Genomic DNA, 57,671 nt, shown 5'->3' on the forward strand with positions numbered 1-57,671 from the left:
CAGGTTTCAGCAGTTTCAGCAGTTTCAGCAGTTTCAGCAGTTTCAGCAGTTTCAGCAGTTTCAGCAGTTTCAGCAGTTTCAGCAGTTTCAGCAGTTTCAGCAGTTTCAGCAGTTTCAGCAGTTTCAGCAGTTTCAGCAGTAAAGCTATACGTTCTTAAATATTTATGTAAACTAGGATCTTGAAAAACGGGTTTATTATTATCCAAGCGAAGAATTTTATGTTTCTTCAAAAATTCAACCAAGACTTTTGAGACTTCATCATTCACTTTCAATATGGCTTTGAGTGAATTCAACAAAGTTTCAAGTTTGGCAGGTCTGGAACTTTGCTTATTCAAATATTCACAATACTGATAAACCAACTGATCAATATTAATTTCTGCTTTAACTTCATTAATCACATGAGGTGAAACCAAGGGCTTTTCATGGATAACTTTTGCATCAAATTTAGCGATTTTTAAGAGATCTATCACATATTCCATCGAGTGATCATTCGACAAAACGTCAAATAAGTACTCTTTTGCAGAGACTTGTGTCGAAAGTTGCCCAGCAATAAAAGCTAAACCAAAATCTGCCGCATCTTTACCAACTTTTGGCATCTTTAAAACTTTTAGCTTACCATTCATCACAAATGGAGAAAGATGAACAAGTCCATCCAAACTAAAACTCACAGGGGATTTTGCATACACCAAATACACATATTGATATTGAGCTAAGTATTTCAAAAGCTCTTTTTCAGTTTTTTGAATATTTTCGATGTCTACTAATAATATTTTTTTCATATACCCTCAGTCTTATCAACTCAAAAACATTTCATGGCTATACAGCACTTCATGCCCATTCCAATAAATATAGCCTTTTTCAATCAGTTCTTTGAGCAATAAACGAATGTCAGATTTTGGAAAAAGTCGTTCCAATAAATCACGCAACTCATAAATATCTTTAGGCTTATTACCTTTTAACTCACGTAGTTTTTTTGCCACTTCCCATTGCACAGGGTCAATTTGGCTAAAGTTTTTAAACAACATATGCTGAGGATGCAATTCTGCGACTTCTGCTTGCTCCGCTAGCGTAGACCTTACCGTCGTCTCTTGGACAGGTTCTGCTGCGGCATCTAAATCTAACTGCACCCATTGTTTCAGTACTTTTTTACGGAAACTGATCTGCTCATCTACACGTTTAACAATTTTTAGGTTAATCAGCATGCCCAACACATGCTGTGCCTTGTCTGTTTCAAGCTGCAAAATATTGGAGATCGAGTTTTTTAAAGCGTCTTGAGTTGTCGGTTTGCCTGACATTTTTGCCAACGCATCACAGTACTTTTTCACCAATAGCAATTCAGGCTTACTGCGAATTGCCGCAGGGCTTGGCAAATGATGTTTGCTTTTCGCAGCCTGTGCTTCAGGCTGAATATGAATCAGGTGACAGGCGATTTCAGAAGCCTGCAACATTTCCAATAAAATCTGAATACTGTCTGCGGCAGAAATGACTTCAACCTGTGTATCTGGCTCAAGTAGCGCCATGAGTTGTCCCACCACCACAGCATATTCAAACTCTTTAAATTCGGCACGAGGGCTATCTAAAATAATGAGCTGACCTGTGCTAACCCAGCCTGCGAACTCGGTTAAATCTTGCAGGCTGTATTCAAATTTTCCTGCACAATTAAACAGATACACACTAGGATGATGCTCAACAATCTCTCGCAACAAAGTCGCGGTAGGCATGTTGTTTTCAAGATCAAGTAACACAACTTTAGAAGACATAAATTTTAGCGAACACGGGTAGATTTTAAGATTTAGGCGCAGCAGCCGAGCATTACAACGGGAAGTATTGTAAAGGTCAAATAAAATTCATGTCTGACATTGTTTTGATCTCAACTCCCTTCCCTATATTTATGCGTCTTCAAGCCTTAATAATGCGGTGGACGGTTAGTCAGTGGGTCAAATGGTGCAATGCCTTCCGACAAATCGGCAGACTCAACTCGCTGATACAACAATTGCATTTGTTGCTTTAAATCCGCAATTTCCAGACTTTGACGTACCACTTGTTCATTCAATTGTTCAACTAAATCGTCCAAAAATGCAATTCGCACTTGCAAATCTTCAATGGGTGCGGAAAATGACGCCTGATCATCTATACTTTGTTTAGTCATTTCAAATCCTCATTTGAGATTTTTTAGGAAACACTATGGCCTATATTACTTTAAGGGATGTCCAGCTTGCATTTGGTGGACCTGCCTTGCTCGACGGCGCGAATTTTAACCTAGAACGTGGCGAACGAGTGTGTTTGATTGGCCGTAATGGGGAAGGTAAGTCTACTCTACTTAAACTGATTGAAGGAAGTTTACTGCCAGATGCCGGTGAAGTATCGTTGCAAAATGGCATCACTATTTCTATGCTGGCACAAGATGTACCGATGTCATCTGGTAAAGTGGCCGATATTGTGGCAGATGGTGCAGGTGAAGCAGCTGCGGTACTTAAAGCCTACCATGAAGCCAGTGATGCCTGTGTATTGGGCGATATGGATGCCTGTGACCGTATGGGGAACCTGCAACACAAGTTGGATCAACTGGATGGCTGGGCGCTAGAAAATAAGGTCAATGCCATTTTAAGTAAAATGGGACTGGATCCGAATGCAGACTTGGCCGATTTATCGGGCGGACGTAAACGTCGTGTGTTGTTGGCACGTGCCCTGCTCACACAACCTGATGTGTTGTTATTAGATGAGCCGACCAACCACTTGGATGTAGAAAGTATTGAATGGCTAGAAAAATTCTTACTCGATCAAAACAATTTAACCCTACTGTTTATTTCGCATGACCGTGCTTTTGTAGACAGTATTGCCACTCGCATTGTCGAGCTAGATCGTGGTGTGTTACGCAGCTATGAAGGCAACTATTCACGTTATTTAGATTTAAAAGCACAGCAACTCGAAGCTGAAGAAAAACAAAACGCACTATTTGATAAAAAACTGGCCGAAGAAGAAGCATGGATTCGCCAAGGCATTAAAGCACGTCGTACCCGTAACGAAGGACGTGTGCGTGCCTTAAAAGCCTTACGTGAAGAATCTAAGGCACGTCGCTTCCAACAAGGCAAAGTCAATATGGCTGCGCAGGAAGCCAACCGTTCAGGCAAACTTGTTTTTGAAATTGAACATTTACAAGTTGCTTTTGGCAATCAAGCACCAATTATTAAAGACTTTTCGGCATTGGTTTTACGTGGCGACCGTATTGGTTTAGTGGGTGACAACGGTGTGGGTAAAACCACGCTGATTAAAGCCATTTTGGGTGAAATTGAGCATGGTGGTTCTGTCAAAACAGGAACACAGCTCGAAATTGCCTATTTTGACCAATTGCGTAATGTATTGGATTTGGAAAAATCAGTTAAAGATAACGTATCTGAAGGTTCAGATTTTGTAGATGTAAACGGACAACGTCGTCATATCTATAGTTATTTGCAAGACTTTTTATTCTCACCTGAACGTGCACGCACGCCTGTTAAAGCCTTGTCTGGCGGTGAACGTAACCGCATCTTACTGGCAAAATTGTTACTAAAACCATCTAACTTAATTGTGATGGATGAGCCAACGAACGACTTGGATATGGTCACTTTAGAATTGCTTGAGGAAATGCTCAGCGACTATAAAGGGACTTTATTACTGATTTCACACGACCGTGCCTTTATGGACAACGTAGTGACTTCAACTTGGGTATTTGATGGTAAAGGCAATATTGATGAATATATTGGTGGCTATCAGGACTATTTACAGCAGCGTCCAGACCAAACTGTAGTTGATCAAAAAAGTGATGTCAAAAAAGCCGTTGCCAAAGCCGAGGCTGCAGCTGCCGCGCCACAAGCGAAAAAAGTCAAATTGAGCTACAAAGATCAACGTGCTTTAGAGCAATTACCTGGCGAAATTGAAGCATTGGAGCAGGAACAAGCCGAATTGTCTGAAAAACTGGCAGATGGCTCTTGGTTTGTAACGGATGCTGAAGTAGCCACCAAAGCCTCTCAGCGTTTGGCAGAAATTGATGAAGAGCTACTGGAAAAACTAGAACGCTGGGATGAGTTAGAAAATCTAGCCAACGGTAACTAGACCAATAAACTCTGGGGATATACTAAACGTGTTTAAACGCTTGGCATAAATCCTCTAAAATCAGACCTCTTAAAGCATCTACCCCATTGGACGGATGCTTTTTTAATTTTAAAATCGGTTCATGCTACACTGCAACGATGCAACAAGCGATCTGGATATTATGAGTCAACGCACTGAATTTCAACCTGGTGAATTTCAATGGTCTTTCCTGTTGCCAAAATATTGGGGCATCTGGATTGGCATTGTCTACCTGATGATTTTAGCCATTTTGCCGTGGGCGATTCAGTATCGTTTGGCGCAGCTTTTAGGCAATATTGCCTTTAACAGCATGAAGTCACGTCGCGTAACTACGTTACGCAATTTGGAAGTGTGTTTTCCTGAATGGAGCGAGGCTGAAGTACATGAAAATGCTCGCCAAGTCTTTGTTGATCAAATGCTGGGCGTATTTGAAACCTTAAATGCATGGTACTGTCCACAGTGGTTTAAAGGACGCACTCAGGTTGAAGGTTTGGAACATATTCAGCAAGCCCAAGCAGATGGTCGCGGGGTTTTATTGTTAGGCACACATTCTACTCTGCTAGATGCAGGTGGCTATGTCTGTGCACAATATTTTGACCCCGATGTGGTCTATCGTCCACAAAACAATCCCTTACTGGACATGCTGATTTACCGTTGTCGCGCCACCATTTACGGTCATCAAATTGACCACGATGACATGCGTGGTTTAATCCGCCACTTAAAAAATGGTCGTGCCATTTGGTATAGCCCAGATCAGGACTTTGGTTTAAAACAAGGTGTTATGGCGCCATTTTTTGGCGTGCCTGCTGCGACAGTTACAGCGCATCGTCGTTTACTTAAAATGACCAAAGCCGCAGCAATTCCGTTATATTTTTACCGTACAGGTGAGCTTTCCAACCCTCAATATAAAGTCTTGATTGAACCTGAACTGCTGGATTTCCCAAGCGCAGATGAAGTTGCAGATGCAACGCGCACCAATTTCATTATTGAGCAGCAATTACGGATCGCTCCTACCCAATATATGTGGTTTCATCGTCGGTTTAAGAGCCGCCCCGAAGGTTATGACAGTATTTACTAATCTGTACGGCAGAAGGAAAGATTCATGAAAGTCATGCAGTTATTACCCGAATTAAACAGTGGCGGTGTAGAACGCGGTACGCTCGAAATCGCCCGAGCCTTGGTCGCTCAAGGACATACGTCATTGGTGGTGTCGAATGGCGGACGGATGGTTAACCAACTCGAAGCTGAAGGTTCCACTCATTTAAAGTTAGCCATCCACAAAAAATCATTATCAAGCTTGTGGCAAATCCGTCCTTTACGCCAACTGATTATGCAACATCAACCTGATATTGTGCATGTACGTTCCCGCGTACCTGCATGGCTAACTCATTTTTCCCTAAAAGGTATTCCAGCCGAAAAACGTCCACACTTAATTTCAACTGTACATGGTTTTTATTCAGTTAACCGTTACAGCCAAATTATGACCCAAGCGGAAAAAGTGATCGCAGTTTCTGACAGTGTAGTCAAATACATTCGTGATCATTATCAAAACTGTCCACCTGAAGATATTGTCCGTATTTATCGTGGAATTGACCCTGCTGCATTTCCGCACGGGTATCAACCTTCGGCACAATGGATGCAACAAACCTATCAAGATTTCCCAGAACTTGAACATAAGTTTTTAATTTGTTTGCCGGGACGTATCACCCGCTTAAAAGGTCATGAAACATTGATTGATCTAATTGCGAAATTAAAAACCCAGTATCCACAGATTCATGCTGTTGTTGTAGGCGGTGCAGATGTTAAAAAAGCAGCTTATTTACAGGAACTGGAACGCAATATTCGGGATAAACATCTGACCGAAGCGATAACCTTTGTTGGACACCGTTCTGACATTCGCGAGTGGCTTGCGTTTAGCGATATTGTACTTTCACTTTCCAATCAGGCAGAAACCTTTGGACGCACTGCGCTCGAGGCTTTATCGTTAGGAACACCTGTGATTGGCTGGAACCGTGGTGGTGTGGCTGAAATTCTATCACAACTGTATCCGCAAGGACTCATCGCGGTAGATGACCAAGTCGCTTTATTCAATGCAGTGCAATTGCATCTGGAAACACCGCAAAGTGTCGCCCCTGTTGAATTGTTCAGCTTGGCAGATATGTGTCATCAAACCTTAGATTTATATCAGCAAGTTTTGCAGTCAAAATACGCCTAAAACCAAACCATAGAACTGAATCGAGCTGATTGAAGTTTAATTTTTTTTAAAAACTATGAGAGTGAAAAAAATAAGTCCCCCAAAAATCATCGCCCGAGTTCTACATCCTGTAAAACTCGGGCTCATGAGGTTGTGCTTTCAAAACTTATTGTTATTTTATTGTATGGCGTTCCTTACCTACATCATATCCTTGATGTTTATCCGTCAGCGTCGTCTTCCTTAATGGGATATTCCGTTCCCGAGTCCTTGTGCTGATGAATTAATCTTAACCAGATCAGTCAGAATAAACCATGCGTCATGTGCCTAAATCCGTGTAAGCCATTTCGTACACTTTTCGTTTAATTTCTAAACCGATTTATCCTGTGCTTTATACGGTTGTGCAATTTCATCGGTCACCAGTTTTTCTTCTCGCTCTGCTTTTTCAATCCCCTCCTGAATCGCCTGTTGTGCTTCCTGCTCATCGGCATCAGTTTGGGGCAGCTCTTCCTGAATTCGATCAAACACCCGCCCAGTTTGCAATACCACATACACAGGAAAATGGTCTGAACCGATATGCGCCAAACGCTGCATATCCACCAATGCAAAATCGGTACTATGAAATACATGGTCTAATGACCAACGCAGTAAAGGATAATCGGCATGAAAGGTATTGATATAGTGCCGCCCTACGCGCGGGTCGAGCAAGCCACTGATTCTTTGAAACAAGCGCGTAGTCCGCGACCACGCCACATCGTTTAAATCACCCATTACGATACAGCTTTCATCTAAATCTTTGATTTGATCGCCTACAATCAACAATTCGGCATCTCTTAAAACTGAATCTTTGGCTTCGGTAGGACTTGGTGGTTTAGGATGCAAACAATACAACTGTACAGGCTGCCCCGAAGGCAAAATCACACTGGTATGAATGGATGGAATTTCATCGCTGAGAATAAATTTGATCTCAGTGTCTTTTAATGGCAAACGGCTATACAAATGCATGCCATATAAATTATCTAAAGGCACAGCGACCCGATAAGGATAGTCGGCTTCAATCACAGACAAGGCTTGTTGCCATGCCAAATCAGTTTCTAAAGTCAATACCAAGTCTGGTTTTAAGGCTTGAATATGTTCAATCAACAGATGATATTTCTGATTTGGTGTCAGAACATTGGACACGATTAATGAAATTTGTTTTTCAGGATTTAGCTGTTCTGGACGAACTTGTTTGACCTGTTTTTTCCACAGCAAGGTGTAGGGCAAGACCATTTTTAACTGATAAGCCAAAGCCGCAATCAGTCCAATTAAAATCACTTGGCTAGACACATCCCACGTCTGCTCCCAAATCAGTAGCAAAACAAAGGCAATGATGCCTAAAACCAAGATCTGTAAACGTGGAAAATCTGCGCCCCGAATCCACCATTCATCACGTGGAATCAGTGACCAAAAACTTAACCAAATGACTAATATTGCAAGCCCTTTTACCCAAATCATCTTGCTTTACTCTTTTGTATTTTTTGTCGTTTTTACATGAAAACCAAAGTTATCAATTTTGTATGTAACACAAACAAGAGATTTCACTCAATAATACTCATGTTTTGTTCATGTAATGCTTGCAGTTGCGCCCCCTTTTGATAGACTTATATTCCTTTATTGTTTTTTAACGCACCGAGGCAAAGTGGCATGAAAGTAGGTCTGGTCGGTTGGCGCGGGATGGTGGGTTCCGTCCTTATGCAACGTATGGTTGAAGAAAATGATTTTGCTCATTTTGAACCATTCTATTTCTCTACCAGTAATGCTGGTGGTGAAGCACCAGCATTTGGTGGTAAGACTGCCCCAGCACTTATGGATGCAACAGATATTGAAAGTCTGAAGCAAATGGATGTCATTATTACCTGTCAAGGTGGTGATTACACTTCTGCCGTTTTCCCGAAGCTTAAAGCTGAAGGATGGAATGGTTACTGGATTGATGCTGCATCTACCCTACGTATGGATGATGAAGCGATTATCGTACTTGATCCAGTCAACATGAATGTCATTAAAGATGGCTTGGTGAATGGCACCAAAACATTTGTGGGCGGTAACTGTACTGTTTCACTCATGTTGATGGGCTTGGGTTCATTATTCCAAAACAATTTGGTGGAATGGGCAACTTCAATGACCTATCAAGCAGCTTCTGGTGCAGGTGCGCAAAACATGCGTGAGCTGATCACAGGCATGGGCTACTTGTATAACAACACCAAAGACTTGTTGGATGACCCACGTTCACCAATTTTAGACATCGACTCTAAAATTGCCGAATTACAACGCGGCGAAGGTTTCCCATCGGCAAACTTTGGTGTGCCTTTAGCGGGTTCTCTCATTCCATATATCGACAAACAGCTTGAAAGCGGTCAGTCAAAAGAAGAATGGAAAGGTCAGGTTGAAACCAACAAAATTTTAGGCAATCAGCAGATTGTTCCTATTGATGGTCACTGTGTACGTATTGGTGCAATGCGTTGTCACTCTCAGGCAATCACATTGAAGCTGAAAAAAGACGTTCCATTGAACGAAATTGAAGATATGATTCGTCAATCAAGCCAATGGGCAAAAGTGGTACCAAATACACGCGAAGCATCAATGACCGATCTTACCCCAGTTGCAGTTACAGGGACTTTAACAGTACCTGTTGGTCGTTTACGCAAAATGAACATGGGTAAAGAGTACCTTGGTGCATTCACTGTAGGTGACCAATTACTTTGGGGTGCAGCAGAGCCATTACGTCGCATGTTACGCATCTTAATTGATTACAAAAATGCTTAAGCCTCGTCTTGAGCACTGAATCATTTTGGATTCTGTGATCAAACTCAACAAGCCAGTCAAATTTGACTGGCTTTTTTATGTAATCAACGTGTTAATATTTTACAATCGACATACAACTCGCTACTCTATCCTTTTCGCCTTGCGATAAATGACCGAGCTAACAATTAAGATGACTGTATATAACAAATTAAAGATCGCCATTTTATCTATTTTGGCTTCACAGCAAATGTATGCAATGAATGTTGACCCGATTCAAATTCAGTCAACAACTGGGGAATTGCTCTATGCCGAAATCAACTTTCGTCAATCGAATGTGAATGAAGCGATTGATGTCAGTTTAGCTACGGCAGAAGATCTGATGTCGATTGGTGCGAGTCACCGTCCGCCTGGTCATCTTAACTTTTTTACACGTCGTAACAGCAATGGCACAGGGGTTATCACCATTACCTCATCTCGACCGTTAACCGAGTCTGAGTTGAATATTGTGGTCAAAATTAAAGAAGGCAATGCAACCCGCCTGCAACATATTCGCACCCCATTAAAACGCAGTGCACCTGCGCCATTGGCCGCTATGCAACGTAGCAATGAACAAGCTTTAATGCCTGTTATGATTGTCAATGAGCAAGATATTGCTTTAAATTTACCTGTAAGTACGGCCTATCAGGTTGAAACACCCAAAGCAATTGAACAACAGGCTTTTGAAGCACCGCTAACCATTAAACGCAATACACCGCCTGCGTTAAACCATCAAGCAGTAACAGTGATTCAAACTGCGCCAAGCCGTAGCGCAGCGAGTGAAAATACGACTGTTGCTGCTCCAAAAGCAGCGCCAGCAAAAACAAATAACAACCCAACACCGACAGCATCTACAGCGACTACGTCAGTCACTGCACAACAATCGGCTGATCCATTGGTACAAAAATTTGCTGAACAGCAACGTACGAAGCAACTAGCACAAACTCAGCCTGCTGCTGCAACGAAAAAGCCTGCACAAATAGCGGCTACACAAGCTAAACCAAGCCCTGTAACAGCGAAGCCTACGGTCAATACTCAACATGTAGTGCAATCGAATGAATCATTATGGGCCATTGCCTCACGCATTGCGGGCGAAAACAATCGCCCTGTTGCCGAAGTGATGCAACAAATTAAAGCCAATAATGAGCATGCTTTTATTCAAGGCGATGCCAATCGTTTACGTCGTGGTGCGACCTTAAATTTACATGCACAAGCTAACTCTAAAACAGAGAAAAAAGCCGCAATTCCAAAACCAGAAACGGCCAGTACACCACAATCAGGCAAAGCCAAATATCGTTTAAATCAAGCAGAAATGAGCCTCGTGGCAGAGAATCAACAGGACTCCACCCACGGTTCTGCCAAGAAGAACACACAATCCACACAAACTTCGGGTGACTTGTCATTAAAAGTTATGACATCCCGTGAGAAAACCGTTAAATTACAGAGAAACGTAACAGAATTAGAATTGGCATTACGTCAGAAGGATCACAGAATTCAATTACTCAACGCGCGCCTTGCTGAACTGCAACAACAATTGCAAAAACAACAAGCCGCAAATAAGCCAAAACACTAAATGTTACACACAATGATTTTTTTGGGATAAGGTCAAACAGGGACCACATCCTCAAGGGGTATAAACATGCTGATTTATGTGATTCCGTTTATTTTATTACTGGTGATCGCAATTTTCTTGAAAAAGCGTGAAGCAAGTAAAGAAGCCGAACCAAGCAACAAGAAAACAGCAGCGCCAGCCAAAACCAGTGCCAAGAAAACCACAACTACCAAAAAAGTTGCCCAGAAATCGGTGGTGGTTGAAGAGGTTGTTCCAACACCACAACACTCTACCCCTGTTCCTGTAAAAATCCAAACCAACATTGAAAACCTGATCAAAGAACGTAATTTCTTTGCTGCAGAAGCACAAATTAACCAAGCATTAAAACGTGATAACTCATTGCATGGTTTGTATTTGTTATTGCTTGATATTCATTTACAGCAAAAAGATGAGTTTGCGATTGATCAATTACTCAATCATATACGCGCTTTGGGCCTTGATGATATTTTGGTTCAAGCAGAAGCTCAAAAACAAGTATTTGATGAGCAAAACAACAAAGCAATTGATGGGATTGATTTTCAACCAACGACTCCAGCGGATTTAGAATCGGCTCCTGTTGAACAAAAATCAACTGCTGATTTTGATGCCCTCATACAATCAAAAGATGATATCTCTTCTGATAGCTCTTCTTTTGACCAGTTACAGCACGAACTAACTTCAAATAAAACAGCAGCACCTGAAGCAGCTTTAGAATTTGATACCTCATCGTTAAATTTCAGCCCTGCTGCTGCACCTGTTGTAGAAAAAGCAGCCGAACCTGAAGTCAAAGCAGAACCTGCTGCACTGGATTTTAATTTCTCACTCGATTCCACAGCAGCAGAAGCAAAAACTGAAGCGCCTGCAATTACAGCTGAACCAAGTGTAAGCCCTGCAGAGGAAGTTAAACCGCTCGACTTCACGTTTGATTTAACACCAAGTCCAGCTGAAACAACAGCCCCAGAATCAACAGTCAATGAAGCTTCTTCAGTCAAAGCCCCAAGTCTAGACTTCAATTTTTCTACACCAGAAAGCGCATCTGCGGTTGAAGCAAAAGCTGAACCTGCAACGCCTGATTTTAATTTCACATTTGACAGTGCGCCTGCTGAGGAAACCAACCTTCAGCCTGCAATTGAACCTGAAGTCATTGCTGCACCAAGTATTGCACTTGAACCTGCTGCAACCGTTGTCAGCACAGATGTTGATCTAAATGATCCATTGGTGAAATCATTCCCAGACTTATCTCAAGTAGATGAAATTCAGTTGAATTTAGACTTGGCGAACCAATATGTGGAATTGGGCGCTTATGATGCTGCGAAAGCTTTACTTAGCGAACAAGGCGCAAATTATTCTGCTGAACAACGCCAACGTGCCGATCAGTTACTGAATCAAATCGCTTCTTAATTCAAATCAGATTAAGATAAAGCAGTCATTCTTGGCTGCTTTTTTTATGATGAAAAAAATTGCGTTAATCTATATGGGCGGCACTTTTGGCTGTGTCGGTGAACCACTAAGCCCAATGCCTGCGGAGCAATTTCTGCCACGCTTGGCACAGGTCTTACCCCTAAATTTAGAGATTGAATGCTTTGTTGCCCCTGTCATTAAAGACAGTAGTGCCTGCACAGCCGCAGACTGGTTACAGCTCATTCAATATATTCAAAAATTACAACACGATGATTTTCAACATTTCGTTATTTTACATGGCACCGACACCCTCAGCTATGCCAGCGCAGTCTTGGCACGTTTTTTAGCGCAAAGTACCCATGTCATTCTCACGGGTAGCCAATATCCCTTACTCAATGCACAAGGCACAGATACCCGTGAATTTAGTGATGCCTTGGACAACCTAAATTTTGCTTTACAACAGATTCATCAAGTGACTCAGGGAGTATATCTGGCCTTCCATCAGCAACTGATTCATGCCGCAACGGCACTGAAACAACACACCACCGAGTTAAATGCATTTACAGGTCAGTCTGCTTTGGTTTACACGGAGAACAAATCGCAGAATGAGCCAGCATTCAACATTAGCACTCAACATATTGAAAAAGCCCAGCACTTTAACTGCCTGAACTGGATGTTACAGCCAATTGCCATTTCCGCTTTGGTCGATAATTTAAAAGCCTTACAGCAACAGCCACCACACTGCCTCATTTTACAGAGTTATGGTACAGGCAATATGGCCGTCAATGCCGAAGTGATTGAGTTAATTCAGGCCTTACAAGCTCAACAATGTGCCGTGATTCTCACCACCCAAGTCACTTTTGGTGGCATGCAACAACGCTATGCGATCAGCCAGTGGTTACAGGACAGTAAAATTTTAATCAGTGATTGCCAAAGTCACGCAGATCTTTATGCCAAAGCCTTAAAAATGTATTTACAATACGACAGCCTTGCACAGTGGTATGCGCATTGGCAGTCTTCAGTGTGATTTGAGGTGATTATGCAGCGTTTTGCAATCGGAATTGAGTTTTGTGGCATTCGGTATCGGGGTTGGCAAACCCAGCAAGCAGGCGTACCTAGTGTGCAGGAAACCATTGAAAAAGTTCTGAGCAAAATTGCCGATGAACCCATTATTTTACATGGTGCAGGACGTACCGATGCAGGCGTGCATGCAACCAATATGGTGGCACATTTTGATACGCATGCCATTCGCCCTGAACGCGGTTGGTTGATGGGTGCCAACAGCCAACTACCCAAAGACATTGCAATTCAATGGATTAAAACGATGGATATGGACTTCCATGCTCGTTTTAAGGCTCAGGCACGGCGTTATCGCTATGTCGTGTATAACAATCCACAACGCCCTGCCTTGCTGCACAAACAAGTCACTCACGCTTATTATCCCTTAGATGTCGATAAAATGATTGCGGCTGCGCAGAAATTTGAAGGGACACATAATTTTGAAAGCTTTCGTGCCGCAGCGTGTCAGTCCAATCAGCCTGTCCGTCATGTCAGCCATTGCCGCTTAATTCGTCACGGCAATTATTTAGTGTTAGATATTCAAGCCGATGGTTTTTTGCATCACATGGTTCGCAATATCATGGGTTGTCTATTGGAGATCGGGCAAGGTTTGTATGACATTGCACATATTGACCAAATTTTTGCAGCTCAAGACCGTAAAGCAGCAGGAATTACTGCCCCGCCAGATGGCTTGTATTTTATTCAGGCACATTATCCTGAACAGTATGATTTACCGAAAGTTCCTTTAGGGCCACATTGGTTAAACATGCCGGAATAATTTAATCCCTCCCGACCTCCCTTTTCCAAAGAGAGGAGCTCCATTTCGAGGCGTTAAAAACGAAAGTCCCCCCCTTTGAAAAAGGGGGATTTAGGGAGGATTCTGTTTAGGAAAGGTTTTAAATTTTCAAACTTAACGCTGTTTACGTTTTCTATATTCCACTGGAGTTTCATTGGTCCAGCGTTTAAAAGCACGATAAAAAGTACTTGGCTCTGAAAAACCCGTTAAGTACACAATCCGCTCCACGCTTTCATTGGTATTCGATAATAATCGTTTAGCCAAACGACATCGATAATCGGACAGAATTTGCTGAAAACTGGTATTGGCTTCGCTCAATTGGGTACGCAAACGGCGTGGCGTGATATTCAATTGCGCCGCTACTGTTTCCAATGTCGTTTCACCGCTTTCTAAAGTTGAACCAATGGCACGGCGTACTTCACCAACCAAGTCATAACGCGCCAGCTCCTGCAGCTTTTCCAATGCCAACTGTTCGTGTAATTGCAATAACTCAGGTTCTGCCTGCCATAGTGGATAATCCAAAATACTCGGATCAAAATACAAACGCGTTTCTTTCTGCCCCAAACTCACAGGACATTCAAAGACCCGAAAATATTCATCATCTGCAGCGCCATCACTGAAGTTAAAGTCGATATAAATAGGCTGAAAACGACCTTCAGTAATAAATTTAAAGAAGCGTAAAACACCCGACATGGCACATTCAGAAAAATGACGATTGACGATATTTTCCGACCACGGCTGCACGCCATTGGTTAAATAGCAGCGTCCATCTTCCACCACCAATTTGGCATCAAAAGCATCACTAATCAGGCGTTGATAAGCCAAAGCGCGTTTTAGGCCTTCACCAAAGTTTTCTGAAGAAATAAACAAATGTTCAATCACCTGCCCGCGATAAAGTGGCAAATGTTCCCCCAGATGTAAACCAATATCAGGGTCTTTACTGACTTCCTCAGCCGCAACCCAAAACGCATATTGTGCATTTAAAGGCGTACGTTCATTGGCTTCGACCTGATTTAAGGCCACACCTGCTTTTGTTAAAATATCTTCGGTTGGCAACCCCGCACGACGAATCGCTTGGTAGCCTAAACGCAATACAACCGATGCATCAGTTAGCTGACCCACGCAAAAACCTTCCTTGTATGTACTTCATTTATACTTAAAAAGATTGAAATTAGATTAACTGCGATTGACCGAACTGACAACCTACCCAAGCCCATTTTTACAGAAAAAGTATAAACCGATGATTCGCTTATTTTACTAACAGATGCGCTGTGTATAGGGTAAAGCATCTTGTTTTTTTCAGAAAAATTGCCTATAATTTGCGCCTTTCCAATTTGATACTCAGGTAGGCTATGGCCAATAAAGAGGAACTCATCGAGTTCGAAGGCGTTGTCACCGAAACGCTTCCTAATACTATGTTTCGTGTACGTTTAGAAAACGGTCATGAAGTGATTGCTCACATTTCTGGTAAAATGCGTAAACACTATATTCGTATTTTAACAGGCGACAGTGTGAAAGTTGAAATGACACCTTACGACTTAACCAAGGGTCGCATCACTTATCGCGCACGCTAAGTTTTAGAGTAAGCTAAAGCCACTTTCGGAGTGGCTTTTTTACGTTCACTTAAAAAAATTCTGTTTAGCCTTTAATTCGTCCCCGCCGCTTATCGAATCACCACATTCTTTTCTTGCATTGCCTTCTACAATAAAGTTTTGAGCAAGGGAGAAAAAGCATGTTATTTCGATCCTGCGTTGCTTGTATAACAGGTCTTTTTGCGCTCAGTTTAGTGGCGTGTAGTAGTAATCCACCGCATTCCACTTTAAACCGCGATGCGTATTTACAGCAATTTATTGGTCAATCTAGCCAATATATCCTGACCCATTTGCAATTAAGCCGAATTGGCTATCAACAGCTTGGTACAGCTCAAGCTACCCCTCAATTGCTACATTACCGTATCATTATTCGTCCTGTACGTGTTCCGATCCCTATGGCGCAGCATCCCACTACAGGTATTGGTGCTGTTCCGTTAAATATCGGTATCCCGAGTCATGAAAGTTACGATGTTGCACTGACTTGTGATTTGTATTTTCGCCTACAGCAGGGTATTGCTACCGCAGTGTATGTTTCGGGACAACGCTGTTAAGTCTCCTAGCTAAAACACTCTGAAAGTACAAAACCAATAAAAAAACGCAGCCCGAAGACTGCGTTTAATGATTTGATTTTGAGCTGTAAGCGATAGGTTAAATCGCTTAAATTTTTAGTTGAGTGCCGTAACGACTGCTTGACCCATTTCAACAGTACCAACTTTATTCATGCCTTCAGACATAATATCGGCAGTACGTAAACCTTGATCTAATACATTGCCTACTGCATCTTCAATGGCTTTTGCTGCCGCTTCTTCGCGGAAGGTGTAACGTAACATCATTGCCACAGAAAGAATGGTTGCCAATGGGTTTGCCAAGTTTTGACCTGCGATATCTGGCGCTGAACCATGGCAAGGCTCATACATACCTTTGCCATTTTCGTCTAAAGATGCAGATGGCAACATACCAATAGAACCTGTCAACATCGCCGCTTCATCAGACAAGATGTCACCAAACAAGTTACCTGTCACCAATACGTCAAATTGTTTTGGCGCGCGTACCAATTGCATCGCTGCGTTATCGACATACATGTGCGACAAGTTGATTTCTGGGTACTGCTCTGCATGTAACTGAGTCACAGTTTGCTTCCACAATTCAGTCACTTCCAGTACGTTGGCTTTATCTACCGAACATACTTTACCACCACGCAATTTCGCCATTTCAAACGCTACTTTTGCAATGCGTTTGATTTCTGACTCAGCATATACGTCGGTGTTAAAACCTTGTTTTTCACCGTTTTCTAATTCACGAATACCACGTGGCTGACCGAAATAGATACCACCCGTCAATTCACGCACGATTAAGATATCTAAGCCCGATACAATTTCAGGTTTTAAGCTTGAAGCATCTGCCAATTGTGGATACAAAATTGCAGGACGTAAGTTCGCAAATAAATTGAGTTCTGAACGCAATTTTAACAAACCACGCTCTGGACGGATTGAGCGCTCAATGTTGTCCCATTTTGGACCACCAACTGCACCCAATAAAATTGCATCGGCTTTTTTCGCTTGCTCAGATGTTACTGCTGGGTACGGTTCACCATGTGCATCAATTGCAGAACCACCCAATAAACCTTGTTCCCAAGTCAAACCCAAATTGAATTTTTCATTGACACGTGTCAGCACTTGTTCAGCAGCTTTCACAATTTCTGGACCAATGCCGTCACCAGCTAAAATCAAAATATGTTTTGACATGAGAGTTTCCATTGTTCATGACAGTCAAAGACTGTGGGATTAAATTTTTTGTTCTACAAACTCACCCAAGCCATTTAAGACATTGTAGGGTTTGCAAAAACGTCGAATGGTTTTGTTGTTTTGCACCAAATCTACACATAAAGGATCTGGCGCAGACACATTTAATAAGCTGCCTTTAGTACGACTTCGATCACGATACATTCTAAAGGTATATTTTTGCCTGGCATTAAACTTATGAATTACATGCAGTTTTTCTGCACGATCTTTAGAAATGGGATAAAAGCGAATCACCAATTCATGTTGTTTAGGCGGTACAGATAAATACAAGGCATTGGATTTATTTAAGGATGATTCCTGTAAACGCACTAAACCCTCCTGAATGGCAGCACGTGTAACACGATGTTTTTCTGCATCGACAATTGTGACCGTATTTAAACGCTCAAACTCACAATCATCTGTACCCGCACAGTAAATCAGTGCATTGGATTTGCTTTGTTCAGTTTCTTTCACCTGTTTAATGCGTGCTGTATTCCACGTTTGGCATGCGCTTAGCATGGTGATACATAATCCAATGACAGCAAGCCGACCGAAAATTTTAGTCATTGTTCGCGCCCAACCTCACCTGTTAGATACAAAATATAAAAATTATTATGTGCCGATGTTAGCAAGAGTTAGGCAGCGATGCTATGACAAATTTCAGCGAATTTATGCCTGAATTTCGGCAAAAACCCATGGACGCGACTGCTTAGTTTTCTCTTCATAAGCACGAATGTCATCGGCTGCTTGTAATGTTAAGCCAATATCATCCAAACCATTCAATAAACAGTGTTTACGGAATGGATCTACTTCAAATTTAAATGCCGTACCGCTTGGTGTACGTACTTCTTGTGCGTCCAAGTCGATGGTTAATTGATAGCCTTCAGTCGCCGCACACTCTTTAAATAATTGCTCGACCTGCTCTTCAGACAAGATCACAGGCAACATGCCGTTTTTAAAGCAGTTATTGAAGAAAATATCGGCAAAGCTTGGTGCAATAACGGTACGGAAACCATATTCATTCAATGCCCAAGGTGCGTGCTCACGGCTTGAACCACAACCAAAGTTGGCACGTGAAATTAAGATTGAAGCACCCTGATAACGCGGCTGATTCAATACAAACTCAGTATTAATCGGACGTTTTGAGTTGTCCTGACCCGGATAACCTTCATCTAAATAACGCAATTCATCAAATAAGTTATCGCCAAAACCTGTACGTTTGATAGATTTCAAAAACTGTTTTGGAATGATTAAGTCTGTATCGACATTGGCACGGTCTAATGGTGCAACGATACCTTGTTCAACGGTATATTTTTTCATGTTTAATTCTCACTGAATCCGTAACCTCTCCCTTGCCCTCTGCTATAGCGAGAGGGAACGCCATCTCTCTGAGAGAAGGCTGGGATGAAGGCATAACTTAGAATGAACGTACGTCTACAAAATGACCTGCGATTGCTGCCGCAGCTGCCATTGCTGGACTCACCAAATGGGTACGACCACCGTTACCTTGACGACCTTCAAAGTTACGGTTTGAAGTCGATGCACAGTGTTCACCCGGTTGCAATTTGTCTGCGTTCATTGCCAAGCACATTGAACAACCTGGTTCACGCCATTCAAAGCCTGCTTCTACAAACACTTTGTCTAAGCCTTCTTGTTCCGCTTGTTGCTTAACTAAACCAGAACCCGGAACCACCATCGCCTGTTTAATGCTTGCTGCAACTTTACGACCTTTAATCACTTCAGCGGCTGCACGAATATCTTCAATACGCGAGTTGGTGCATGAGCCAATAAATACGCGGTCTAATTGAATATCTGCCAAAGACTGACCTGCAGTTAAGCCCATATATTGATAAGCACGCGTCCAGTCATTGCGCTGTACGTCATCTTTCGCCTGTTCTAAAGTTGGTACGGCTTGTGACACTGGAATCACCATTTCAGGTGAAGTTCCCCAAGACACTTGCGGCTCAATTTCTTCACCTTGTAATACCACTACGGTGTCAAAGTGTGCACCTTCGTCTGAATGTAAAGTATTCCAGTAAGCAACTGCAGCATCCCATTGCTCGCCTTTTGGTGCATAGTTACGACCTTTCACGTATTCAATGGTTTTGTCATCCACAGCAACCATACCCACGCGCGCGCCTGCTTCAATCGCCATGTTACATACTGTCATACGGCCTTCAATCGACATATCGCGGAACACTTGACCACCGAACTCAATCGCGTGACCTGTACCGCCTGCAGTACCAATTTTACCAATGATCGCCAAAACGACATCTTTCGGTGTAACACCCTGACCTAATTTGCCATCTACACGCACTAGCATGTTTTTCATTTTCTTTTGAACTAAGCATTGGGTTGCCAATACGTGTTCAACTTCAGACGTACCAATACCATGTGCCAAACAACCAAATGCACCGTGAGTCGCTGTATGTGAGTCACCACACACTACGGTCATACCTGGCAAAGTTAAGCCCTGCTCAGGCCCAACCACGTGTGCAATCCCCTGACGGATGTCGTTGATGTCAAACTGCACCACATTAAAGGTTTTGCAGTTGTCATCTAAAGTTTGTACCTGAATACGTGAAGTATCATCTTCAATACCTGCAATACCGTCCGCACGTTCTTTTTTAGACGTTGGTACGTTATGGTCAGGCGTTGCCACGTTGGCACTTAAACGCCACGGCTTACGTCCTGCAAGTTGCAAACCTTCAAAGGCTTGTGGAGAAGTCACTTCATGCAATAAATGACGGTCGATATACAATAAAGCCGAGCCATCATCACGTTGAGTGACCAAGTGATCATCCCACAATTTGTCGTACAAAGTTTTTGCAGCTGGATTTTGTGCTTGTTGGTTTTCGCCTGCCATGTCAGATCTACTCCACTGGACTGGGTAATTTTTTCATTAATTTGATTATAACCGCGAATTTGTATAAATCTAATTTATCATTTTTATTAATTTAAAAACTTTTAGGAATTATTTAGTTGTTTCTAGCAAAATAATTTTTATCCACTGGAGCGTAAAACCTCGTGGTTCAGCACGAGAATATAAGCGACTGGAGTAAACCATATGAACGACACGAAATGTCGTTTTAAATACTTGTACTATAGTCACTATTAAGAAAAATACTGTTAAAATAATTGGATGAAGACACTCAAATTACGCATAAAAGACAAACATTGCAAGGTGCTAAATCAGTTAGCATCCGAAGTAAATTTTGTCTGGAATTATGTCAATGATTTGTGTTTTAAGCATCTACAACGTAAACAACAATTCTTTTCAGCATACGACCTTGCAAAATACACGAAAGGCACATCGAAAGAATGCAACTTGCACAGTCAAACTATTCAGGCAGTGACAGAAGAATTGGTCACAAGACGCAAGCAGTTCAAAAAAGCAAAACTAAAATGGCGTGTCAGTAATAAAAAATCAGCTAGACGTTCACTGGGTTGGATACCGTTTAAAAAGGTTGCAATCAAATATGCTGATGGCTATGTTCAATATGGCAAGCATCAATTTAAACTATGGGATAGTTACGAATTAAGTCAATACAATATCAAAACAGGCACATTCGTAGAAGATAGTCGTGGACGTTGGTATGTTTGTCTTGTAGTTGATGCAGTCAAAATAGAAAAAAAACAACGCTAAAACCTCAATTGGCATAGATTTAGGTTTAAAAGATTTAGCGACTTGTTCAGATGGCGTAAAACTTAAAGCACCTCAAATCTATCGGCAATATGAACAAAAACTTGGTATTGCTCAACGTGCAAAAAATAAGAAACGTGTCAAAGCCATTCATGCCAAGATTAAAAATGTAAGACAAAACATGCTGCATCAATTCAGCCGAAAACTGGTGAATGAACATGCAGCCATCTTCGTTGGCAATGTGAATGCCAAAGCATTAGCACAAACCAGATTGGCTAAATCAGTGCTAGATGCCAGTTGGACAACACTAAGAACCATGCTCAAGTATAAATGCGAGAACGCAGGGGTATGTTATGAAGAAGTCAATGAAGCCTATACCACCCAAATTTGTTCGTGCTGTGGCTCACGCTCCAGTAGTCCGGAAGGTAGAGCAGGACTTGGAATAAGAGAATGGCAGTGTGTGGAGTGCGGTACGCTCCATGATCGGGATGTAAATTCCGCACTGAATATTCTTGCGCTCGGGCATGAGCGTCTAGCAGTAGGAATCTCCGTCCTTTAGGTCGGGGAGGATGTCAATGATTCATCACGACCTACCTATAAGCAAAACATGATAGATACTTAAAATTTTTTATCTTTGATATTTTTATTAAAATCTAATTTTCCAATCAAAATTACAAAATTATTCGTTTTTACAAATTAAATAAGAATAATTATCCTTTAGCTATCCACACAGAAAACGGTCAAAGCAGCAGAAGGAGTATTCACATGAGCCATATTCAAAAATTTGTCGCCAACAATCAACGCATGTTCAAAAAAACTTTAAGCTACTACATCATGCACATCACCGTGGCGATGGTGGTCGGTTATATAGTCACAGGCAATATTTGGATGGCCATTACCTTAAGTTTGGTCGAACCGACAGTACAAGCTGTTGCGTATTTCATTCACGAGCGGATTTGGGAAAAGAAAGCACAAACGCAAGATTCTAAAATTATCGCTTAATGGTTTTATAGATTCTGCTTGTGAATATTCCATTTCAGTTTGAGATCATCTTGGTTGCAGCCCACGATGATCTTTTTTTTATCTCTACTGTATCTCCACAAGATCATCCCAAACGCATAGTTTCAAAATAAGTAGAATTTGTTTTGATTAATTCTAATTTTTTCTAAATAATAAGCACAGTAATAAAAAATCTTTATGGATGGTGCAAATGAATCTTGCAGCCTTTGAAGCCTTTGTAAAAGTCATGGAAACAGGTTCTATTTCTTTGGCAGCAGATCAGTTATTTATTACCCAACCTGCGGTGACCAAACGCATTCACAGCCTAGAAGACTATTTTGGCGTGAAACTGTTTGAATCGGCAGGTCGTGGGGTGCAAGCCACGCATGCAGCACACTCACTATTGCCCAAAGTCAAAAACTGGCTGAATGAACTGGGCGATATTCACCACACCCTCAGTCATGAGCAAGGACAGGTTCAAGGCAAACTGAAAATTGGTACCAGTCATCATATTGGTTTACACCATTTACCCAATCATTTGCGTGAATATGTGCAAGAATTTCCCAACGTCACGCTAGATGTGCATTTTGTCGATTCTGAACAGGCACATGAACAAGTTTTGGCGGGCGATTTAGAACTGGCTTTTCTGACCTTACCGCCTAAATTAGATGAACGTCTGTCTTATGTCACCATTTGGAATGATCCATTGGTGTTTGTGGTTGCGCCTTTTCATCCTCTTGCACATCAGAAAAACCTGCAATTGACCGATTTACTCGCCTACCCAAGTTTGTTGCCTGCCGCGCAAACTTATACCAGTCAAATCACTTTGGCAGAATTTGAAAAGCAAGGCGTCAAACCCAAAGTTACCATGAGCAACAATCCGTTAGAATCAATTCGGATGTTAGTGTCAATTGGTTTGGGATGGTCTGTTTTACCTAAAACGTTGGTCAATCAGGACTTACAACAGTTAGATATTGATTTAGAAATGAACCGTCAATTGGGCATGGTATGGCATCCGGGACGGACGCAATCGCGCGCTGTTTTAGAATTGATTGAGATGATGAAACACTAAAAGATTAATGGTTTCTTTTGAATGAAAACACCCTCAAACACGATTGTATTGAGGGTATTTTTTATTGGCTTAATTTAGGCGCAAGTGAAATCTTAACGACTCACCGAATCTTCATGCAAAGATTCATTCAATTGGTCTACCACAATTGCCCATGAACCATCCGATTTCATTTTTTCGACGATAAACTGACGCTGTGCTTCCGTCCAAAATTCTGCCTCGGCAATTGTTGTTTCTGCATTCAATTGATGCGTTTCAATAAATTGCTGAATCGCAGCTTCACTGGCATCCAAACCCAGTTGTTCAAATAAATGTGTCATTCTTGGGCGTACACCACTCATTTTTTCACTCCTGATCATTTTTAATTCTTGTCTTACCTTAGCATGCCTATTCTAAAAATGAATGACATAATCCAACATTGCAATAAATAAAAAAAAATAAATCAATAAGCTAGTAAAAGCCAAAGTAGCAACACCTCAAAAAAATTCAGACTTAAATTGACCAGTCCTGCACATCCCAACCTTGCTCTTCAGCCAAAGCCTGTAAACGTGCATCAGGATTTACAGCAATGGCGTGATCTGCATATTCCAACAAGAAACGGTCATTAATTGAGTCTGAATATGCCCAAGATTCTGTGACTTCGCGCCCTGCAAGCCACTGCTCCAAACGCACCAACTTGCCTTGTTGATAACACGCAGTATTAATGACTTTGCCTGTATATTTACCATCGACCACTTCGGCATTGGTGGCAATAATTTCACTAATACCAAACTCACGGAAAATAGGTGCAGTAATAAAGTCAGATGTTGCTGTAATCCCCACCAATTCATGCCCTAATTCTTGATGACGCTGAATAGCTTTAAAACCTTCAGGGCGCATTTGTGGACGAATCACCTTTTGCATAAATAGTTCATGCAAATCTGTGAGGTACTGATTGTCGTGCTGGGTTAAAAATTCAAATACAAATTCGTTATATGCAATTGGGTCGAGCTGCCCTGCCTTATAGTCTTCATAAAACTTGTCGTTCATGGCGCGATGACGGACTGGATCGACCAAACCTTCATTTACCAAAAACTCACCCCAAGAATGATCTGAATCAGTATTTAACAAGGTGTGATCGAGATCAAATAGCGCCAATTTCATGAAAATACTCGTAAAAACTGAAATTTAAGAAAAAAATTGTAAATCTATCTCCGCTAGTCGATAGAAATTCGTTAAGATCATAGCAATTTTAACATTATTTACACTTTGCGTTTTCGAGTTGGAGAAAAGAAATCATCATCCCCGAGTGCAAAGTCATAAATTAAACAATATTTAGGTAGCCAAATGATCGACTCAGAAGGTTTCCGACCCAATGTCGGGATCATTTTGGCAAACGAGTTTGGACAAGTTTTATGGGCAAAACGCATTGGTCACAATGCATGGCAATTTCCGCAAGGAGGTATCCAATATGGAGAAACCCCTGAACAGGCACTTTATCGTGAGCTGAGAGAAGAAGTTGGCTTACTGCCCGAACACGTCCAAGTTATCGCGCAAACTAAGGGTTGGCTGCGTTATCGTTTGCCACATCGGTATATACGCACGGATTCAGATCCCGTATGTATTGGTCAAAAACAGAAGTGGTTTTTATTGCAACTGACAGCGTCAGCGCATCATATTCGGCTGAATTTGTCAGACCCACCCGAATTTGATCAATGGCAATGGGTCAGTTACTGGTATCCGCTTGGTCAGGTCGTCAATTTTAAACGTGACGTCTACCGTAAAGCGATGGTGGAATTGTGCAATCAATTGCCCCTGAAAAAACCTTAAAATTTGCATGAAGATGTAGATTTTTTAGCTTATTGTTATAGGGTCATCTGTGGTGTAAAACTGACCTCAAATCATTGATTGGAATATGGAGTAGCGCGTATGTCGAACATGCAACTGGATACCCTTAGACGCATTGTACAAGAAATCAATGCGTCCACCAGTTTGCATGAATCACTCGATATTATGGTCAATCAGGTCGCAGAAGCCATGCATGTGGATGTCTGCTCTATTTACCTGCTCGATGAACGCAATCAACGCTACTTGCTCATGGCATCAAAGGGTTTAAATCCTGAGTCCGTGGGGCATGTGTCATTACATACCAGTGAAGGTTTGGTCGGTTTAGTCGGACAACGTGAAGAAATTGTCAACCTAAACGATGCGCCCAAACACGAACGCTTCATGTATTTACCCGAAACAGGCGAAGAAATTTATAATTCCTTCCTTGGCGTGCCTGTCATGTATCGTCGTAAAGTGATGGGCGTTCTTGTGGTGCAAAACAAGGATAAACAAGACTTTTCTGAAGCGGCAGAATCCTTTTTAGTGACGCTCTGCGCCCAGCTTTCTGGTGTCATTGCGCATGCGCATGCCGTGGGCAATATTGATGTATTCCGCAAACCCAACAACCTGCCTGCCTACAAAACCTTTCAGGGCGTATCGGGTTCAGGTGGGATTGCACTGGGTCGTGCGGTAATTCTGTATCCCCCTGCAGATTTGGCGGCTGTGCCTGATCGTGAAGCTGAAGACATTAGTGAAGAGTTAGAATTACTAGACAACGCACTAGATGCAGTGCGTCAAGAAATTCAGGCACTAGATGACAAAATGCAGGATGCCTTAATGGCAGAAGAACGCGCTTTATTCAGTGTGTTCCTACGCATGTTGGATGAAAATGCCCTGCCTGCAGAAATTAAAGAACTGATTCGTGAAGGTAACTGGGCACAAGGTGCAGTGCGTATTGTAATTGACAATCACATTGCCCTATTTTCGCAAATGGAAGATGACTATTTACGCGAACGTGTTTCTGACCTGAAAGATTTAGGGCGTCGTATTCTCGCCTCTTTACAAGAAGCCGATGCCAGTCACCGTGAACTGACCGATGAAAGTATTTTAATTGGCGAAGAAATTTCCACAGCAGCTTTGGTAGAACTACCTGTCGATAAAATTGCAGCGATTGTTACCACCGAAGGCGCAATGAATTCTCACATGGTCATTGTGGCACGTGCTTTGGGTATTCCAACCGTAGTTGGCGTAACTGAATTGCCCATCAACAGCCTAGACGATGTGGAAATGATTGTAGATGCGCACCAAGGTCGGGTGTTTATCAACCCGCCACGTCGCATGCGGACGCGCTATAAAGAAATTCAAAAAGAAGAAGAACAGATTGCCAAAGACCTCAAGCAATATGAAACCAAAGACGCGATTACCCCTGACGGCGTAGCGGTAAAATTGTATGTCAATACAGGCTTGATGATTGACGTAGTGCGTGGCGTACAACGCGGTGCTAAAGGTGTTGGTTTATATCGTTCTGAAATTCCATTTATGCTACGTGACCGTTTCCCGGGCGAAGAAGAACAGCGTGCTATTTACCGCCAACAGCTCAGTCACTTTGCCAACAAACCTGTGGTGATGCGTACGCTAGATATTGGCGCAGACAAGGACTTGCCGTACTTTTCGATTGAAGAAGAAAACTCAGCCTTGGGTTGGCGCGGGATTCGCTTCACGCTAGATCATCCTGAAATTTTTTCTTCGCAAATTCGTGCCATGCTCAAAGCCAGTATTGGTTTGAATAATCTGCATATTTTGCTGCCAATGATCACCAGTGTCAGCGAGGTTGAAGAAGCCTTGTATTTGCTCGATCGTGACTTGCAAGCAGTGCAGGAAGAAGAACAGGTTAAAATCACCAAACCGAAAATTGGCATTATGGTAGAAGTACCGAGTGTGCTGCTGCAAATTGATGAATTTGCCCCGTTGGTGGATTTTTTCTCGGTAGGATCAAACGATTTAACCCAGTATTTATTGGCAGTGGATCGTAACAATCCGCGTGTGGCCAACGTCTATTCACACTTTCATCCTGCAGTACTGCGCGCCTTAACCCGCTTGGTGAAAGAATGTCATAAATATGACAAGCCTGTGAGCGTTTGTGGCGAAATGGCAGGAGATCCGCTGTCTGCGGTAATTCTGATGGCAATGGGCTTTAATACCCTGTCGATGAGTTCAAGTAATATCTTGCGGGTGCGTAAAGCAATTTGTCATGTACCGATGACCGATGCGCAACATTTATTAGATCAGGCGTTAAAAATGAATAATCCGCTGATGGTGAAAAGTCTGATGGAATATTATTTTAAAACCCATGGCTTGGGCGATATGGTGAAACTAGCGACACGTATCGTATCTCCATAAAACTTAGTTTAAGCCTCAGGCAACACACCATTCACTCCAAAAACAACAAGGGCGATAATCATCGGAATATCGCCCTTGTTTGTGTTTGCTATAGCCTCGTTTGGCATTTTTCTTACGGTCTACAAAAACCTGACTTTTGTTGACCTCGTGCATGTGCTTGGCCACAAAGTTATGCTGAATAAGCTCAGGCTGTTTTTTCTTTGCCATTACGCTGTTCCTTTCGGTTGATCATGGAAATGAGCAGTGTCGCTACTCTTTTAGATGGAGATGTTGAGGGAAAATTCAAGCCAATTGCTTCTGCATAACGTGACTATTCTCTCACCAATGTTCCATATTAAATTGGGAAGCCGATCATACGCTTTTTTGTACATTTTACAAGCGATTTTCACTCAATAGTGCTAAGATAAAAAGAAGGGTAAATAAATTATTGCCGCCACTTTATCAGATTTTTCTGACGGTTATTTTTGAAGGCTATTTTAAAGAACACTCAGCGGCTTTACCCATACAATTATAGCATAAAATTCTAAAAAATTTTATTACCTTTCAAAGACTTATTAGTTATAAAACCCACTAGAAAAACTGCAATGATTGGCTAAGATGAATATAGAAGATCAGTTTAACAAGACCATTAAAAACAGGAGTCAAATTCATGATTTATGAAGTTTCTGGAGATATTTTACTGAGCGAAGCACGTGCGATTGCTCACGGTGTTGCCCCTAACGATAACTTTGCAACAGGTTTGGCTTTAAGTCTGCGTGAGCACTGGCCTGCGCTATATAAAGACTTCCGCAACTATTGTCATATTTACCATCCTAAAGCGGGTGAGCAATGGACTTGGGTCAATGCCGAAGGTCAACGCATCGTCAACCTGATGACTCAGGAAGCGGCTTATGACAACGGTTCAAAACCAGGTAAAGCATCGACAGAATACGTCAACCGCACTTTGAAAAACTTAAAACAGTTGATTGAAGAAGAGAAAATTGAAAGCTTGGCGTTACCGCGTCTTGCAACAGGTGTAGGCGGTTTAGATTGGGAAGATGTACGTCCACTCATCTACAAACACTTAGAAGATTTGGATATTCCAATTTACATCTACACTCTATATCAAAAAGGTGTAAAAGCTGAAGAGCCTGCGAAATAAGTTTCGCTGAAGCAATCAGCTTTGCTACAAGCGAGCGTGATTGATCACGACTCGACTGCAATATACGGTTCAATTCACCCGTTTGGTTTTACCAAGCGGGTGAATTTTTTGTGCAGAATCAAGTAGCAAGGGATGCTATGCTGAAAATGCACGCTGCAAGATGGATGCAACATCGACCTGTTTAGGTTTAAGCATACCCACCACTTGCCCATGCAATGCACTATAACGCGACTGAATAAAACCTTCTGCCACAAAACTTGGCGCATAACGCAACAACAAAACCGCTTGTGCCAAAATCACCAAACGGCTCACCAAAGCACGTGCCATAAATTGTAAATCGTTGCTGTTCGTGGTCTGCAATAACTGCTGCAAACCATCGAATTCACTGCTCAAAATAGGATGAGTAACGGCGGTGCGAGCAAAATCCTGCAATAACACCTGAATCAGCTCAGGTTCTCGCTGCATAGCGCGTAGTACATCCAGACACATGACATTGCCTGAACCTTCCCAAATGGTATTTACAGGTGCTTCTTTGAAAATACGTGCCATGATGCTGTTATCGACATAACCATTGCCACCAAAAACTTCCATCATCTCACCTGTAAGTTCCACCGCGCGTTTGCAAATCCAGAACTTTGCAGCAGGGGTCATTAAACGCTTCCATGCCAAAGACACAGCATCATCGCTTTCATAACAATGTGCCAAATGAAAACTGAGCTGTACCGCAGCTTCAGTTTCCAAAGCCAAATCTGCCAAGACTGCCTGCATTAATGGCTGATTCGCCAAAGTCTGTCCAAATGCTTGACGTTGTCGAGTATAGGCAAGGCATTGCACCAAGGCTTGACGCAGCATGGCACTACTGCCCACAGCACAGGTTAAACGAGTGTAGTTCGCCATTTCAATAATGGTGGGAATACCGCGCCCTGCTTCGCCAATCATGATGCCCCACGCCTGCTGAAATTCGACTTCAGAACTGGAGTTACTCCGATTTCCCACTTTGTCTTTTAAACGCTGTACCTGAATATTATTTTTTCTGCCATCTTCTAACCAACGCGGTACAAAGAAACAAGCCAAACCATCTTGTTCGGTATTGGCGACCACCAAATGTGCATCACACATTGGTGCAGAGAAAAACCATTTATGACCTGTGAGCAAATAGGCTTGCCCACGCCCTGTTGCTGCGACTGGAACGGCGAGCGTTTGGTTGGCCCGCACATCTGAACCACCCTGCTTTTCGGTCATACCCATGCCCAGCCAAATAGATTTCTTTTGTGAAATCGGCACATCACGCGGGTCATATTCATGCGATAACAGTTTCTCACCCATGCTTGCCCACAACTCAGGTTCACGCTGAATGAGCGGAATGCTGCCTAAAGTCATAGAATTTGGGCATAAATTACCGCACTCAACCTGTCCTGCCAAATAAAAACGACTGGCCCAATCGACCCATTTTGCCGTAGATTGCGGTTGCTTAAATGGATGTGCATGCGTGTCAAACTTACGATTCAGCGCCATCCAGTGATGCCACGCAGGATGAAACTCCACTACATCTTTACGACGTCCACGTGCATCGAAGGCATGTAAAATAGGCGTATGCCGATTGGCTAAATCGGCATAATGATAATATTCTGCCGATGCTGCAATGTGCCCCAATTCACTCAGTCGGGTCTGATCTTGACTGCCATAACGGGTTAAAATTTCTTGTAAAACCGTATCGGTTTCAAATAAGTTATAGTCTTGTAATTCATCAAACTGATTTTGAATTTGATGGGTCATCCATGTCTGCATTGTGTCACTCCTAGATAAACGCGGTGCTATCATTGCATTCAGTATAGAGAAAAATATGCGCTCAGGTGTTCGGCTTTATTTATGAAAAATTCTGAGGTTCAAGTGCGCCGTAAGCCGCGCCAATCGCGGGCTAAACTGACTCAAGAGGCTTTACAGGAAAGTTTTGTTCGGCTTTTGCATGAACGCTCGGCAGCTGAAATTACCATTCGTGAAATTACTAATTTGGCAGGTGTCGGTTTAGGCACTTTTTATGAATACTTTGCCAAGAAAGAAGATTTACTGGCATTGACGATTCACCTGCAAGTCAAACAGCATGCAGAACACTTAAAAAGTTATGCCCAACAGCAACTTGAGTTATCCACAGTTGTTGAAATAAACCGCTATATTGCAACCATCATTCAGTTTCAGCTTCAGCAAATTCAGGCACAACAATGGCTTTGGGCGCAGACTTTTTTACTGGAACGGCAGGTATCACACATTGAAACTTACCAAAAAAGTTACAGCATGATGCTACAGATGTGGCAACAGATTTTCGCACCTGTCATACACAATGCCGAACAACAACTGCGCCTTGCTTTGAATCTGCATCGCATCAGTTATGGTTTTATTTCGCAAAGTTTATTAATCAATCCACATTATCAAGATTGGGATGCCTTGCACACCGATATTTCATTGGCGATTCAACCGTTTTTAGCAGCAGTTTCAGACATTTAGTGCAGCAAAACTGATTATTTAGTTTACAAAGATTTATCGAATACACCAATCATAAACAATAAATTTATCTATTTGTAAAATTATAAAAATCGTTTTACATTAAAATGGTGAGATTTGAAAAGCTTTCATCTACAAAGCCCGATCTGCATGGTATTGTGGTGTTGTAGTTGATTTTTTAAACAAACAAAACGGTTCATGGCCGCTTGTTTTAGAAGCTAAATTTCTAATACAGCCCACCACATGATGATCACAATAATGGAGAACAACGATGAGCCAAGAGATAAAAAAATGCCCTGTAACGCATTTAACCACCGATGCAGGCGCACCTGTTGTAGATAACCAAAATAGTATGACTGCGGGCGCACGTGGCCCACTCCTTACTCAAGATTTATGGCTCAATGAAAAGTTGGCAAACTTTGTACGTGAAGTAATTCCTGAGCGTCGTATGCATGCCAAAGGTTCAGGTGCGTTTGGTACGTTTACGGTCACGCACGACATCAGCCAATATACCCGTGCCAAAATTTTCTCTGAAGTTGGCAAAAAAACTGAAATGTTTGCTCGTTTCTCTACCGTTGCAGGTGAGCGTGGCGCTGCCGATGCAGAACGTGACATTCGTGGTTTTGCTTTAAAATTCTATACTGAAGAAGGCAACTGGGATTTAGTCGGTAACAACACACCAGTGTTCTTTTTCCGCGACCCACGTCAATTCCCTGACCTGAATAAAGCGGTAAAGCGTGACCCACGCACCAACCTGCGTAATGCGACCAATAACTGGGATTTCTGGACTTTGCTGCCAGAAGCACTGCACCAAGTCACCATTGTGATGTCGGATCGTGGTATTCCTGTGGGTTATCGTCACATGCATGGTTTTGGTAGCCACACCTATAGTTTTATTAATGCCAATAATGAGCGTTTCTGGGTGAAATTCCACTTCCGCACTCAACAAGGCATTCAAAACCTGACCGATGCAGAAGCAGCAGAATTGATTGGTCGTGACCGTGAAAGCAGCCAGACTGACCTTTACAATGCCATTGAACGCGGTGATTTCCCGAAATGGACGCTGTTCGTGCAAATCATGCCTGAACTGGATGCAGAAAAAGTCCCTTATCACCCATTTGACCTCACCAAAGTTTGGCCGAAAGGTGATTATCCACTGATTGAAGTGGGTGAATTTGAACTGAACCGTAACCCTGAAAACTACTTCCAAGATGTTGAACAGGCTGCCTTTGCACCAAGCAACCTTGTACCAGGAATTAGCTACTCGCCAGATCGCATGTTACAAGCGCGTTTGGTCAACTATGCCGATGCTGCACGTTACCGTGTTGGTGTGAACCATTCACAAATTCCAGTGAATGCTGCACGCTGCCCTGTGCACTCAAACCGTCGTGATGGTCAGGGTCGTATGGATGGCAACTATGGCAGCTTGCCACACTATGAGCCAAACAGCTTCCATCAATGGCAAGAGCAACCACAATACCGCGAACCACCGCTAAAAATTCGTGGCGATGCAGATTTCTGGGATTATCGTGAAGATGATAGCAACTATTTTAGCCAGCCGCGTGCCTTGTTCAATTTAATGAACCCTGAGCAAAAACAAGCACTGTTTGATAACACGGCACGTGCAATGGGTGATGCTTTAGACTTTATTAAGTATCGTCATATTCGTAACTGTTATGCATGTGACCCTGCTTATGGCGAAGGCGTTGCAGCGGCTTTAGGCATGACCGTTGCCGATGCGCAAGCAGCACGTGCCAGTGACCCTGCACTTGGTCAGCCTGGCGTACTGTAATCTTTGTAGTTAAAGATCAAGTCAGTCTGAACAGCAAGACTTTAAACACCAAAACAAAGCCCCTATTTCGATAGGGGCTTTGTGTTCTATATCTATCATTGCCACTTTTCAGTAGCGTGAAAAGTAGCGTGTCACTTTTATTTAAGGTCAAGTTTTTAAAAGATTAAACAATTAATTTCTTACCTTCACGAATACAATAAAACGGATTCATTAATTTAGATGAACGCTTCATGGCATGATGCAAGTCTGCCTCTGGTTGCTCACGCCCTTCATCGGTCAGCTCAAAAGTGCGGTAATGAATGGCCAAAGAACATTTGGAATGTAAATCTTTATGGGCCTGAAAGGCATCTTCAGGGTTCATATGCATATAACGCATCAGATTCCGTGGCTCGTAAGAACCTATAGGTAAAAGTGCCACACGTGGTGCGCCCATACGGGTTTGAATTTCTTTAAAGTGTGGCGAATAACCCGTATCACCCGCAAAGAAGCAATGATCTTGCCCATGTAAAATAGAAAAACCACCCCATAACGCCATGTTCTGATCGCGTGCGCCACGTCCAGAACCATGTTGTGCAGGAGTGTACACAATTTTCAACTCTTTAAACAAAGCCGATTGCCACCAGTCCATTTCAATCACATGCAAATCAGGCGGCAAATACCAAGCATTGCCCAAACCTGTATAAATAGGCATGGCAAATTGATGATTCAGCCATTTTAAGGTGGCTAAATCCATGTGGTCATAATGGTTATGGCTCAAGAAGACGGCATGAATGGTCGGTAAATCTTCCAGTGCAATCCCTGCAGGACAGGCACGTTTAGGCCCTCGCCCCTGTTTCGGACTGGCATGCTCTGCCCAGACTGGATCGGTTAAAAAGTTATACGGTCCAATTTGAATCAGCACCGTTGCATGCCCCACAAACCAAACTTGCCAATCATCCAAACTGGCGTGTGGACGTAATTGTGGCAAAGCACTTGGCGCTGTAAAAAATTGCTGTGCTTCTTGTTGCGGATTGACATTCCAACTGTTCGATTTGCGTTTTAGCAACCATTTCAATAAATCAGTTTGGCTGCGCCCCTCAGGACACGCAATCGGATTAAAAAACTGCGCTCCATCATAATGATTTGAAGGCAAAAACTGCAGCTTGGGTTTACGCCAAGTATGCGACCAACAGGCTTCCGTTGGCAGTTGAAAATGCTTTTGTTCCACGTTGTTCATGTAAGCCCAATAATATATAGCGCATCTGCCATGATGCTTTTTATCCTGATCTGTTCAGAAAAAAACACAGCTTTGGTTCATGTGTTGACTCTATCACGCATAGTAGCGAAATCAAGCAGGCAATTTCCTTTATGTTTTTGTTGTTTTGAGAAAAAAGTCGTATCGACAGCGGGTTAATGATCGGAAATTTACACCTCAGATAAACGAGGCTTTAGAAAAACCTAAACACGGGTATAGCAATGCGGGCTTAGCGTTTAGCAAAATATTGTTCGCGCCATTCTTTCCAGAAATACATCACAATCCCGAACATCACCACGGCAATGCCAATAAACGCATTCATGCTGATGTGTTCATTATTTAAGGTCGCACCTAAAATTAACGCGATGATGGGAGTCATCACATTACTTAAAGATACGGTTGAGGCATTTAAACGACGAATCAGCCAGAAATAACACAGCATGGCGACAATAGACGACATGATCATGGTAAATACAAAACCAATCATGGCTTGGCTGCTTGGCATTTGAGTCGGGAAATGCGACCAAATAAAGGGAATTAATAACAATGACCCTGCCGATGATACCAATAAAGAACCTGTGGCTTGTGACATCGGCTTTAAAGGAGCATTGATTTGTTTGACCCAAAAAATTGAGCTGATATAGGACAGCATGCTAATAAACATCAGCACCACGCCCCATGGATTCACTTTGCTGTCAGCAGAGTCTGCAAAGACAAAGCTGAGCCCTGCAATCGCAATTGCCATCCCTGTCCACTGTAAGGCAATCAATTTTTGCGTGCGTAAAATCACATGACCAATCAAGCCTGCGATTAAAGGAGAAAAACCAAAAATCAGTGCCATTAAGCCTGAAGTTAAATAATTGGCGGCCAAGTAAATAAATAGCTGTGCACCAATTAAATTCAGACTACCCGCCAAATAGCTTTTCATTGAGGTGTGATCAAAAGGCAGTGGATCGCGCATGAGTTTAAGCACGCACAGCGCAATCACGGAAGCCCCAAAGTAGCGGATAATCAAAACCCACATTGGATGAATTTCCTGCACACTCCAGACAATCGCCAATGGCGTGGTCGCCCAGATTAATACCAATAAGGCATAAATACTGGCGGTTACCACAACAGGAGATGTATTCGTATTCATCGCTTGCTCAACATAAAATGGACACTTTTCTTCGGCAGATAAAAAACAGACCTAAGTTGCCTCAGGTCTGTTTTTCATCAGTTCAAGCTTACTTCACCAATTTGCGAAGGTCTTGGCTCACATCTAAATATTTGTCTGCTTCAAAAGCAGCTTGTTTAGCAATCAGCTTTTTCAAGTGACGCATATCTTTGGCTGAGTTGACGGTAATTCCGCCGACAATCACGCCATCGGTCACACCAAACAATACGAATGAAGACTCACTGCGTTTGGAAGCATCCATCTCACCACGCACATGCCATTCTGCTGCTGACATATCTCCTACAAATTGGTAGTTAATGTCGAGTTGATCAGTCCAGAACCAAGCGGGATTGGCTACAGGATGTTCCACGCCCATCACATGACGCGCGAATATGCCTGCTTGCAGGTTGGCATTTTCCCAAGTTTCTACACGACGATGATTGCCACATTCACGCAGTTGTGATGCGACATCGCCCGCAGCATAAATGTCTGGGTTTGAGGTTTGACAGTTTTCATTCACATGCACAGCAAAGTCTGCATCTAAGCCTGCTTCAACTGCCAGTTGTGCGTTTGGAATAATCCCAATACCGTAAATCACCGCATCGGCACGTAGTTCTTCGCCACCTTCTAGGGTCACGACAATTTCTTCACCATCTAGCTTGCAATCTGCAATTTGCGTAGACAGACGTACATCAACTCCTGCCAATAACTGCTGTTGCAGTAAAAACTCACTCAAGATGAGTGGTGATGAACGTCCCATCACCATTGGTCCCATTTCAATGACAGTTACCTGACAGTCTTTAAAGCGTGCTGAAGATGCCAACTCTAAACCAATCACACCACCACCAATTAAGATGATGCGACGACCCGCTTGTAATACAGGGACTAAGGCTTGCGAGTCTTCAAGATTACGCAACGTGTAAACGTGTTTACCTAAGGCATCAAAATTTGGCAAGCGACGTGCAGCACCGCCTGTGGCAAGTAACAACTTGTCGTAGGCAATAACCTCACCATTTTGCAATTCAACCGTATGTGCTTCGGCATTGATTTTGCTCACGCCATTGCCACGAATAGTGGTCACACCTAGTTCTGCCAATTTTTCTTCCGACAGAATCTCGATTTTGGTTTCTTCAGGACGCAAAATCACATCTTTAGACAGCGGTGGACGCTCATAAGGCAAATGTATTTCATCGCCAATTAAGATGATGTTGCCTGCATATTGATTGCCGCGCAGCTCAAGAATGGCACTTGCCCCTGCCTGACCTGCCCCCACAATCACAATTGTTTCTACACTCATGGGCTTAACCTTTTAACTCGGCAGATACGATGCCAAAGCCCGCAATCCACTCACTAATATCTTCATAGCAATGCGTGGTCATTTCATACGCACCCAGTTCATCTAACGCAGCAAAAGCAGCCATCCACGAACGGACTTCCTGACCACCACGACCACCATCACGACGAATTTCAGCTTCGGTCATGGCTTCCATAGCCACAAAGTCTGCCTGTTTGAATTTTTCAAGCAAGGCAATATCCCACTCAGGGCTGAGCGGCACAGCCACAGAGGTATCACCTGCTGCAAGTTTTTGACCGACTGCAATCACTTTAGCCTGACGTGCATGACGTGCTTCAGGGCTCGGATTACGACCTGCAATTAAAAACTCTTCAACTTCAGGCGGTACTGAACCCATTTGCGGTGTTGGTGGATCGTGCGACAAACCACCTGTACCTAAAACAAGAACACGTTCATTTTCAAGATTCAACGACTTGATAAATTGACCCACAGCACGCCCCAAAGCAATGGTACGCTTGGTGGTTGGCATCGGCGCTGCAGCGCCATTAATAAACACGGGAATGGTTGGATAACGATCTAGCTGCCCTTCACACAAAAAGTGTAATGGCTGAGTCACCCCATGGTCGGCCTGCATGCGATACGAGTATGCAACATCTACACCTTCATCCAACACACGGCGCACCATTGCCAAGGCTTTGTCTTCAGGCACATCAATACGGTTGTTGTCTTTGCCGTAGTCCCAGTCACCCGCAGCCGTAGCACGAATACCGACACAGAAACTTGGCATCAAATCATAAAAGAAACCGTTGAAATGGTCTGGCCCAAAGGTAATGATCAGGGTTGGATCGTATGCTTTGACTTCGGCAGAAAGTTGCTCAAAGGCAGCACGAACTTTTTGTTCTTTAGATTGATCTTGCGGTGTTGCAAATTCCATTAAAGGACTGTGCGATGCACAAATGAGTTTAACGGCCATGAAAGACTCCTAAATAAGGAAGGCAGCCCAGAGAAAGGCTGCCGATTCGTCTATTGAATTTAGACTCAATTTTATTCGTCAAAAAAACCTGCACGTGGTTGACGCAAACCACGAATACCCAAACCACATTCTGCATTGATCAGAACGCCAGTCAGCGCACGGTTATTTTGACGCGATGCCAAGAGCACATAAGAACCGGTCATGTCTTCTGGCTCAGGCAAGAAATTCAGCGGCATACCGCGTGCAATTTTTTCAGGGTCACGTGCATCGAGTAAGCCTAGGTTTTCCTGACCTAAAGATGCTGCACCCTTAATATTGACATTCATCGCTGAAGGCGCAACGGCATTGACACGTACTTTGGGTGCCAACTCATAAGCCAACTCTTTCATGATGCCAACACCTGCATGTTTCGATGCAGTGTAAACAGGGCCACCGCCTGAAGAATACAGCGCAGAATTGGATAAGGTTAAGATGATGGAACCTTCAGATTTCACCAATTCATCCAGTGCTGCTTTTGCTCCCAAGATTAACGCCTTGGAATTAATGCCCATGATTTCATCAAAGGCTTTTTCAAGCTGCTCACCAGACGTATTGACGATATCTGCGTAGTGATCCCAAATCCCTGCATTGCCAATAAAGCAATCTAGCTTTCCAAAACGCTCCACAGTGGCCTGCACAGCACGGACATTGTCTGCATAGTTGGCAACATCACCAGCGACTGCCACAATTTGATCACCAAAACGCTCTTTTAAGGCATCGACTTTAGATTGTGAACGCTGTAACACGCCCACATGCGCACCTTCTTCAAGAAAGCGCTCTACCAAAGCCCAACCTAAACCAGAACCGCCACCTGTAATCAGTGCCACTTCGCCTTTTAGCCAACCCATGCTTACTCTCCTGCCATTTCTACATATAACGCGCCGTCTTCAACCACCACAGGGAAAGTTTGAATCGGGTCGGTAGCTGGCAAGCATAATGCTTGACCAGTCTTTAAACAGAAACGTGCAGAATGCAGTGGGCATTCAACTGTGCCATCATCTTCAAGATAACCTTCAGACATTGAGGCATTGCCGTGTGAACAACGGTCATTCATAGCAAAGAACTCACCACCGTTGTTGAATACTGCCAGTGCTTCGATACCGTTCACACCGCAGTCCACTTTTAACGCTTCGCCTTCGTCTAATTCGTCAACTTGGCAAACAAAGATTTTATTCATTAGAAGAATACACTCAGGTTGTGTGAGTTATAGGTTACTTGGTCAAGCACAATCTTACGGTTGAAGATCTGGAAGCCTAAGCCACCTTCAACACGACGGATTTTGTCATGGCGCTTACCACAGTAAATAGTCACGTCTTTCTCTTTTTGAGTACGGTACAACAAGTAAGTCACGTGTACGTCGTATTCACCTTCGACCTCTGTCGCTTCAACAATCACGTTGCTAACCATGTGCGTGGTACGTGACGGAGGTTCTTCAGCCCACGCCATACCAGTTTCCAGACGTGCAACACGGCGCTCAAGCAAGTGTTTGTTGTCGTTGAACACCCACGTTGTTGGCGGTTCAACTGAACGACGACGGTCACGGGTTTGCGCATTTGGTGTAGTACGCAAGGTATAAGAAATGTCTTCTGCCATGAGGTCTAACCACTCACGGAATTTCCAGTCGTCTAGCAATTTTGCTTCGCGATACAAGAATTGGCTCACTTCATGTTGAAGTTCTAAACTGATTTGACTCATTTCATTAGCTCCTTCTCGTATTCGTCAGCTGCTTTTTCAACGTCTTCCCATTTTTCATGGATCAGCAAGTCTGCCCAACGGCGGTACATACCACGTGCTGCAGTTTCAGAGAAAATGTAGTTGGTGATTCCTGGAATACCATCTTCACGTACTTTTTCGTTGCCTTTACCCATTTCTACAATGAGCTTGTTTTGACGTGCTTTATAGCCGCGCAATACTTTTTGAATTTCAATCCAGTTCTCAGAGTCATCTTGCTCTAAGAAACCTGCAGGACCGAAAGCACGTGTTGCAGAACGCTCAAATGCTTCTTTCACGTCTTGAGGTGCTTCAGCATCGGCAATACAGAATGCCCATACTTCAGTTTTGTTTGGCCCACGTGGATGCCATACGCGCAGTGTTGCAGTACCGTTCAGCCAAGACAGTGTTGGGAACATGGTGTTGTGACCTGCAAGACGTAAGGCACGTACTTCGCCTAAACGCTCTTTCACTTCTTCGTAAGTTTCACGGAAATAGTTGGCAACTTCACCGTCAACCCATACGTTTGCATCTGGTTTTTCTGTAAAGAAGAAACCTGAACCGTGACCACGTGAACCATACTGAATCGCATCTTTGGCAGTTTCCCAAACAGGACGAGCTGTTTGCGCTGCACCTAATTGTTTGCTGCTGTCATCATCTGGTTTTGCACCAAGTACCTGAATCGCAGAGGCGTGTGAGAACAAAGCGTGATATTGGTCAGAAGCAAACTGTTCTGCAGCAAATTTCCAGTTACAGTCAATTTCCCACTTGTGTACGCCACCAATAATTTCAGTACCACCCGGACGACGGTCAATCACGCCATCTAAGTACCAAGCGATGTCGCCCATATATTCTTCTAGGTCTGGAGTGGTTTCATCCCAGCAACCAAAGATCAAGCCTTTGTAAGACTTCACGCGGTTGACTTCCACCAAGCCCCATTGCTCTTTACAAGCACCTTGTGGATACGCACGTTCTTCTAAAGGAATATCTTTGAGTGAACCATCAATACCGTAAGACCAACCGTGATATGGGCAAGTAAATGCACGGGTATTACCACAGTCTGCAAAGCTCACACGCATAGAACGGTGACGGCACTGGTTTAAAAATGCTTTGATTGAACCGTCTTTTTGACGTGCCACAATAATTGGATCTTCACCCATGTAGGTGTTGAAGAAGTCGCCAGCTTTAGGAATTTGGCTTTCATGACACAGGAACAACCACGTACGGCCGAACACACGTTCAAGTTCTAATTCGTAGATATCTGGATCTGTATAAATAGATGGAGTGATACGTCCATTTTGTGCATCGACCAAAGCGTCGATTTCGCGCACATCAATTTTTCCACTCATGAAAAGCTCTCCTGTGACCAACAACGGCACAAAGTAAATAGACTCAACTTTTGATGGATAATGGTTTTTTAGGGACGTTTAGTGAAATATTTTTTTTGTTTCAATTAATAGTTTTTATAGATTAATCCAACATTATATTTTGCATTTAAATCGTTGCATAATGATGAAACCCTATTTACTTCGTGAATGACACAATAATTCTCACCGAATAGTTGTTTATAGATCATTCTTTTATTAATCTATAATTAGACATATTTTGAATTAATCTTTGGAATGGTTGTATGGAATTACGTCACCTTCGCTACTTCATTACCGTTGCTGAAGAACTCAACTTCAGTAAAGCCGCACTTAAACTTTATACGGCTCAACCTTCGCTGAGTCAGCAAATTAAAGATTTAGAAGAAGATGTCGGCGTTAAGCTACTCAACCGTACCAAACGTAAAGTCGAGCTAACCGAAGAAGGTGCTGTATTTTTAGAACAGGCGCGTCTGACTTTGGCGCAAGCCGACAAAGCGGTTGCCATGGCACGTCAGGTGTCACAAGCCAAACAGAAAATGCTGCGTATTGGCTTTGTTCCTGTGGCAGAAATGAAAATTTTCCCTTTTGTACTGCCTAATTTACGAGTACAAAACCCAGAATTAAAAATTGAATTGCTAAGTTTGAACAACACTGAGCAAATGAAAATGATTAAAAAAGGTGAACTCGATATCACCTTTACCCGCCACAATATCAACAGTGATGAAATTGAGAGCCAGTTTGTACTGCGTGAACCGTTAATTTTTATTTTGCCCAAAGATCATCCGTTAGCAAAATACGAACGCATTCCTGTCAAAGCATTGAATGGTATTGATTTTATTATTCCTTCGGCAGAAGCTTCGTATAATCTGCATCACCTGATTGTCGATTTTGCCAAACAGCACAACATTGAACTAAACATTGTGCAAAAAGCTGACAACATTTTATTTAATATCAACTCGATTGGTATGGGCTTGGGTTGCACCATTTTACCGGGCTATGTTGCTCCGCTAACCATGGAAAATACCGTCATCCGTCCACTTGATGTAGAACTTCCACATTTAGATTTATACGTCAGCTATGGCAAAAACAGCCATTCCGCTGCGGTACAGAAATTTATGGAACTGCTCACACGTGTGTTCTATTTGGACATCAACCGCGAACAATAATTCTAAAACCACTCGCGTTTTTCAACCTTTCAAAAGTGCTTGCTGCTTGATGTAGTAAGCACTTTTTTGTGCATCCTAAATGCTAAAACAAAGCTTTAGACTTAAGTCTAAACTTATTTTTTTAATCTTTTTCTGAACTACTGCTCATTCTTACACTCAAACATTCGCATTTTTGCAGTCTGCTTTTTCCTCGCTTCGCTACCACATTTCCTGCAAATTACAACTTAAGTCTAATAAGTTAAAATAGGCACCCCATCGCTATTTTCTAAAATTAAGCCGATGATAACAGGCAGTAACACCTTTAGATTGCACATCCAGAAAGGATCAAGAATGATAAAAACACCCTTCAGCAGAATGAAAACAGGGATTCAATATCGTCCTTATTTTTTTATCAGTTTTGTGATTACCATTGTGCTGTATGCTATTTTTCAGACCCTCACTGCATGGTCATGGTCAAGCTGTTTATTGATTAGCTGGAATATCGCGATTTCCTGCTATTTGGTTTTAACCATGCGCAGTTTGTGGCACAGCGATCATGCACATATTTTACAACGTGCCCAACAACAAGATGCCAGCAAATGGCTGATTTTATTCTTGGTATTTCTAACCTTAGTGATGTGCTTTATTGCGATCATTGTCGAGGTGAATTTATTTGCACAAAGTGAGTTTGTGCGCATGGGACATTTTATTTTATCCATTACCACTATTTTATGTGCTTGGTTTTTTATGCACACCATTTTTGCGATTCACTATGCGCATGACTATTATTTGGCACTGCAACAGCAGCAAGAAGGTGGTTTGGATTTTCCCAAGACGTCGCATCCAACCTATCCTGACTTTTTATATTTCAGCTATGTGATTGGTACATCTGCACAAACCGCCGATGTCTCGATTAGCTCACAACCCATGCGGGTACTGAACACGCTACATATTATTTTGGCTTATAGCTTTAATACCACTATTTTGGCAATTTGCATTAACTTGGTCGCGAGCTTTATTCAGCACTAAATTGGGTACATAAAACATCCATAAAAAAGGATGGCAAATTGCCATCCTTTTTTACCTCACTGCGCTTAATTTACGCCACGTGCAGTTAAGTAGTTTTTAATCACAGTGTTAAATTCTTCCGCTTTTTCAACCTGTGACCAGTGACCACATTGGCTGAAAATGTGTGCATCGGCATGTGGCACAACATTTAAAATGTCCCATGTACGCGATACTGGAATCACTACATCCTGCGTACCGTGAATCAGTAAAACAGGTACTGTGATGTCTTTCATTTTGTCAAAATCGAGTGGGAACTCAAAACGGTCACGGTCACGTGCGCCAACCACATCCATTAAACGGTCTGACGCATAGTCATTTTTTGCAGAAGCAAAACGAACCTTAACCAACTCATCTGTAATCAGGTCTTTGTTCACTACAAACATCGACAATGTTTTTTTGATGCCTTCTTCGGTCAAGACAGGATTCGCATGTGCTTTAAGCGCTGCAGTCTGTTTTGCACCACCTGTACCCATAGACACAATACCAAGTACACGCTCTGGGTAGTCCAATGCCAATTGGAATGCCAACCAACCACCGAGCGAGTTACCCACTAACCATGTTTTTTCAATGCCCAATGCATCTAATGTACGCACTGCATGATCTACCCAAGCACGAATACCATAAGCAGTGTTTGGAGCAACCACAGTCTGACCATAACCAATGGTATCAATTGCGATACAACGTGCTTGCTCACCAATTTGTGGCAAGTTTAACCACCAGTTTGCCGCAGCAGATACACCTGTGCCTGAACCGTGTAAAAATAGAATAGGTGTACCTTCACCCACTTCGTGATAGTGCGTTAATTCGCCTTCGGCAGTTTCAATCCATTTATCTTCTAAGCCAAAGAATGGATCTGTTGTATAGTCAGGGATTTGAACAGTGCTCATATATACTCCTCGTACAGTCTTTAGCTTGCGTTTGGCTCTAGGTATAGAATTTGACGTCAAGTGGACTCATTCAACATTACTTTTTACAGGCTTATATTACCTGTTCACACAGCATCAACTGATACAAATTTACGATCACAACCCATAAAAAAACGATTAAACAACTCTTTGAATTTTATAACTTTAATAAAATAAAAGTCTTAATTTATATAAGGTATTTATTCAGTAAATATTAAAAAAAGAGCGACTATAAAAAGCCGCTCTGATTTTTATCTAGCTTTAGAATTTATAAGTGTAAGTCGTGGCGATACGGTGTTCTTCTAAGTCATTCGCAAAGTTAAAGTTGGTATCGATGAACATGTACTGAAAACCAAGTCCTTTAAGTTTACCTTCAGGCACAACATAATTTACGATTACATTCGTTTCGTTTTCTTTACCCTCTTTAAGCGACTGACCAGCATTGTTGGTTAACTTATGGTAAGTACCATCTATATTATCACCGCGAAAATGACGTACTGTCGCTGTTAAACCAGATACACCCACATCGGCAAAATTATAGGTATAACCCAAACTCCAAGAACGCTCATCTTTACGAATGAAGCTCGCCACAGACCAGTTGTCTAAGTAAGGCTGCGGCACCCACCCGCCCAAGGTCGGGAACATTGGGGCTTTTGTACCGTGCTCACCAAACATTTGTTGATAACCTAACTGTACAGTGTGCATCCCATTGTTGATTTTTGCACCCGCAGACACGGCCTGGCTGTCAATATTGCCATACAGCTTGTCACCCGATTCGCTGTTGTCAAAATAGCGTACATGGGTATCCAGCTTAGTTTTTTCAGCCAAAGTCGTTTTATAGTTTGCAGCGACATAATGTTGTTGATAGATGTTGGTTACATCCGCATACCAATAACTTCCACCTACTTTAGGGGTAAATTGATGATCTACTCCCACAAGATACATGCCATCGTCTGTGCTTAATTTATTCGCTTCAGCAGCAGAAAAATTATTTTGAGGGAACAACGTAAAATCTTGGTATTGGTTATCATAACGTGCATTAATACCGTCTAAATAAGCCAAAGTTAATTTAGTATCTTTTAAATCCTTTGATTCTAACCATGCACCGCTATAAGTCGTTAACAATTGACGCGATGGGTCAAAAAACACCACAGGTGACATTGGTAATAAGTCACCTACTTTTAATTCAGTTTCAGAAAATTTAACTTTTAGAGTTGCACCAACTTTTGCATTATCACGCTCAGTACGCTTCTCGGTATAGTTAAAAGGCATGTGAATATCATTCACTTCACCACGTGATTTTAAACCTATCGCATATTGAGCTAATAAATCTGCACCGACTTGAATGCCTGCACCAATATCTTGATAGCCAGATTTGGCATCTAAAGTTACAGCTTGAGTCCAGTTTCCATAACCCGGAGTAACTGAGCGTCCTGCTTCATGAGCATATTCACGATCTAAATAAAAATTCTTAAATTTAAGTTGAATATTGCTGTCGTCAATAAAATCTGCCTGAGTTGCAGTTGTCCCTAAAGTTGCTGTCGCAGCAAAAAGTACTATCCATAAATTGTGACGATGCATGCGTTTTTCCTATTCATCCAATAAGCGAATCTGGGCATCATGCAAAACTCTTGTCATGAAAAAAATCCGACCACAGTATTAAGCTTTTCTACAAATTCAGCACTTTCTGTATCGAGCAGCTTTTTTCCAAGTTTTTTAATTCTTTTTAACGATAAAAAATTAAGCTCAAAATCCTCACTAAATGAATTTTTATTTGAATTCACTGCTTAATTTAGGTGAAAAACGCTGTTATTTTTTGCATCATGTGAAGGATTAATCTTTTTTAACTTTAAACCCATGTGTTAGCGTTATTTTCTATAAACCTAACTTATAAGAAAAACATTTTAATTAGCACAAAATTCAGCACGTTTTACATCTTTCACAGCATAAAAAAAGCACCCCAAACGCATTTGGAGTGCTTAATTCAAGCCTGCTTTATATTAAAAACTTAGGCTTGCATTTCACGTGCTTTAGACATAGTCAATGCCAAGTCTTCAATCATATCTTCCTGACCGCCCACCGTACCGCGACGACCAAGCTCAAGTAGAATTTCACGCGCAGATACTCCATATTTTGCTTCGGCACGTTTTGCGAACAATAGGAACGATGAGTAAACACCTGCATAACCTAAAGTTGCTGCATCACGGTCTGCACGAATTTGATGCGTCATCATTGGAATGATCAAGTCTTCAGCAATATCCTGCACTTTAAACAAGTCCACACCTGTTTCCATTTGCATACGGTTTGCGACCGCTACAAACAATTCAAGTGGTGTATTACCTGCGCCTGCACCTAAACCAGCCGAAGCCAAGTCAACACGGGTTGCACCTGCGGTCACAGCCGATACAGAGTTCGCAACGCCCATGCCCAAGTTATGGTGACCATGGAAACCAATTTCGATGTCTGAGGCGAGGTTGGCACGTAAAATACCTACGCGATCAGTCACATCTTGAGGCAACATATAGCCTGCAGAATCTGTTACATAGATACAGTTTGCACCGTAAGACACCATTTTTTGTGCTTCTTCGAGCAATTTTTCAGGAGAAGCCATGTGCGCCATCATCAAGAAGCCCACAGTGTCCATACCCAGTTTACGTGCTGCAGTAATGTGCTGTTCAGAAACGTCTGCTTCAGTCGAATGTGTCGCCACACGAATGGTTGCCACGCCTACATCATGCGCCATTTTCAGATGATCAACTGTTCCAATACCTGGCAGTAATAGTGCAGAAACTTTTGCCTGTTTCAGGTTTGGAATCACTGCTTTCAGATATTCTTCATCAGTAGCGGCTGCAAAACCATAGTTCACAGAGTTACCACCTAAGCCATCACCGTGTGTGACTTCAATTAAAGGCACACCTGCATCATCCAAAGCAGTGGCAATCGCAACCATTTGCTCTGGCGTGGTTTGATGGCGCATTGGGTGCATACCATCACGTAAAGTCATATCATTAATAATAATCTTAGACATTTTGGTATTCCTTAAGCTTCAGCAGTTTTGAAAACGTGTTCTGCAAACATTTCTGCAGTACGTGCAGCCGCTGCAGTCATAATGTCTAGGTTACCTGCATATTTAGGCAAGTAATCACCCAAACCTTCAACTTCCAAGAAAATTGAAACACGGTTGCCATCAAAAACAGGGCCGTTTACAAGTTTGTAACCCGGTACATATTTTTGCACTTCTTTGATCATGGCATGCACAGATGCTGTAATCGCTGCCTGATCTGGCTCACCTTCCACCAAGCAGTGAACGGTATCACGCATCATTAATGGTGGCTCAGCTGGGTTAATGATGATGATGGCTTTACCTTGTTTTGCACCGCCAACTTCTTCAATCGCGCCTGCAGTTGTACGGGTAAATTCATCAATGTTTTTACGTGTACCCGGCCCCACAGATTTAGTTGATACCGTTGCAATAATTTCACCGTATTCCACAGGTTGAACACGAGAAACTGCAGCCACCATAGGAATTGTTGCCTGACCACCACAAGTCACCATGTTGACGTTTGGCACTTCGCCCGCTTGTAGCAACGCTTCAAGGTTCACTGGTGGTACGCAGAATGGGCCAATTGCTGCAGGCGTTAAGTCAATCATCAACACGCCAAGTTCATTCAGTTTGCGACTGTTTTCTGCATGCACATAAGCGGAAGTTGCATCAAAAGCAATTTTAATGTCATCTTCAAGTACGTGAGGAAGAAGACCATCTACACCGTCACTTGTGGTTTTTAAACCCATTTTTGCCGCACGAGCTAGACCTTCAGATGTTGGGTCAATTCCCACCATCCACACAGGCTCTAACCATTCACTGCGTTGTAATTTATAAAGCAAATCTGTACCAATATTACCTGGACCAATCATTGCACATTTAATCTTTTTCATGCATGTACTCTCTTAGAATCTCGATTTATTCCGCAGCAAACGCAGCTGTCACTGAACCAAAGCCTTCAATTTCGACTTTAAATTCTTCACCTGGCTGTGCAACAACCATAGGACCTAAAGCACCAGTTAAGATGATGTCGCCTTTTAACAATGGACGACCACGGCGCACCATTTCATCGGCTAACCACACGGCAGCGTTTAATGGATTTGCTAAACAAGCTTTACCCACGCCTTGAGAAACTACTTCTTCACCACGGGTCATCACCATTTTGCAGTTCACCAAATCCAGATTTTCTAGCTTAACTGGTTTTGAACCTAGAACGAATGCAGCAGAAGATGCGTTATCGGCCACGGTATCAATCAAACTAATTTTCCAGTTTTCAATACGGCTATCGACCACTTCAATGGCAGGCAAGGCATATTCAGTCGCGCTGATAATATCCGCATACGTGTGTTTTTCTTTGGTTAGATCTTGGTTAATCACCAATGCAATTTCTGCTTCTACTTTTGGCTGAATCAGCAAACCTGCAGGAATCGCTTCACCATCACCATAAGCCATATCGGCAAACAACATGCCAAAGTCAGGCTGATCTACACCCAGTTGTGCTTGAACCACTTTAGAGGTCAAACCAATTTTACGCCCCACCAAACGACGACCTTCTTTTAAGGCACGTTCGGTATTCACTTCTTGAACGGCATAGGCAATATCTACGTCAGCACTTTCACCACCAAGTTCTGGGCGGATTGGCGCAATCGCAGTTTGAGAGAGTTCGGCAGTACGTAATGCTTGCGCAACTGATTCAACAACAGCAGAATTCGACATCAATGTTTCCTTAAACTGCAAAAATTGGGCATATACCCCGAGATGTTGGAAAGGTAATAATAGAAAATAGGGATGATGACCCCGATCTTGTCCATTCTCAGGACAAGCTATCCAGCTCAGAGGTATGTAAACTGATTAAGAATCGGAAAAATGGCGGGTTTATGCCAATACTTATTTTCTTTTTTTCAATAGCTATTAGCTATTAATCTATTTTTATAAAAAGCAAGCAAAACAGTTGTCTGTAGGCTATGACATTATTTTCCGAGTCATTGACTCGGCAATTCGCAGCAATCTTAAAATGTCTTAATCCTAATCTTAATCCTAACTTTAGACTAAAAGCTAAGCCTTTTTATGACGCTCCCAAAAGTACATAAAAAAAGAGCAACCTGAAATTTTTCAAGTTACTCTAATTTCAAATTCATCTAAATTGTTTTACTGGGTTTAACTCGCCTGACGTAAACGATATTGCTGCACTAAAAAATCATGCAAACTCGGCACATCATCTGCAATGGTTAAAGGCTGATAACGCTGCAACACCTCTACACTATGCACGCCATAACTCACGCCTACACGCGGCATAGCAATATTTTGTGCCATTTCTAAATCGTAAGAAGTATCACCCACCATAATCGCTTGCCCGACCTGCACATCGGTACTGCTCAAAATTTCCTGCAGCATTAAAGGATCAGGTTTAGATTTGGTTTCACTTGCAGCACGTGTCGCCACAAACAAATCCTGACTTTGGGTTTGCGCCAACACTCGGTCTAAACCTTTACGGCTTTTGCCTGTTGCCACTGCCAATTTCAGTCCCAAACCTGACAACTCATCGAGCATATCTGCCACACCCTCAAACCAAGCATCGGTTTTTGAGTGTTCGACATAGTGTTCTGAATAGCACTGCAAAATCGCTTGATGCAGCTCTGGCACTTCAGGAAATAAACGCTGTGCCACTTCAGGCAAACCCAAACCAATAATACTTTTAGCCGCAGCATCGGTCAGAGGTTGCTGAAATTGTTGTGCTGCGAACTGCAAACTCGCCACAATTTGACCGACGGAATTAAATAAGGTGCCATCCCAATCAAAAATGATGAGTTCTACAGGTTTGTTCATATTAGATTCCTAGATTTGATTCGGCTTTTAAATTCCCTCGCTTTACCTTAACTCAAAAGGATAAACGACCAAGAATCAGCACATATATCACAACAAATATTCGATACGCGAAGGGCGACATGGATGTCGCCGTTTCGCTGTGGCACAGAGATGTTCCATCAGCGAAACAAAAGTTTTTTGTTACTTTTCATCTTTGAAAAGTAAGGCATAGCCTATACACCAAAAATTTAAATTAAAAACTTTAAAATGTGGCAGTGAATTACCCCTAAAAACCTCATCTCCTTGTTGCGAAACAATGTTCCTCATCTTTAAAAAGAAGCAAGCTGCTATCGCACAACAGAGAGTTACAAAAATTAAAACTCAGGTGGCGCCGTCGGCTTATCCGCCTTTTGCGCTCTCAATTGCGCCACCAAACTCTGCATATCTTCAGGTAAAGGCGCTTCAATCACAGGATAGCCTGGAATTTCCAAACGCATGGCATGTAAGCACAAACGACGTGGCGCAGGACCCCGATATTCAGTTTGATGACCATATTTATCATCACCCACCAACGGATGCCCAATGCTTAAACCATGCACACGAATTTGATGGGTACGTCCAGACAATGGCGAAGCATATACCAAGCTTGCATGCATAAAACGCTCTGCCACATTCCACTGGGTTTTAGATTCTTTACCTTCTTTAGACACACGTACACGACGTTCGCCATTCGCCAATTCATAACGATGTAACGGCGCATCAATCAATTGTTTATCCAAACTCACCTGCCCTTTGACAATGGCAGCATAAGTTTTTTGGATTTTATGTTCGCGCAATAAATCTTGCAGGGTTTTTAAGGTACTGCGTTTTTTGGAAATCATCACCAAGCCTGAAGTATCACGGTCAATACGGTGAATCAATTCCAAATATTTTTTACCTGTCGCAGCACGTAAGCCTTCAATCAACCCGTAGGCAACGCCACTGCCGCCATGGACTGCAATGCCCGAAGGTTTATTCACCACCATCAAGCCTTCATCTTCATAAATCACACGGCTCAATAAACCCTGTGCCACCTTGTCTGAAATTGGAGCAGCACTGTCGTCTTTTTGTTCATAGCGAATCGGCGCCACACGAATTTGATCGCCAATATTCAGTTTGGTTTCTGCTTTAATGCGCTTTTTATTGACCCGCACCTGCCCTTCACGAATCAAACGATAGATGCGACTTTTAGGCACCCCTTTTAAACGACTAAACAAAAAATTATCGATGCGTTGACCCGCTTGATGCTCATCCACTTCAAACCAAGTGACACTTTGCCATTGTTGGGTAGAATTCATACAGTTAAGAGACCTAATAAAATACTAAAATTGATTAAAAACTGATCATTTAGGCTATGCTTTACACAAGAAACATAAGCTTAGCCCATAGGCAGATGATGCAAGGTTTGATATAGTCAGCGCACGGAAACCATCGTCAGTGGGTTCACGTTGAATCTTTTCAGGTTTTTCTGAAATAGAGCAATCAACCAACATCCCACTACATACGAGCAGGTCCCAAAAGAATTATGCCGACGCCGAAGGCTTATTATATCGGCAAAAAAGCAAACTGTTGCGTTTAATTGTACCTCAGGTACATAAATCAGTTTGCCTGAAAAAATATGTCGCCAACTCTAGTTGGTTTTTAAACGTAAACTGATACACATCAGATTAGTCGCACCCTGAAAACCACTTCAGGCTAAAGCGTTTGATGTATTGGATCTGCACAATTTGTAAAGATACGACGATAATTCCGTATCAAGACACTCTATCTATGAAAGAAGAGATGATCTTCGAGCAATGTGACAGTGAAAGTTACACACATCCAATACACCGCTCGTCCGCCAGTGAAGCGATCAGGTGACTTTATCCGTTTAAAGGTTAAAGCCGTATTGCCATCATCAATACGTGAATCATACACCGCAGCCCCACACAAAAAGGCCGGTAAAAAAAGCTCAGACCACAATTGGTTTTTTTGAGATCTGAGCAGTTGATCCGTGATGCTTGATGTTCGCTACGTGTCTAGCGATTTTTTGCTGTGTATCACTATTAGGTGTTACACCCATGAAACGTATGTTGATTAATGCAACACATGCCGAAGAAATTCGCGTTGCACTTGTCACTGGTCAGCGTCTTTACGATTTCGATTTAGAAAATCGTACCCGTGAACAAAAAAAATCGAATATCTACAAAGGTCATGTGACCCGTGTAGAACCTTCTTTAGAAGCCGTATTTGTTGAATACGGTGCAGGTCGCCAAGGCTTCCTGTCGATGCGTGAAATCGCAAACTCTTATTACAAAGCCGACCCTCGCCAAACTTCTAATATTCGCGAACTGATCACTGAAGGCACGGAGCTTTTAGTGCAGGTGGAAAAAGAAGAACGTGGTAACAAAGGTGCTGCGCTCTCTACCTTCATTTCTTTGGCTGGTCGTTATTTAGTGCTTATGCCAAATAACCCGAAAGGTGGCGGTATCAGTCGTCAAATTTCAGGTTCTGTGCGTGAAGAACTCAAAGAAATGTTGGCATCTTTAAACGTGCCACGCGGCATGAGCGTGATTGTACGTACTGCGGGCATTGGTCGTTCACAAGAAGAATTACAGCTTGATTTACAACACTTGCTTGACCTTTGGGCGCAAATTCAAAACACCGCAAGCTCTGGCCCATCGCCAATGTTGGTACACCAAGAAGCAGGTGTGGTGACACGTGCGATTCGTGACTACTTACGTGATGATGTTGCCGAAATTTTAATTGACTCAGAACAAGCTTATAACGAAGCCTATAACTTCGTAAAAGCCGTGATGCCACGTCAATTAGACAAGCTAAAAACCTATACTTTAAATGAGCCGCTATTCGCGCATTTTGGCATCGAAAGCCAAATTCAAACAGCTTATGAGCGTGAAGTTAAATTGCCTTCAGGCGGCTCAATTGTCATTGACCAAACTGAAGCATTAGTTTCAATTGACATCAACTCGGCTAAGTCTACCCGTGGTCAAGATGTTGAAGATACTGCGCTTAATACCAACCTTGAAGCTGCCGAAGAAATTGCGCGTCAATTGCGTTTACGCGACATCGGTGGTTTGGTGGTCATCGACTTTATCGACATGACCAAAGACCGCAACCAACGTATGGTTGAAGCCAAACTTCGTGAAGCAACACAAAGTGACCGCGCACGTATTCAATTTGGTCAATTATCACGTTTTGGTTTAATGGAAATGAGCCGTCAGCGCTTACGTCCATCACTTGAAGAAGCGACTGGTTACGTTTGCCCACGCTGTCACGGTACAGGCATGGTACGTGACCTACGCTCTCTTTCACTTTCAATTATGCGTAAAGTGGAAGAAATTGCCCTGCGTGAACGTCATGGTGAAGTTCAAGTCGAAGTACCTGTTGAAATTGCAGCATTCTTACTGAATGAAAAACGTCACAGTCTGGTTTACCTTGAGCAAACCTCAAATGTGCGTGTGACTGTATTACCTCACCCACACTTAGAAACCCCGCATTACGAAATTTCGTATAATCCTGAAGGCTTTGCACCAACCAGCTATGAACGTACTGAAGCAACTCGTTCAAGCGAAAAAGAGTTGGGTTATGAATCTTCTGAATGGCATTTAGAAGAAGCCGATCAAGCGCACAGCCACGCTGCTGCACCTGCGGCAGAAAAAACCTCTGCAAGAAAACCACAAGCAGCACAGCAAAATAAAGCATCTGCACAACAGCAGCCTGCACCTGCGGCAGCCACAACAGCTGCAAGCCCATGTGCATGGTTAGAAAACCTGTTTGTTCAAAAGCAAGCCAGCACTATTGATCAAGCACGTAGTGCCAACAATGCGGCAGCAGCCATCGAGCAAATGGTGAATAGCGGTGCCGTGAGCCGTGGTCAGTTTGGTCAAATTGCAACTGCATCTGCTGCCCCTGCTGCAAGCAGTCAAAATGTGTACCTTGCACCATCGACAGTGGCACAAAAAACTGAACGTGACTCTGCAGATAAATCTGCTGAACGTGAAGACAAACCTGCTCCGCGTCACAACAACAAAAAGCCGCGTCACAGCAACAACAATAACAAGCACAAAGAGCAACGTGAGCCGCAAACTCAGCACGATAATCAACAACATCAAGTGCATGAAGAAGTGGTTCAAATGTCGCGTCAGGAGCAACGTCAAGAAGCGCGTGAAAACAAACGCAACTCTCGTCGTCAGCACAACAATGACCAAGCACCGCAGCAGCAAGAAGCTCAAAACAACAATGAGCAGCAGCAAAATGCCGTACCACGTCGTGACCGTCGTAACCAACCTCGTCCAGAACGCCCAAATCGTCACCGCGACCCAAGCGTATTGAATGAGCAAGCACCTACCGCAGTGACTTCTAATCAGCCGAAAGTGGACTTAATTGATGCACCGCGTCAAGAGTTCAACACGACGGCTTTGGTGGTGAATGTCGATCAGGCTCAAACTGAAATTGTGGCATTGAATGCTGCGCCATTAGCGGCTGAACCAGTCACAGCAGTAGAAGCAACTGTGCCTGAAACGGTTGCTGAACCAACTCAAGCTGTTGCTGCGGTAGAAGCTGCTCCAGTTGTTGCAGAAGAAACAGCTGCACCTGCGGAAGTACAAGCACAACCGACTGCGCCTGCAAAACGTGCCAGCAACGATCCGCGTCAGCGTCGTCGTCAGCAACGTGAAGCTCAAGCACAGCAAGCAGCTGCACCAAAGTTAACGCCTTCACAGGTGCCAACTTTAGCGCAATACAGCATTGGTAGTCTGATTCGCCACGTCTATGGTGAAGATTGCTCAGTCCTGATTGAACAGTTTGGTTTAATTCCAACGTTCAATCGTGCTTTGCAGAAGTTCACTGACGAGTATGCGGCAACGCTTGCAACAGCTGCGCCTGTGGCAGAGAAAAAACCTGTCACACGTGATGTGGAAGTTGCCAAAGCTGCTCCTGAAGCAGAACCTGCACCTGTGTTAGATCTGACTCCACCAAAACCTGTGTCAGATAAGCGTGTTGCCAACGATCCGCGTGAGCGTCGTCGTTTAGCCAAACAAGCTGCTGAGCAAGCCTTGGAACAAGCCAAGCAAGCACAGGCAGTAGAAAAAGCTGAAGCAGAAAGCACACCTGCAGCAGAGCCAACGACTGACGTTGTGGCAACTACCGACGCATCTGTAGAAGCAAACTCTACTGCAGAAACGTCTGTAGCGCTAAGCACAGAAGTCGAAGCAACTACAGAAGTAAACCCTGAAGTAGAGGCTACAACTGAAGCTACTCAGCCAGAGTTGAACGCGCAAGACGACCTTGCACAAACTGTCACTGAAACTGCAGCAGCGCAAGAAGAAACTGCCGTTGAAGTGGTCGCACCTGTACAAGTGGAATTAGCAGTAGATGACCCAGTCGAAACTGCTGAATCTGAACAGGACAAAGCAGAAAAAGAGAAAACTGCACGTCCGCGTCGCCCACGTGGTCGTCCACCTAAAAAAGTAACTCCGCCAACTGAGTCTTAATTCGCACTTTTGCAGCGGAATAAAAAAATCCAGTCATTTTAATGACTGGATTTTTTTTGCTACTTTAGAGCAAATGCAGTGGTGACTTAAATTTAAGCAAGTTAATTTGGTGTTAGGTGTTTTTGATTTTTAACAGCTTTTCTAAAAACATCAGTCAAAGCTAAAAATTAGGTTGATTGCACTAGGACTAAGGGATTACAAAACAATAAGACGCGATGCTTTGCAGATGCAACGGATGATGACAAAAACAGGATTCTTATGTACCAGATGACAAAAAGCGATTTAATTGGCTTAACGGATGTTGCGGCAAAAATTCCGCAGTTTATGACTAAAGTGCCCCACCTGATCACAGGGTTAAAGCAAGCCTATTTACGCACACCCAACACGCCTGCAGGCTTAGGTCTAGCATTTGAAAAAGCCGTGCATCGTAACCCGCATGGCTGTGCACTAGTGTTTGAAGATCAGCAGTACAGCTATTTACAGCTCAATGCTTGGGCCAACCAAATTGCCCATTACTATTTAAGCATAGGTGCACGTAAAGGTGATGTCATTGCGGTGATGTTGGAAAATCGCCCTGAATTAATTGCCAGTGTCATTGGCTTAGCAAAAATTGGCGTTACCGTGGCTTTGGTCAATACCGCACAAGTCGCCAAAGTTTTGGCGCACAGCATCAATTTAGTCAAACCAATTGCCGTGATTGTGGGGGAAGAATGTCGCCAAGCCATTGCCGATATTCGCCAAGAACTTGAGCTTGCAGAAAATCGTCTGTATTGGTTTGCAGATCAAAATACCCGTACCGATGCCGGCACTGCGCCTGAAGGTTTTCAAAATTTAGCGCAATGCATTGCATCATTCCCAAGCTTTAATCCTGCCACCACACAGTCGGTACAGGGCAAAGATGGGCTGTTTTATATCTATACCTCAGGTACAACAGGCTTGCCTAAAGCGGTGATTTTCACCAATAGCCGTTGGACGTTGGCTTATGGTACCTATGGTCATGTCTTGGGTTTAAATCAGGATGATGTGATGTACTGCACTCTGCCGCTGTACCATGCCACAGGTATTGTGGTGTGCTGGTGTGGCGTAATTGCAGGCAGTGCCACCTTTGCCATCCGTAGAAAATACTCCACTTCATGCTTCTGGCAAGATGTACACAAATTCAATGCCTCTGCGATTGGCTATGTGGGCGAATTGTGCCGTTATTTAATGGATGCGCCTGCTTCTGATTTAGAGCGTGGGCATCGTGTGACCAAAATGATTGGCAATGGCATGCGTCCTAATATTTGGAGCAAATTCAAAACACGCTTTGGGGTTCAGGAAATTCTGGAACTGTATGCATCTAGCGAAGGCAACGTCGGTTTTAGCAACGTGTTTAACTTTGACAACACGGTTGGTTTTTCACCGACACCTTATGCGGTCATTCAGTTTGATAAAGAAAAAAATGAACCCGTACGCGATGCCAAAGGCAAATGCATGAAAGTCAAAAAAGGTGAAGTTGGCTTATTGATTGGAAAAATCACCCGTCGCTCACCGTTTGATGGCTACACCGACCCTGAAAAAAACAAGGCGGTGATGATGCAAAACGTGTTTAAACAAGGCGATGCCTATTTTAACACGGGCGATTTAGTCCGCGACATTGGCTTCCGTCACGCCCAGTTTGTTGATCGTTTAGGTGATACCTTCCGCTGGAAAGGTGAGAACGTATCCACCACAGAAGTAGAAAACATTGTCAGTGACTATGAAAAAATTGCTGAAGCTGTCGTGTATGGCGTTGAAATCCCACATACCAATGGTCGTGCAGGTATGGCTGCGATTACCTTAAACGAAGGCTGCCAGTTAGATGAACAAGACTTGCGTCAAATGCTGGTGGAGTTTAAAAAAGCAATGCCCGCTTATGCAGTACCCGTTTTTTTACGCATTCAAAAGCAAATGCAAACTACAGGTACATTTAAATATCAGAAGAACACCCTGAAAACTCAAGGTTTTGATTTAAAACAGTGTGATGAAAAAATTCTGGTATTATTGCCAAACCAATCTGCTTATTGCGAACTGACCCAAGAAATTTACGACAATATTCAACAGTATCAATATCGCTTCTAAGCCACCAGGTTGCCTATTTTTTGATTAGATACGACAAATTTGTTGCATTTATAATCAAACATAGGCAACTTTTTTATTTTTTACTTGCGCTCGCTTCATATCTTGCTACAATACGCTCCATCAAACGAAGTGGTGCTTAAAACCCTCTGGTTTTTCTTGCACTTCACAATCAAGCCTGCTTGATTGCTGGTTCAGGGTCGTTAGCTCAGTCGGTAGAGCAGCGGACTTTTAATCCGTTGGTCCCGCGTTCGAATCGCGGACGACCCACCATTTCCTTGATCAACCTTAGATGGGTCGTTAGCTCAGTCGGTAGAGCAGCGGACTTTTAATCCGTTGGTCCCGCGTTCGAATCGCGGACGACCCACCATCTTCTTCAAGGTTGATATTCTAAAAATGATCATCATCATTTTTACTCCTCTGGGTCGTTAGCTCAGTCGGTAGAGCAGCGGACTTTTAATCCGTTGGTCCCGCGTTCGAATCGCGGACGACCCACCATTCCTTATAAAAAATCCTTTAAATTGCCAGTCATCACAGCACTATTCTGTGGATCATGCAGTTTCGTAATTTACTATACAATTCCCGTATTCTGCCCTATTTGACTAACACTTTTA

Annotated in this window: 49 protein-coding genes, 3 tRNA genes and 1 pseudogene; 25 read left to right on the top strand and 28 right to left on the bottom strand. The window is 42.9% G+C overall.

Translation table 11 applies throughout. From position 1 onward, the window contains the following. From FTT78_RS03990 to FTT78_RS04000, 3 genes are all read right to left on the bottom strand, one after another. Positions 1 to 779 (bottom strand): PIN domain-containing protein (locus FTT78_RS03990; RefSeq protein WP_257234725.1); only part of this gene is annotated, 779 nt, incomplete at its 3' end. Positions 780 to 794: 15 nt separating this feature from the next. Then, positions 795 to 1,760 carry a hypothetical protein gene (locus FTT78_RS03995; protein ID WP_180044352.1) on the bottom strand — a complete coding sequence of 322 codons (966 nt, stop codon included), beginning with the start codon at positions 1,758 to 1,760 and terminating at the stop codon, positions 795 to 797. A gap of 146 nt (positions 1,761 to 1,906) precedes the next feature. Continuing rightward, positions 1,907 to 2,149, bottom strand: a complete 243-nt coding sequence (locus tag FTT78_RS04000) for a SlyX family protein (RefSeq protein ID WP_154321065.1) — start codon at positions 2,147 to 2,149, stop codon at positions 1,907 to 1,909. Between the two features lie 35 nt (positions 2,150 to 2,184). Here FTT78_RS04000 and FTT78_RS04005 point away from each other — a divergent pair, with 35 nt between their 5' ends. From FTT78_RS04005 to FTT78_RS04015, 3 genes are all read left to right on the top strand, one after another. Then, positions 2,185 to 4,092, top strand: a complete 1,908-nt coding sequence (locus FTT78_RS04005) for an ATP-binding cassette domain-containing protein (protein ID WP_180044350.1) — start codon at positions 2,185 to 2,187, stop codon at positions 4,090 to 4,092. A gap of 160 nt (positions 4,093 to 4,252) precedes the next feature. Further along, positions 4,253 to 5,188, top strand: coding sequence for a lauroyl acyltransferase (locus FTT78_RS04010; protein WP_180044348.1), 936 nt, complete (start codon positions 4,253 to 4,255; stop codon positions 5,186 to 5,188). Positions 5,189 to 5,212: 24 nt separating this feature from the next. Continuing rightward, positions 5,213 to 6,325, top strand: a complete 1,113-nt coding sequence (locus tag FTT78_RS04015) for a glycosyltransferase family 4 protein (RefSeq protein WP_131261050.1) — start codon at positions 5,213 to 5,215, stop codon at positions 6,323 to 6,325. Between the two features lie 345 nt (positions 6,326 to 6,670). On the opposite strand, the gene FTT78_RS04020 is transcribed toward FTT78_RS04015, so the two are convergent. Further along, a complete protein-coding gene (locus FTT78_RS04020; protein ID WP_096901696.1) occupies positions 6,671 to 7,798 on the bottom strand; it encodes an endonuclease/exonuclease/phosphatase family protein in 1,128 nt (375 codons plus the stop codon). 189 nt (positions 7,799 to 7,987) lie between these two features. Between FTT78_RS04020 and asd the strand changes: the two genes are divergently transcribed. From asd to truA, 5 genes are all read left to right on the top strand, one after another. Next, positions 7,988 to 9,106 carry an aspartate-semialdehyde dehydrogenase gene (asd, locus tag FTT78_RS04025; protein WP_004976115.1) on the top strand — a complete coding sequence of 373 codons (1,119 nt, stop codon included), beginning with the start codon at positions 7,988 to 7,990 and terminating at the stop codon, positions 9,104 to 9,106. Between the two features lie 169 nt (positions 9,107 to 9,275). Then, a complete protein-coding gene (locus FTT78_RS04030; protein WP_242757254.1) occupies positions 9,276 to 10,694 on the top strand; it encodes a FimV family protein in 1,419 nt (472 codons plus the stop codon). 66 nt (positions 10,695 to 10,760) lie between these two features. Continuing rightward, on the top strand, positions 10,761 to 12,113 hold the full coding sequence (locus FTT78_RS04035) for a fimbrial protein FimV (RefSeq protein ID WP_179993539.1): 1,353 nt from the start codon (positions 10,761 to 10,763) through the stop codon (positions 12,111 to 12,113). 46 nt (positions 12,114 to 12,159) lie between these two features. Beyond that, entirely contained in the window at positions 12,160 to 13,140 is a 981-nt protein-coding gene (locus FTT78_RS04040; RefSeq protein ID WP_004976109.1) for an asparaginase, read from the top strand. Between the two features lie 12 nt (positions 13,141 to 13,152). Beyond that, positions 13,153 to 13,950: a tRNA pseudouridine(38-40) synthase TruA gene (gene truA, locus FTT78_RS04045; protein WP_154321070.1), complete on the top strand. Its 798-nt coding sequence runs from the start codon at positions 13,153 to 13,155 to the stop codon at positions 13,948 to 13,950. A gap of 132 nt (positions 13,951 to 14,082) precedes the next feature. Here the strand turns inward: truA and FTT78_RS04050 are convergent, their stop codons facing one another. Further along, entirely contained in the window at positions 14,083 to 15,090 is a 1,008-nt protein-coding gene (locus FTT78_RS04050; RefSeq protein WP_004976104.1) for an AraC family transcriptional regulator, read from the bottom strand. 230 nt (positions 15,091 to 15,320) lie between these two features. On the opposite strand from FTT78_RS04050, the gene infA reads away from it, so the two are divergent. Together infA and FTT78_RS04060 are read left to right on the top strand one after the other, a co-directional pair. Continuing rightward, positions 15,321 to 15,542: a translation initiation factor IF-1 gene (infA, locus tag FTT78_RS04055; RefSeq protein WP_001284370.1), complete on the top strand. Its 222-nt coding sequence runs from the start codon at positions 15,321 to 15,323 to the stop codon at positions 15,540 to 15,542. Positions 15,543 to 15,700: 158 nt separating this feature from the next. Continuing rightward, positions 15,701 to 16,111 carry a hypothetical protein gene (locus FTT78_RS04060; RefSeq protein ID WP_180044346.1) on the top strand — a complete coding sequence of 137 codons (411 nt, stop codon included), beginning with the start codon at positions 15,701 to 15,703 and terminating at the stop codon, positions 16,109 to 16,111. 114 nt (positions 16,112 to 16,225) lie between these two features. On the opposite strand, the gene leuB is transcribed toward FTT78_RS04060, so the two are convergent. The 4 genes from leuB to leuC all read right to left on the bottom strand — a co-directional run bounded on the left by leuB (position 16,226) and on the right by leuC (position 20,207). Next, a complete protein-coding gene (gene leuB / locus FTT78_RS04065) occupies positions 16,226 to 17,305 on the bottom strand; it encodes a 3-isopropylmalate dehydrogenase (protein ID WP_004976098.1) in 1,080 nt (359 codons plus the stop codon). 39 nt (positions 17,306 to 17,344) lie between these two features. Continuing rightward, the gene (locus FTT78_RS04070; protein WP_179993537.1) at positions 17,345 to 17,908 is read right to left on the bottom strand and encodes a hypothetical protein; all 564 of its coding nucleotides are present in this window, start codon (positions 17,906 to 17,908) and stop codon (positions 17,345 to 17,347) included. Positions 17,909 to 18,010: 102 nt separating this feature from the next. Beyond that, positions 18,011 to 18,661 carry a 3-isopropylmalate dehydratase small subunit gene (leuD, locus tag FTT78_RS04075; RefSeq protein ID WP_004976094.1) on the bottom strand — a complete coding sequence of 217 codons (651 nt, stop codon included), beginning with the start codon at positions 18,659 to 18,661 and terminating at the stop codon, positions 18,011 to 18,013. A gap of 97 nt (positions 18,662 to 18,758) precedes the next feature. Then, complete coding sequence (gene leuC / locus FTT78_RS04080; RefSeq protein ID WP_004976092.1) at positions 18,759 to 20,207, bottom strand: 3-isopropylmalate dehydratase large subunit; 1,449 nt, start codon at positions 20,205 to 20,207, stop codon at positions 18,759 to 18,761. Positions 20,208 to 20,483: 276 nt separating this feature from the next. Here leuC and FTT78_RS04085 point away from each other — a divergent pair. The 3 genes and pseudogenes from FTT78_RS04085 to FTT78_RS04095 all read left to right on the top strand — a co-directional run bounded on the left by FTT78_RS04085 (position 20,484) and on the right by FTT78_RS04095 (position 23,055). Then, a pseudogene (locus tag FTT78_RS04085) lies at positions 20,484 to 21,543 on the top strand (RNA-guided endonuclease InsQ/TnpB family protein). A 206-nt stretch (positions 21,544 to 21,749) separates the two neighbouring features. Then, on the top strand, positions 21,750 to 21,986 hold the full coding sequence (locus FTT78_RS04090) for a DUF2061 domain-containing protein (protein ID WP_004976091.1): 237 nt from the start codon (positions 21,750 to 21,752) through the stop codon (positions 21,984 to 21,986). 208 nt (positions 21,987 to 22,194) lie between these two features. Continuing rightward, positions 22,195 to 23,055: a LysR family transcriptional regulator gene (locus tag FTT78_RS04095; RefSeq protein ID WP_136144730.1), complete on the top strand. Its 861-nt coding sequence runs from the start codon at positions 22,195 to 22,197 to the stop codon at positions 23,053 to 23,055. A gap of 92 nt (positions 23,056 to 23,147) precedes the next feature. On the opposite strand, the gene FTT78_RS04100 is transcribed toward FTT78_RS04095, so the two are convergent. Next, a complete protein-coding gene (locus tag FTT78_RS04100) occupies positions 23,148 to 23,393 on the bottom strand; it encodes a DUF2789 family protein (RefSeq protein WP_004976087.1) in 246 nt (81 codons plus the stop codon). Between the two features lie 151 nt (positions 23,394 to 23,544). After that, positions 23,545 to 24,195, bottom strand: a complete 651-nt coding sequence (locus tag FTT78_RS04105; protein WP_180043921.1) for an HAD family phosphatase — start codon at positions 24,193 to 24,195, stop codon at positions 23,545 to 23,547. 183 nt (positions 24,196 to 24,378) lie between these two features. On the opposite strand from FTT78_RS04105, the gene FTT78_RS04110 reads away from it, so the two are divergent. Next, complete coding sequence (locus tag FTT78_RS04110) at positions 24,379 to 24,861, top strand: RNA pyrophosphohydrolase (RefSeq protein WP_004976084.1); 483 nt, start codon at positions 24,379 to 24,381, stop codon at positions 24,859 to 24,861. Between the two features lie 99 nt (positions 24,862 to 24,960). After that, positions 24,961 to 27,258, top strand: a complete 2,298-nt coding sequence (gene ptsP / locus FTT78_RS04115) for a phosphoenolpyruvate--protein phosphotransferase (protein WP_004976082.1) — start codon at positions 24,961 to 24,963, stop codon at positions 27,256 to 27,258. A 15-nt stretch (positions 27,259 to 27,273) separates the two neighbouring features. On the opposite strand, the gene FTT78_RS04120 is transcribed toward ptsP, so the two are convergent. Further along, the gene (locus FTT78_RS04120; protein WP_004976081.1) at positions 27,274 to 27,465 is read right to left on the bottom strand and encodes a hypothetical protein; all 192 of its coding nucleotides are present in this window, start codon (positions 27,463 to 27,465) and stop codon (positions 27,274 to 27,276) included. Positions 27,466 to 27,907: 442 nt separating this feature from the next. Here FTT78_RS04120 and FTT78_RS04125 point away from each other — a divergent pair, with 442 nt between their 5' ends. Further along, positions 27,908 to 28,399 (top strand): macro domain-containing protein, encoded by a 492-nt coding sequence (locus tag FTT78_RS04125; protein ID WP_004976080.1) that lies wholly within the window; start codon positions 27,908 to 27,910, stop codon positions 28,397 to 28,399. Between the two features lie 135 nt (positions 28,400 to 28,534). Here the strand turns inward: FTT78_RS04125 and FTT78_RS04130 are convergent, their stop codons facing one another. Beyond that, on the bottom strand, positions 28,535 to 30,187 hold the full coding sequence (locus FTT78_RS04130; RefSeq protein ID WP_180043920.1) for an acyl-CoA dehydrogenase family protein: 1,653 nt from the start codon (positions 30,185 to 30,187) through the stop codon (positions 28,535 to 28,537). An 81-nt stretch (positions 30,188 to 30,268) separates the two neighbouring features. Between FTT78_RS04130 and FTT78_RS04135 the strand changes: the two genes are divergently transcribed. Both FTT78_RS04135 and FTT78_RS04140 read left to right on the top strand, forming a co-directional pair. Further along, positions 30,269 to 30,901 carry a TetR/AcrR family transcriptional regulator gene (locus FTT78_RS04135; protein ID WP_131261060.1) on the top strand — a complete coding sequence of 211 codons (633 nt, stop codon included), beginning with the start codon at positions 30,269 to 30,271 and terminating at the stop codon, positions 30,899 to 30,901. A 268-nt stretch (positions 30,902 to 31,169) separates the two neighbouring features. Beyond that, a complete protein-coding gene (locus FTT78_RS04140; protein ID WP_096902685.1) occupies positions 31,170 to 32,690 on the top strand; it encodes a catalase in 1,521 nt (506 codons plus the stop codon). A gap of 163 nt (positions 32,691 to 32,853) precedes the next feature. On the opposite strand, the gene FTT78_RS04145 is transcribed toward FTT78_RS04140, so the two are convergent. From FTT78_RS04145 to hcaE, 8 genes are all read right to left on the bottom strand, one after another. Further along, positions 32,854 to 33,906 carry an MBL fold metallo-hydrolase gene (locus tag FTT78_RS04145; RefSeq protein WP_179988469.1) on the bottom strand — a complete coding sequence of 351 codons (1,053 nt, stop codon included), beginning with the start codon at positions 33,904 to 33,906 and terminating at the stop codon, positions 32,854 to 32,856. Positions 33,907 to 34,153: 247 nt separating this feature from the next. Further along, on the bottom strand, positions 34,154 to 35,062 hold the full coding sequence (locus tag FTT78_RS04150) for a DMT family transporter (protein ID WP_096902690.1): 909 nt from the start codon (positions 35,060 to 35,062) through the stop codon (positions 34,154 to 34,156). Positions 35,063 to 35,150: 88 nt separating this feature from the next. After that, positions 35,151 to 36,377, bottom strand: a complete 1,227-nt coding sequence (gene hcaD, locus FTT78_RS04155) for a 3-phenylpropionate/cinnamic acid dioxygenase ferredoxin--NAD(+) reductase subunit (RefSeq protein ID WP_167845748.1) — start codon at positions 36,375 to 36,377, stop codon at positions 35,151 to 35,153. Between the two features lie 4 nt (positions 36,378 to 36,381). Continuing rightward, positions 36,382 to 37,347 (bottom strand): 3-carboxyethylcatechol 2,3-dioxygenase, encoded by a 966-nt coding sequence (locus FTT78_RS04160; RefSeq protein WP_167845747.1) that lies wholly within the window; start codon positions 37,345 to 37,347, stop codon positions 36,382 to 36,384. Between the two features lie 71 nt (positions 37,348 to 37,418). Continuing rightward, complete coding sequence (gene hcaB, locus FTT78_RS04165) at positions 37,419 to 38,234, bottom strand: 3-phenylpropionate-dihydrodiol/cinnamic acid-dihydrodiol dehydrogenase (protein ID WP_131261064.1); 816 nt, start codon at positions 38,232 to 38,234, stop codon at positions 37,419 to 37,421. Positions 38,235 to 38,236: 2 nt separating this feature from the next. Next, on the bottom strand, positions 38,237 to 38,563 hold the full coding sequence (gene hcaC / locus FTT78_RS04170) for a 3-phenylpropionate/cinnamic acid dioxygenase ferredoxin subunit (protein ID WP_004976057.1): 327 nt from the start codon (positions 38,561 to 38,563) through the stop codon (positions 38,237 to 38,239). Further along, a complete protein-coding gene (gene hcaF / locus FTT78_RS04175; protein ID WP_104853007.1) occupies positions 38,563 to 39,081 on the bottom strand; it encodes a 3-phenylpropionate/cinnamic acid dioxygenase subunit beta in 519 nt (172 codons plus the stop codon). The genes hcaC and hcaF overlap by 1 nt, the downstream gene beginning before the upstream one ends. Next, complete coding sequence (hcaE, locus tag FTT78_RS04180) at positions 39,078 to 40,445, bottom strand: 3-phenylpropionate/cinnamic acid dioxygenase subunit alpha (RefSeq protein WP_004976053.1); 1,368 nt, start codon at positions 40,443 to 40,445, stop codon at positions 39,078 to 39,080. The genes hcaF and hcaE overlap by 4 nt, the downstream gene beginning before the upstream one ends. A gap of 281 nt (positions 40,446 to 40,726) precedes the next feature. Here hcaE and hcaR point away from each other — a divergent pair, with 281 nt between their 5' ends. Next, positions 40,727 to 41,629, top strand: coding sequence for a DNA-binding transcriptional regulator HcaR (gene hcaR / locus FTT78_RS04185; RefSeq protein WP_004976051.1), 903 nt, complete (start codon positions 40,727 to 40,729; stop codon positions 41,627 to 41,629). A gap of 330 nt (positions 41,630 to 41,959) precedes the next feature. Continuing rightward, positions 41,960 to 42,637 carry a DUF1345 domain-containing protein gene (locus FTT78_RS04190; protein ID WP_096901303.1) on the top strand — a complete coding sequence of 226 codons (678 nt, stop codon included), beginning with the start codon at positions 41,960 to 41,962 and terminating at the stop codon, positions 42,635 to 42,637. Between the two features lie 65 nt (positions 42,638 to 42,702). On the opposite strand, the gene FTT78_RS04195 is transcribed toward FTT78_RS04190, so the two are convergent. From FTT78_RS04195 to FTT78_RS04225, 7 genes are all read right to left on the bottom strand, one after another. Then, on the bottom strand, positions 42,703 to 43,563 hold the full coding sequence (locus FTT78_RS04195) for an alpha/beta fold hydrolase (protein ID WP_179989463.1): 861 nt from the start codon (positions 43,561 to 43,563) through the stop codon (positions 42,703 to 42,705). Between the two features lie 279 nt (positions 43,564 to 43,842). After that, entirely contained in the window at positions 43,843 to 45,162 is a 1,320-nt protein-coding gene (locus FTT78_RS04200; protein WP_179989465.1) for an OprD family outer membrane porin, read from the bottom strand. 427 nt (positions 45,163 to 45,589) lie between these two features. Beyond that, a complete protein-coding gene (gene dmpG / locus FTT78_RS04205; RefSeq protein ID WP_096901305.1) occupies positions 45,590 to 46,609 on the bottom strand; it encodes a 4-hydroxy-2-oxovalerate aldolase in 1,020 nt (339 codons plus the stop codon). An 11-nt stretch (positions 46,610 to 46,620) separates the two neighbouring features. Then, entirely contained in the window at positions 46,621 to 47,517 is an 897-nt protein-coding gene (locus tag FTT78_RS04210; RefSeq protein ID WP_096901306.1) for an acetaldehyde dehydrogenase (acetylating), read from the bottom strand. Positions 47,518 to 47,542: 25 nt separating this feature from the next. Beyond that, a complete protein-coding gene (locus FTT78_RS04215) occupies positions 47,543 to 48,340 on the bottom strand; it encodes a 2-keto-4-pentenoate hydratase (RefSeq protein WP_004976036.1) in 798 nt (265 codons plus the stop codon). Between the two features lie 441 nt (positions 48,341 to 48,781). Further along, positions 48,782 to 49,450: an HAD-IA family hydrolase gene (locus FTT78_RS04220; protein WP_154321084.1), complete on the bottom strand. Its 669-nt coding sequence runs from the start codon at positions 49,448 to 49,450 to the stop codon at positions 48,782 to 48,784. 353 nt (positions 49,451 to 49,803) lie between these two features. Then, positions 49,804 to 50,766: an RluA family pseudouridine synthase gene (locus FTT78_RS04225; protein ID WP_004976032.1), complete on the bottom strand. Its 963-nt coding sequence runs from the start codon at positions 50,764 to 50,766 to the stop codon at positions 49,804 to 49,806. A 762-nt stretch (positions 50,767 to 51,528) separates the two neighbouring features. On the opposite strand from FTT78_RS04225, the gene FTT78_RS04230 reads away from it, so the two are divergent. The 5 genes from FTT78_RS04230 to FTT78_RS04250 all read left to right on the top strand — a co-directional run bounded on the left by FTT78_RS04230 (position 51,529) and on the right by FTT78_RS04250 (position 57,555). After that, on the top strand, positions 51,529 to 54,960 hold the full coding sequence (locus FTT78_RS04230; protein WP_180043918.1) for an Rne/Rng family ribonuclease: 3,432 nt from the start codon (positions 51,529 to 51,531) through the stop codon (positions 54,958 to 54,960). 258 nt (positions 54,961 to 55,218) lie between these two features. Further along, the gene (locus FTT78_RS04235; RefSeq protein WP_180043916.1) at positions 55,219 to 57,060 is read left to right on the top strand and encodes a long-chain-acyl-CoA synthetase; all 1,842 of its coding nucleotides are present in this window, start codon (positions 55,219 to 55,221) and stop codon (positions 57,058 to 57,060) included. 194 nt (positions 57,061 to 57,254) lie between these two features. Continuing rightward, positions 57,255 to 57,330, top strand: a tRNA-Lys gene (locus FTT78_RS04240). 21 nt (positions 57,331 to 57,351) lie between these two features. Continuing rightward, positions 57,352 to 57,427: transfer RNA gene (locus FTT78_RS04245), tRNA-Lys, on the top strand. 52 nt (positions 57,428 to 57,479) lie between these two features. Further along, a tRNA-Lys gene (locus tag FTT78_RS04250) sits at positions 57,480 to 57,555 on the top strand. The last annotated feature ends 116 nt before the right edge of the window (positions 57,556 to 57,671 follow it).

Source organism: Acinetobacter sp. YH01011 (assembly GCF_013420785.1).
In the GTDB taxonomy this organism is placed as follows: Bacteria; Pseudomonadota; Gammaproteobacteria; order Pseudomonadales; family Moraxellaceae; genus Acinetobacter; species Acinetobacter towneri.

Coding starts and splice junctions, on each gene's coding strand:
- FTT78_RS04005 (WP_180044350.1), top strand. CDS start 2,185: ATGGCCTATATTACTTTAAGGGATGTCCAGCTTGCATTTGGTGGACCT.
- dmpG (WP_096901305.1), bottom strand. CDS start 46,609: ATGTCTAAGATTATTATTAATGATATGACTTTACGTGATGGTATGCAC.
- FTT78_RS04200 (WP_179989465.1), bottom strand. CDS start 45,162: ATGCATCGTCACAATTTATGGATAGTACTTTTTGCTGCGACAGCAACT.
- leuD (WP_004976094.1), bottom strand. CDS start 18,661: ATGAAAAAATATACCGTTGAACAAGGTATCGTTGCACCATTAGACCGT.
- FTT78_RS04220 (WP_154321084.1), bottom strand. CDS start 49,450: ATGAACAAACCTGTAGAACTCATCATTTTTGATTGGGATGGCACCTTA.
- FTT78_RS04070 (WP_179993537.1), bottom strand. CDS start 17,908: ATGACTAAAATTTTCGGTCGGCTTGCTGTCATTGGATTATGTATCACC.
- leuC (WP_004976092.1), bottom strand. CDS start 20,207: ATGGCAGGCGAAAACCAACAAGCACAAAATCCAGCTGCAAAAACTTTG.
- FTT78_RS04060 (WP_180044346.1), top strand. CDS start 15,701: ATGTTATTTCGATCCTGCGTTGCTTGTATAACAGGTCTTTTTGCGCTC.
- asd (WP_004976115.1), top strand. CDS start 7,988: ATGAAAGTAGGTCTGGTCGGTTGGCGCGGGATGGTGGGTTCCGTCCTT.
- FTT78_RS04140 (WP_096902685.1), top strand. CDS start 31,170: ATGAGCCAAGAGATAAAAAAATGCCCTGTAACGCATTTAACCACCGAT.
- FTT78_RS04145 (WP_179988469.1), bottom strand. CDS start 33,906: ATGAACAACGTGGAACAAAAGCATTTTCAACTGCCAACGGAAGCCTGT.
- FTT78_RS04120 (WP_004976081.1), bottom strand. CDS start 27,465: ATGGCAAAGAAAAAACAGCCTGAGCTTATTCAGCATAACTTTGTGGCC.
- FTT78_RS04110 (WP_004976084.1), top strand. CDS start 24,379: ATGATCGACTCAGAAGGTTTCCGACCCAATGTCGGGATCATTTTGGCA.
- FTT78_RS04020 (WP_096901696.1), bottom strand. CDS start 7,798: ATGATTTGGGTAAAAGGGCTTGCAATATTAGTCATTTGGTTAAGTTTT.
- FTT78_RS04000 (WP_154321065.1), bottom strand. CDS start 2,149: ATGACTAAACAAAGTATAGATGATCAGGCGTCATTTTCCGCACCCATT.
- FTT78_RS04225 (WP_004976032.1), bottom strand. CDS start 50,766: ATGAATTCTACCCAACAATGGCAAAGTGTCACTTGGTTTGAAGTGGAT.
- ptsP (WP_004976082.1), top strand. CDS start 24,961: ATGTCGAACATGCAACTGGATACCCTTAGACGCATTGTACAAGAAATC.
- FTT78_RS04125 (WP_004976080.1), top strand. CDS start 27,908: ATGATTTATGAAGTTTCTGGAGATATTTTACTGAGCGAAGCACGTGCG.
- FTT78_RS04040 (WP_004976109.1), top strand. CDS start 12,160: ATGATGAAAAAAATTGCGTTAATCTATATGGGCGGCACTTTTGGCTGT.
- FTT78_RS04015 (WP_131261050.1), top strand. CDS start 5,213: ATGAAAGTCATGCAGTTATTACCCGAATTAAACAGTGGCGGTGTAGAA.
- FTT78_RS04195 (WP_179989463.1), bottom strand. CDS start 43,563: ATGAGCACTGTTCAAATCCCTGACTATACAACAGATCCATTCTTTGGC.
- hcaB (WP_131261064.1), bottom strand. CDS start 38,234: ATGGGTTGGCTAAAAGGCGAAGTGGCACTGATTACAGGTGGCGGTTCT.
- FTT78_RS04130 (WP_180043920.1), bottom strand. CDS start 30,187: ATGCAGACATGGATGACCCATCAAATTCAAAATCAGTTTGATGAATTA.
- FTT78_RS04215 (WP_004976036.1), bottom strand. CDS start 48,340: ATGTCGAATTCTGCTGTTGTTGAATCAGTTGCGCAAGCATTACGTACT.
- FTT78_RS04135 (WP_131261060.1), top strand. CDS start 30,269: ATGAAAAATTCTGAGGTTCAAGTGCGCCGTAAGCCGCGCCAATCGCGG.
- hcaE (WP_004976053.1), bottom strand. CDS start 40,445: ATGAGTGGAAAAATTGATGTGCGCGAAATCGACGCTTTGGTCGATGCA.
- infA (WP_001284370.1), top strand. CDS start 15,321: ATGGCCAATAAAGAGGAACTCATCGAGTTCGAAGGCGTTGTCACCGAA.
- FTT78_RS04105 (WP_180043921.1), bottom strand. CDS start 24,195: ATGAAATTGGCGCTATTTGATCTCGATCACACCTTGTTAAATACTGAT.
- FTT78_RS04010 (WP_180044348.1), top strand. CDS start 4,253: ATGAGTCAACGCACTGAATTTCAACCTGGTGAATTTCAATGGTCTTTC.
- FTT78_RS04235 (WP_180043916.1), top strand. CDS start 55,219: ATGTACCAGATGACAAAAAGCGATTTAATTGGCTTAACGGATGTTGCG.
- truA (WP_154321070.1), top strand. CDS start 13,153: ATGCAGCGTTTTGCAATCGGAATTGAGTTTTGTGGCATTCGGTATCGG.
- hcaR (WP_004976051.1), top strand. CDS start 40,727: ATGGAATTACGTCACCTTCGCTACTTCATTACCGTTGCTGAAGAACTC.
- FTT78_RS04095 (WP_136144730.1), top strand. CDS start 22,195: ATGAATCTTGCAGCCTTTGAAGCCTTTGTAAAAGTCATGGAAACAGGT.
- hcaC (WP_004976057.1), bottom strand. CDS start 38,563: ATGAATAAAATCTTTGTTTGCCAAGTTGACGAATTAGACGAAGGCGAA.
- FTT78_RS04210 (WP_096901306.1), bottom strand. CDS start 47,517: ATGAAAAAGATTAAATGTGCAATGATTGGTCCAGGTAATATTGGTACA.
- hcaF (WP_104853007.1), bottom strand. CDS start 39,081: ATGAGTCAAATCAGTTTAGAACTTCAACATGAAGTGAGCCAATTCTTG.
- leuB (WP_004976098.1), bottom strand. CDS start 17,305: ATGTCAAAACATATTTTGATTTTAGCTGGTGACGGCATTGGTCCAGAA.
- hcaD (WP_167845748.1), bottom strand. CDS start 36,377: ATGAGTGTAGAAACAATTGTGATTGTGGGGGCAGGTCAGGCAGGGGCA.
- FTT78_RS04160 (WP_167845747.1), bottom strand. CDS start 37,347: ATGGCCGTTAAACTCATTTGTGCATCGCACAGTCCTTTAATGGAATTT.
- FTT78_RS04030 (WP_242757254.1), top strand. CDS start 9,276: ATGACTGTATATAACAAATTAAAGATCGCCATTTTATCTATTTTGGCT.
- FTT78_RS04100 (WP_004976087.1), bottom strand. CDS start 23,393: ATGAGTGGTGTACGCCCAAGAATGACACATTTATTTGAACAACTGGGT.
- FTT78_RS04150 (WP_096902690.1), bottom strand. CDS start 35,062: ATGAATACGAATACATCTCCTGTTGTGGTAACCGCCAGTATTTATGCC.
- FTT78_RS04035 (WP_179993539.1), top strand. CDS start 10,761: ATGCTGATTTATGTGATTCCGTTTATTTTATTACTGGTGATCGCAATT.
- FTT78_RS04230 (WP_180043918.1), top strand. CDS start 51,529: ATGAAACGTATGTTGATTAATGCAACACATGCCGAAGAAATTCGCGTT.
- FTT78_RS04190 (WP_096901303.1), top strand. CDS start 41,960: ATGATAAAAACACCCTTCAGCAGAATGAAAACAGGGATTCAATATCGT.
- FTT78_RS04090 (WP_004976091.1), top strand. CDS start 21,750: ATGAGCCATATTCAAAAATTTGTCGCCAACAATCAACGCATGTTCAAA.
- FTT78_RS03995 (WP_180044352.1), bottom strand. CDS start 1,760: ATGTCTTCTAAAGTTGTGTTACTTGATCTTGAAAACAACATGCCTACC.